The 56,727-nt window shown below is 72.3% G+C and carries 49 protein-coding genes, 2 tRNA genes and 1 pseudogene (1 of these 52 only partly in view); 9 read left to right on the top strand and 43 right to left on the bottom strand.

All coding sequences use genetic code 11. The features are described 5' to 3' along the window. A protein-coding gene (locus tag ACFYXV_RS14390) for an MFS transporter (protein ID WP_389383011.1) crosses the window boundary here: on the top strand, positions 1–871 show its 3' portion. The gene continues 434 nt to the left of window position 1, outside the view; only the last 871 of its 1,305 coding nucleotides appear in the window; the start codon falls outside the window, past its left edge; its stop codon occupies positions 869–871. 27 nt (positions 872–898) lie between these two features. On the opposite strand, the gene ACFYXV_RS14385 is transcribed toward ACFYXV_RS14390, so the two are convergent. From ACFYXV_RS14385 to ACFYXV_RS14360, 6 genes are all read right to left on the bottom strand, one after another. After that, complete coding sequence (locus ACFYXV_RS14385) at positions 899–1,255, bottom strand: cytidine deaminase (RefSeq protein WP_383352060.1); 357 nt, start codon at positions 1,253–1,255, stop codon at positions 899–901. Between the two features lie 218 nt (positions 1,256–1,473). After that, positions 1,474–1,827 (bottom strand): MmcQ/YjbR family DNA-binding protein, encoded by a 354-nt coding sequence (locus ACFYXV_RS14380; RefSeq protein WP_389383010.1) that lies wholly within the window; start codon positions 1,825–1,827, stop codon positions 1,474–1,476. After that, on the bottom strand, positions 1,824–3,128 hold the full coding sequence (locus ACFYXV_RS14375) for a hemolysin family protein (protein ID WP_389383009.1): 1,305 nt from the start codon (positions 3,126–3,128) through the stop codon (positions 1,824–1,826). Before ACFYXV_RS14375 ends, ACFYXV_RS14380 begins: the two co-directional genes overlap by 4 nt. Continuing rightward, entirely contained in the window at positions 3,125–3,622 is a 498-nt protein-coding gene (ybeY, locus tag ACFYXV_RS14370) for an rRNA maturation RNase YbeY (protein WP_385472362.1), read from the bottom strand. Before ybeY ends, ACFYXV_RS14375 begins: the two co-directional genes overlap by 4 nt. Before the next feature lie 13 nt (positions 3,623–3,635). Beyond that, the gene (locus tag ACFYXV_RS14365) at positions 3,636–4,682 is read right to left on the bottom strand and encodes a PhoH family protein (RefSeq protein ID WP_383352069.1); all 1,047 of its coding nucleotides are present in this window, start codon (positions 4,680–4,682) and stop codon (positions 3,636–3,638) included. A 139-nt stretch (positions 4,683–4,821) separates the two neighbouring features. Further along, the gene (locus tag ACFYXV_RS14360) at positions 4,822–5,997 is read right to left on the bottom strand and encodes a carbohydrate kinase family protein (RefSeq protein WP_383352072.1); all 1,176 of its coding nucleotides are present in this window, start codon (positions 5,995–5,997) and stop codon (positions 4,822–4,824) included. A gap of 165 nt (positions 5,998–6,162) precedes the next feature. Here ACFYXV_RS14360 and ACFYXV_RS14355 point away from each other — a divergent pair, with 165 nt between their 5' ends. Further along, positions 6,163–7,449, top strand: coding sequence for an MFS transporter (locus tag ACFYXV_RS14355; RefSeq protein ID WP_389383008.1), 1,287 nt, complete (start codon positions 6,163–6,165; stop codon positions 7,447–7,449). 7 nt (positions 7,450–7,456) lie between these two features. Here ACFYXV_RS14355 and ACFYXV_RS14350 read toward each other — a convergent pair whose 3' ends face one another. From ACFYXV_RS14350 to hrcA, 6 genes are all read right to left on the bottom strand, one after another. Then, the gene (locus ACFYXV_RS14350; RefSeq protein ID WP_385472369.1) at positions 7,457–8,362 is read right to left on the bottom strand and encodes a ribonuclease Z; all 906 of its coding nucleotides are present in this window, start codon (positions 8,360–8,362) and stop codon (positions 7,457–7,459) included. 4 nt (positions 8,363–8,366) lie between these two features. Further along, the gene (locus tag ACFYXV_RS14345; RefSeq protein ID WP_383344491.1) at positions 8,367–8,726 is read right to left on the bottom strand and encodes a histidine triad nucleotide-binding protein; all 360 of its coding nucleotides are present in this window, start codon (positions 8,724–8,726) and stop codon (positions 8,367–8,369) included. A 142-nt stretch (positions 8,727–8,868) separates the two neighbouring features. After that, a complete protein-coding gene (locus ACFYXV_RS14340) occupies positions 8,869–9,615 on the bottom strand; it encodes a 16S rRNA (uracil(1498)-N(3))-methyltransferase (protein ID WP_385472373.1) in 747 nt (248 codons plus the stop codon). Continuing rightward, positions 9,612–10,703 (bottom strand): nitronate monooxygenase, encoded by a 1,092-nt coding sequence (locus ACFYXV_RS14335; protein WP_385472376.1) that lies wholly within the window; start codon positions 10,701–10,703, stop codon positions 9,612–9,614. The genes ACFYXV_RS14340 and ACFYXV_RS14335 overlap by 4 nt, the downstream gene beginning before the upstream one ends. Before the next feature lie 147 nt (positions 10,704–10,850). After that, on the bottom strand, positions 10,851–11,990 hold the full coding sequence (dnaJ, locus tag ACFYXV_RS14330) for a molecular chaperone DnaJ (protein ID WP_134075446.1): 1,140 nt from the start codon (positions 11,988–11,990) through the stop codon (positions 10,851–10,853). After that, positions 11,991–13,007 (bottom strand): heat-inducible transcriptional repressor HrcA, encoded by a 1,017-nt coding sequence (gene hrcA, locus ACFYXV_RS14325; RefSeq protein ID WP_383344742.1) that lies wholly within the window; start codon positions 13,005–13,007, stop codon positions 11,991–11,993. It lies immediately after the preceding gene. Between the two features lie 155 nt (positions 13,008–13,162). On the opposite strand from hrcA, the gene ACFYXV_RS14320 reads away from it, so the two are divergent. Together ACFYXV_RS14320 and ACFYXV_RS14315 are read left to right on the top strand one after the other, a co-directional pair. After that, the gene (locus ACFYXV_RS14320; RefSeq protein ID WP_389383007.1) at positions 13,163–13,888 is read left to right on the top strand and encodes an MBL fold metallo-hydrolase; all 726 of its coding nucleotides are present in this window, start codon (positions 13,163–13,165) and stop codon (positions 13,886–13,888) included. Between the two features lie 28 nt (positions 13,889–13,916). Beyond that, the gene (locus ACFYXV_RS14315; RefSeq protein WP_385472382.1) at positions 13,917–14,714 is read left to right on the top strand and encodes a DUF3097 domain-containing protein; all 798 of its coding nucleotides are present in this window, start codon (positions 13,917–13,919) and stop codon (positions 14,712–14,714) included. A 44-nt stretch (positions 14,715–14,758) separates the two neighbouring features. Here ACFYXV_RS14315 and hemW read toward each other — a convergent pair whose 3' ends face one another. The 3 genes from hemW to lepA form a co-directional block, all read right to left on the bottom strand. After that, a complete protein-coding gene (gene hemW / locus ACFYXV_RS14310) occupies positions 14,759–15,991 on the bottom strand; it encodes a radical SAM family heme chaperone HemW (protein ID WP_385472385.1) in 1,233 nt (410 codons plus the stop codon). 101 nt (positions 15,992–16,092) lie between these two features. Next, positions 16,093–17,982, bottom strand: coding sequence for an AMP-dependent synthetase/ligase (locus ACFYXV_RS14305; protein ID WP_385472388.1), 1,890 nt, complete (start codon positions 17,980–17,982; stop codon positions 16,093–16,095). Positions 17,983–18,183: 201 nt separating this feature from the next. After that, entirely contained in the window at positions 18,184–20,049 is a 1,866-nt protein-coding gene (gene lepA, locus ACFYXV_RS14300) for a translation elongation factor 4 (protein ID WP_030159296.1), read from the bottom strand. Positions 20,050–20,260: 211 nt separating this feature from the next. On the opposite strand from lepA, the gene rpsT reads away from it, so the two are divergent. Then, on the top strand, positions 20,261–20,527 hold the full coding sequence (gene rpsT / locus ACFYXV_RS14295; protein ID WP_382984841.1) for a 30S ribosomal protein S20: 267 nt from the start codon (positions 20,261–20,263) through the stop codon (positions 20,525–20,527). Between the two features lie 270 nt (positions 20,528–20,797). Here rpsT and holA read toward each other — a convergent pair whose 3' ends face one another. Further along, the gene (gene holA / locus ACFYXV_RS14290) at positions 20,798–21,790 is read right to left on the bottom strand and encodes a DNA polymerase III subunit delta (protein ID WP_385472394.1); all 993 of its coding nucleotides are present in this window, start codon (positions 21,788–21,790) and stop codon (positions 20,798–20,800) included. Between the two features lie 76 nt (positions 21,791–21,866). Between holA and ACFYXV_RS14285 the strand changes: the two genes are divergently transcribed. Beyond that, entirely contained in the window at positions 21,867–22,109 is a 243-nt protein-coding gene (locus tag ACFYXV_RS14285; RefSeq protein ID WP_383344519.1) for a hypothetical protein, read from the top strand. Between the two features lie 8 nt (positions 22,110–22,117). Here the strand turns inward: ACFYXV_RS14285 and ACFYXV_RS14280 are convergent, their stop codons facing one another. The 14 genes and pseudogenes from ACFYXV_RS14280 to ACFYXV_RS14215 all read right to left on the bottom strand — a co-directional run bounded on the left by ACFYXV_RS14280 (position 22,118) and on the right by ACFYXV_RS14215 (position 36,224). After that, positions 22,118–22,978 (bottom strand): YceI family protein, encoded by an 861-nt coding sequence (locus tag ACFYXV_RS14280; RefSeq protein WP_383344522.1) that lies wholly within the window; start codon positions 22,976–22,978, stop codon positions 22,118–22,120. 157 nt (positions 22,979–23,135) lie between these two features. Then, positions 23,136–25,508, bottom strand: a pseudogene (locus ACFYXV_RS14275) (ComEC/Rec2 family competence protein); the annotation flags it as partial. Further along, complete coding sequence (locus ACFYXV_RS14270; protein ID WP_385472397.1) at positions 25,505–26,500, bottom strand: helix-hairpin-helix domain-containing protein; 996 nt, start codon at positions 26,498–26,500, stop codon at positions 25,505–25,507. The gene ACFYXV_RS14270 and the pseudogene ACFYXV_RS14275, both read right to left, overlap by 4 nt. A 98-nt stretch (positions 26,501–26,598) precedes the next feature. Further along, on the bottom strand, positions 26,599–27,444 hold the full coding sequence (locus ACFYXV_RS14265) for a DegV family protein (protein ID WP_385472400.1): 846 nt from the start codon (positions 27,442–27,444) through the stop codon (positions 26,599–26,601). A gap of 97 nt (positions 27,445–27,541) precedes the next feature. Further along, positions 27,542–28,288 carry a hypothetical protein gene (locus tag ACFYXV_RS14260; RefSeq protein WP_389383006.1) on the bottom strand — a complete coding sequence of 249 codons (747 nt, stop codon included), beginning with the start codon at positions 28,286–28,288 and terminating at the stop codon, positions 27,542–27,544. Between the two features lie 210 nt (positions 28,289–28,498). Beyond that, positions 28,499–31,369 (bottom strand): leucine--tRNA ligase, encoded by a 2,871-nt coding sequence (gene leuS, locus ACFYXV_RS14255; RefSeq protein WP_389383005.1) that lies wholly within the window; start codon positions 31,367–31,369, stop codon positions 28,499–28,501. Between the two features lie 245 nt (positions 31,370–31,614). Continuing rightward, positions 31,615–31,687, bottom strand: a tRNA-Ala gene (locus ACFYXV_RS14250). Positions 31,688–31,847: 160 nt separating this feature from the next. Next, a complete protein-coding gene (locus ACFYXV_RS14245; protein WP_008738908.1) occupies positions 31,848–32,081 on the bottom strand; it encodes a hypothetical protein in 234 nt (77 codons plus the stop codon). Positions 32,082–32,225: 144 nt separating this feature from the next. Next, a tRNA-Ala gene (locus ACFYXV_RS14240) sits at positions 32,226–32,298 on the bottom strand. Positions 32,299–32,432: 134 nt separating this feature from the next. Further along, the gene (locus ACFYXV_RS14235) at positions 32,433–33,089 is read right to left on the bottom strand and encodes a histidine phosphatase family protein (protein WP_385472449.1); all 657 of its coding nucleotides are present in this window, start codon (positions 33,087–33,089) and stop codon (positions 32,433–32,435) included. Next, entirely contained in the window at positions 33,086–33,532 is a 447-nt protein-coding gene (gene rsfS, locus ACFYXV_RS14230) for a ribosome silencing factor (RefSeq protein WP_030159316.1), read from the bottom strand. Before rsfS ends, ACFYXV_RS14235 begins: the two co-directional genes overlap by 4 nt. A 108-nt stretch (positions 33,533–33,640) precedes the next feature. Then, complete coding sequence (locus ACFYXV_RS14225) at positions 33,641–35,347, bottom strand: LytR C-terminal domain-containing protein (RefSeq protein ID WP_389383004.1); 1,707 nt, start codon at positions 35,345–35,347, stop codon at positions 33,641–33,643. 24 nt (positions 35,348–35,371) lie between these two features. After that, positions 35,372–35,989 (bottom strand): nicotinate-nucleotide adenylyltransferase, encoded by a 618-nt coding sequence (nadD, locus tag ACFYXV_RS14220; protein WP_030862415.1) that lies wholly within the window; start codon positions 35,987–35,989, stop codon positions 35,372–35,374. Between the two features lie 67 nt (positions 35,990–36,056). Next, entirely contained in the window at positions 36,057–36,224 is a 168-nt protein-coding gene (locus ACFYXV_RS14215) for a hypothetical protein (protein WP_037836848.1), read from the bottom strand. Positions 36,225–36,365: 141 nt separating this feature from the next. Here ACFYXV_RS14215 and ACFYXV_RS14210 point away from each other — a divergent pair, with 141 nt between their 5' ends. Next, positions 36,366–37,445: a M48 family metallopeptidase gene (locus ACFYXV_RS14210; protein WP_385472414.1), complete on the top strand. Its 1,080-nt coding sequence runs from the start codon at positions 36,366–36,368 to the stop codon at positions 37,443–37,445. Here ACFYXV_RS14210 and ACFYXV_RS14205 read toward each other — a convergent pair. The 7 genes from ACFYXV_RS14205 to ACFYXV_RS14175 all read right to left on the bottom strand — a co-directional run bounded on the left by ACFYXV_RS14205 (position 37,429) and on the right by ACFYXV_RS14175 (position 43,800). Continuing rightward, the gene (locus ACFYXV_RS14205) at positions 37,429–38,592 is read right to left on the bottom strand and encodes a hypothetical protein (protein ID WP_385472417.1); all 1,164 of its coding nucleotides are present in this window, start codon (positions 38,590–38,592) and stop codon (positions 37,429–37,431) included. The genes ACFYXV_RS14210 and ACFYXV_RS14205 overlap by 17 nt on opposite strands. 68 nt (positions 38,593–38,660) lie before the next feature. Beyond that, positions 38,661–39,209 (bottom strand): hypothetical protein, encoded by a 549-nt coding sequence (locus tag ACFYXV_RS14200; RefSeq protein WP_385472420.1) that lies wholly within the window; start codon positions 39,207–39,209, stop codon positions 38,661–38,663. 77 nt (positions 39,210–39,286) lie between these two features. After that, entirely contained in the window at positions 39,287–40,564 is a 1,278-nt protein-coding gene (locus tag ACFYXV_RS14195) for a glutamate-5-semialdehyde dehydrogenase (RefSeq protein WP_389383003.1), read from the bottom strand. A gap of 80 nt (positions 40,565–40,644) precedes the next feature. Beyond that, positions 40,645–41,064 (bottom strand): hypothetical protein, encoded by a 420-nt coding sequence (locus ACFYXV_RS14190; RefSeq protein WP_383344553.1) that lies wholly within the window; start codon positions 41,062–41,064, stop codon positions 40,645–40,647. 61 nt (positions 41,065–41,125) lie between these two features. After that, positions 41,126–42,253, bottom strand: a complete 1,128-nt coding sequence (gene proB / locus ACFYXV_RS14185; protein WP_383344556.1) for a glutamate 5-kinase — start codon at positions 42,251–42,253, stop codon at positions 41,126–41,128. Between the two features lie 89 nt (positions 42,254–42,342). Then, complete coding sequence (locus ACFYXV_RS14180; RefSeq protein WP_389383002.1) at positions 42,343–42,765, bottom strand: GtrA family protein; 423 nt, start codon at positions 42,763–42,765, stop codon at positions 42,343–42,345. Positions 42,766–42,768: 3 nt separating this feature from the next. Continuing rightward, complete coding sequence (locus ACFYXV_RS14175) at positions 42,769–43,800, bottom strand: glycosyltransferase family 2 protein (RefSeq protein ID WP_389383001.1); 1,032 nt, start codon at positions 43,798–43,800, stop codon at positions 42,769–42,771. Positions 43,801–43,958: 158 nt separating this feature from the next. On the opposite strand from ACFYXV_RS14175, the gene ACFYXV_RS14170 reads away from it, so the two are divergent. Together ACFYXV_RS14170 and ACFYXV_RS14165 are read left to right on the top strand one after the other, a co-directional pair. Further along, positions 43,959–46,841 carry a CDP-glycerol glycerophosphotransferase family protein gene (locus ACFYXV_RS14170; protein ID WP_385472433.1) on the top strand — a complete coding sequence of 961 codons (2,883 nt, stop codon included), beginning with the start codon at positions 43,959–43,961 and terminating at the stop codon, positions 46,839–46,841. Next, on the top strand, positions 46,838–47,986 hold the full coding sequence (locus tag ACFYXV_RS14165; RefSeq protein ID WP_389383000.1) for a glycosyltransferase: 1,149 nt from the start codon (positions 46,838–46,840) through the stop codon (positions 47,984–47,986). The genes ACFYXV_RS14170 and ACFYXV_RS14165 overlap by 4 nt, the downstream gene beginning before the upstream one ends. A 94-nt stretch (positions 47,987–48,080) precedes the next feature. Here ACFYXV_RS14165 and galE read toward each other — a convergent pair whose 3' ends face one another. The 6 genes from galE to ACFYXV_RS14135 form a co-directional block, all read right to left on the bottom strand. Then, a complete protein-coding gene (gene galE / locus ACFYXV_RS14160) occupies positions 48,081–49,082 on the bottom strand; it encodes a UDP-glucose 4-epimerase GalE (protein WP_389382999.1) in 1,002 nt (333 codons plus the stop codon). 79 nt (positions 49,083–49,161) lie between these two features. After that, positions 49,162–50,781: a glycosyltransferase family 2 protein gene (locus ACFYXV_RS14155; protein WP_389382998.1), complete on the bottom strand. Its 1,620-nt coding sequence runs from the start codon at positions 50,779–50,781 to the stop codon at positions 49,162–49,164. 76 nt (positions 50,782–50,857) lie between these two features. Next, the gene (gene obgE / locus ACFYXV_RS14150; protein WP_030862386.1) at positions 50,858–52,303 is read right to left on the bottom strand and encodes a GTPase ObgE; all 1,446 of its coding nucleotides are present in this window, start codon (positions 52,301–52,303) and stop codon (positions 50,858–50,860) included. A 169-nt stretch (positions 52,304–52,472) separates the two neighbouring features. Then, positions 52,473–52,727, bottom strand: coding sequence for a 50S ribosomal protein L27 (gene rpmA, locus ACFYXV_RS14145; protein ID WP_048480572.1), 255 nt, complete (start codon positions 52,725–52,727; stop codon positions 52,473–52,475). Between the two features lie 13 nt (positions 52,728–52,740). Continuing rightward, positions 52,741–53,061, bottom strand: a complete 321-nt coding sequence (gene rplU, locus ACFYXV_RS14140) for a 50S ribosomal protein L21 (protein WP_030715748.1) — start codon at positions 53,059–53,061, stop codon at positions 52,741–52,743. A 284-nt stretch (positions 53,062–53,345) separates the two neighbouring features. Next, positions 53,346–56,727: ribonuclease E/G (locus tag ACFYXV_RS14135; RefSeq protein ID WP_389382997.1), on the bottom strand; the 3,382-nt coding region annotated here is incomplete at its 5' end.

Genomic DNA, 56,727 nt, shown 5'->3' with positions numbered 1-56,727 from the left:
CAACCGCTGGTTCACCGCCCGGCGCGGGCTGGTCACCGGCATCCTGACCGCGGCCGGGGCCTCCGGCCAGCTGATCTTCCTGCCGCTGCTGTCCTGGCTGGTGGTGCACCACGGCTGGCGCCCGGCGGCCGTGACGGTCTCACTGGCGGCGCTGGCGGTCGTCCCGTTCGTCTGGCTGCTGATGCGCGACCACCCGGCCGACGTGGGGCTCGCGCCGTACGGGGGCACCTACGCCGAGAAGCCCGCACCGGCCCTCGGGGCGGCGCGCCGGGCGGTGACGGTGCTGTTCAAGGCGGCCCGTACCGGCCCGTTCTGGCTCTTGGCGGGCACCTTCGCGATCTGCGGCGCCTCGACCAACGGGCTGGTCAAGACCCACTTCGTGCCGGCGGCACACGACCACGGCATGCCGGTGACGGCGGCCGCGGGGCTGCTCGCGGTGATCGGCGTGTTCGACGTGATCGGCACCATCGCCTCCGGCTGGTTCACGGACCGCTTCGAGGCGCGCCGCCTGCTGGCGGTGTACTACGCGCTGCGCGGGATCTCGCTGATGTTCCTGCCGATGCTGCTGGCACCGTCCGTGCACCCGCCGATGGTCTTCTTCATCATCTTCTACGGGCTGGACTGGGTCGCGACCGTCCCGCCGACCATCGCGCTCTGCCGCGAGCACTACGGGGAGGACAGCGCGATCGTCTTCGGCTGGGTCCTGGCCTCGCACCAGGTGGGTGCGGCGCTGGTGGCCTTCCTGGGCGGCCTGGCCCGCGACGCCTTCGGCAGCTACGACCTGGTCTGGTACGCGTCGGGCGCGCTGTGCGCGATGGCGGCGCTGATGGCGATGGTGATCCGCCGCCGCCCTGCCGCCCTCACGGCGTGAGCAGGGCGGCCGCGGGCCGCCGCGGGGTCAGGCGCCCGCCGGGGTCGTGGACTTGAGGGTGCCGTCCGGGCCGGCCAGCAGGACCGGGGTGGCCGGGCCGCCGAGGTCGCTGACCGCCGCGCGGTCGGCGTCGGCCACCGCCTCCGCCGAGCTCACCACGGCCGCGGCCTCCAGGGACTCGGCCCCGCTCGCCACCGCCATCGCGACCGCCGTCTGCAGCGCGCTCAGCTTGAGGGAGTCCAGCTCCACCGTCCCGGCGACGTACGTACGGCCGGTCTCGTCCCGCACCGCCGCGCCCTCGGGCACCCCGTTGCGGGCCCGGGCGCTGCGCGCCAGCGTGATGATCTTGCTGTCCTCGGGGTTGATCCCGGTGCTGTCGGTCATGGGCGAAAGCATATGGAGCGTCTCGGCGGGGCCGCACGACGGCCCCGCCGAGACGCTCTCCCCTCCGCCCCCGTGTCCCCCGGCTCCTGAGGCATGCGGGACCAAACCTAGGCTCTGGATCAGCAGAACCTGCGGTCCAAAGGTCACAGAGCTCAGTGACCTTCGTCCTTTCCGTGTTCCGCCCTCTCGGGTGGTCGAGCCTCACGGACGGTCCACCCTCACGGACGGTCGAGCCGGAGCCGCTCCGCCCTCGGCAGACCCGCGACCACCAGGTCGTACGAGTCCTCGACCAGCTCCCTCACCAGCGCGTCCGGCAGCGTGCCGACCGTCACCGTGTTCCAGTGCCGCTTGTTCATGTGCCAGCCCGGCACGATCGCCTCGTGCTCCTCCCGCAGCCGCACCGCCAGCTCCGGTTCGCACTTGAGGTTGACCTTGAGCGGCTCGGCGTCCAGCGCGCTCAGCGCGAACACCTTCCCCAGCACCTTGAACACCGAGGTCTCGGGCGTGAAGGGGAACTCCTCCACCGCCGCGTTGAACCCCAGGCAGAACGCGCGCAGCTCCGCCGGCGTCATGCGCCCTCCCCGTCCTCGCCCGCCGCCCGGGCCTGCGGCTCCACCAGCACCGTCACGATCTTGTTCCGGCGGCCGGCCGGGGACTCGGCCGTCAGCAGCAGCGGCCGCCCGTCCGGCAGTTCCACGACCGCCGAGGCGCCCGCGATCGGCACCCGGCCCAGCGCCTTGGCGAGCAGGCCGCCGACCGTCTCCACGTCCTCGTCGTCGTAGTCCTCGACCTTGAACAGCTCGCCGAGGTCGGTGATGTCGAGGCGCGCGGTCACCCGGTAGCGGTCCCCGCCCAGCTCCTCGACCGGCGCGAGCTCGCGGTCGTACTCGTCGGTGATCTCGCCGACGATCTCCTCCAGGATGTCCTCGATGGTGACGATGCCCGCCGTGCCGCCGTACTCGTCGATGACGACGGCCACGTGGTTGCGCACCTGCTGCATCTCGCGCAGCAGGTCGCCCGCGTTCTTGGTGTCCGGTACGAACACCGCGGGCCGCATGGCGGTCGTGACCAGGTCGGCCTCGGCCTCCCGGCTGATGTGCGTCTTGCGGACCAGGTCCTTCAGGTACACGATGCCGACGATGTCGTCCTCGTTCTCCCCGGTGACCGGGATGCGCGAGAAACCCGACCGCAGCGCCAGCGTGGTCGCCTGACGGATCGTCTTGTACCGCTCGATGCAGACCAGGTCGGTGCGCGGCACCATCACCTCGCGCACGAGCGTGTCGCCGAGCTCGAAGACCTGGTGCACCATCCGGCGCTCCTCGTCCTCGATCAGCGACTCCTTCTCCGCCAGGTCGACCATCGCGCGCAGCTCCGCCTCGGAGGCGAACGGCCCCTTGCGGAAGCCCTTTCCGGGCGTGAGCGCGTTGCCGATGAGGATCAGCAGCTGCGGGATGGGCCCCATGACGCGGGCCAGCGGGACCAGGACGTACGAGGCCGCCGTCGCCGTGTTGAGGGGGTGCTGGCGGCCGATGGTGCGCGGGGAGACCCCGACGGCCACGAAGGACACCAGCACCATCACGGCGATCGCGACGAGCAGCGCCTTCCAGTTGTCGCCGAACTCGTCGAGGCAGACGTACGTGACGAGCACGCCGGCCGCCATCTCGCAGGTGACCCGCACGAGCAGCGCCACGTTGAGGTACCGGGTGGGGTCGGCGGCGACCTGCGCCAGCTTCGCGCTGCCGCGCCGGCCCTCCCGTACGGCCTGCTCGGCGCGGAAGCCGGAGATCCGGGCGATGCCGGACTCCGCGCACGCGGCGAACCAGGCCACCACCACCAGCAGCACCGCGCCGGTGATCAGCTGCGGGGCGGTCACGAGACGGTCGGGGCCGGGGACGGACCGGTGATGCCGCGCTCACCGCGCCAGCCGTCGACGATGGCCGCCTGGAGGCCGAACATCTCGGCCTTCTCGTCCGGCTCCTCGTGGTCGTACCCGAGCAGGTGCAGCACCCCGTGGACGGTCAGGAGCTGGAGCTCCTCGTCCATGGAGTGCTGCGTCGGGGCTTCCTCGCCCTGCTTCTTGGCGACCTCGGGGCAGAGCACGATGTCGCCGAGGAGACCCTGCGGGGGCTCCTCCTCGTCCTTGGCCGGCGGACGGAGCTCGTCCATCGGGAAGGACATGACGTCGGTGGGACCGGGCAGGTCCATCCACTGGATGTGGAGCTGCTCCATGGCGTCCTCGTCGATGACGATGACGGAGAGCTCGGACAGCGGGTGGATCCGCATCCGGGTGAGCGCGTAACGGGCGATGTCGAGGATCGCCCGCTCGTCGACCTCGGTTCCGGACTCGTTGTTGACGTCGATCGACATGGTGCGCTGGGTTCTACTTCCGCTGGTAGCCGTTCCGGGACTGCTGGGCGTCCTGGCTGTCGTCGTACTTCTCGTACGCATCGACGATACGGCCGACGAGCTTGTGCCGGACGACATCCTCGGACGTGAGCCGCGAGAAGTGGATGTCCGGGACCCCCTCCAGGATCTTCTGGACCTCGCGCAGACCGCTCTTGGCACCACCCGGCAGGTCGATCTGCGTGATGTCACCGGTCACGACGATCTTCGAGTCGAACCCGAGCCGGGTCAGGAACATCTTCATCTGCTCGGCCGTGGTGTTCTGCGCCTCGTCGAGCACGACGAACGCCTCGTTGAGGGTGCGACCCCTCATGTAGGCCAGCGGCGCGACCTCGATGGTGCCCGCCGCCATCAGGCGCGGGATCGAGTCCGGGTCGATCATGTCGTGCAGCGCGTCGTACAGCGGGCGCAGGTACGGGTCGATCTTGTCGAAGAGGGTGCCGGGCAGGAAGCCGAGCCGCTCTCCGGCCTCGACGGCGGGGCGGGTCAGGATGATCCGGCTGACCTGCTTGGACTGCAGGGCCTGGACCGCCTTGGCCATGGCCAGGTAGGTCTTGCCGGTACCGGCGGGGCCGATGCCGAACACGATCGTGTTCTTGTCGATCGCGTCGACGTACCGCTTCTGGTTGAGGGTCTTGGGGCGGATGGTGCGGCCGCGACTGGAGAGGATGTTCTGAGTGAGCACCTCCGCCGGAGTCTCGTCCGGGCCGTTGCCGTTGCCGCTCGCCTTGAGCATGGCGATCGAACGTTCCACTGCGTCCTCCGTCATCGGCTGCCCGGTGCGGAGCACCAGCATCATCTCGTCGAACAGGCGCTGGACCAGGGCGACTTCCGCCGCGTCTCCGACCGCGCTGACCTGATTGCCCCGAACATGGATGTCGGCCTTCGGAAAGGCCTTCTCGATCACGCGCAACAGGGCGTCACCAGAGCCGAGCACCGCGACCATCGGATGCCTGGCCGGAACGGTGAAATGGGCTCGCGCCTGCCCCGGCGCCGGGTTCTGGGCTGTGGGTGTCTGAGTCATGGGCCGGCACTGTGGCCTGCACATACCTCCCGCTGAGGGGCCTCGCCGATCGACGACCTCCGGAGTACCAAGGGTACGACTCCGCCGCGCCATCCCCGAGGGGTTTTCCACCCCGCCCCGCGCCCCTCTCGCACGCGTTCTAGACGGGGTGGCGGAAGCCGATGGTCGGGACCGCCCGGCGCCGCGAGGCCGGCGCGCCGCCCGGCGGGACCAGCGCGTCCAGGAACCCGTAGCGCGGCCGCAGGACCTCGGGGGCCGTGCGCCACCAGTGGGCCACCTCCGGCCAGCCCGGGGCCGACAGGGAGCCGCCGAACTCCTGGACCGACAGGGCCGCCGTCAGCCCCGCGAAGGCCAGCCGGTCCGCCAGCGGCCACCCCGCCAGGGTGCCGGTGACGAACCCCGCCACGTAGACGTCCCCCGCCCCCGTCGGGTCCAGCTCCTCCACCGCGATACCGGGGACCTCCGCCGTCTCCCCGGTCCGCCCGTCCACCGCGTACGACCCCTCCGCACCCATCGTCACCACCGCGACCGGCACCTTCTCCGCCAGCGCCCGGGCCGCGGCTCTCGGACAGTCGGTCCGCGTGTACCGCATCGCCTCCCCCGCGTTCGGCAGGAAGGCCTCGCAGTGCTCCAGGTCGGGCAGGGCCGCCAGGTCCCAGCGGCCGCTCTCGTCCCATCCCACGTCCGCGAAGATCCGCGCCCCGCAGCGCGCCGCCTCCGCGATCCACGGCTCCGCCCGCCCCCGCGCCAGCGAGGCCACGGCGGCCCGGGTGCGCGGCGGGCACTGCGGGAACGGCCCGGGGCCCGCCGGGGGCGGGGCCTCGTGGCCGTGCGAGACCATCGTGCGCTCGCCCTCGTACGCCATCGAGACGGTGACCGGGCTGTGCCAGCCGGGGACGGTCCGCGACATCGACAGGTCGATGCCCTCGCCCTGCTCCAGCGCGTCCCAGCAGTATTCGCCGTAGTGGTCGTCGCCGAACGCGGCGGCCAGCGAGGTGCGCAGGCCGAGCCGGGCCAGGGCGGTGGCCATGTTGGCCACTCCGCCGGGGCTGGAGCCCATGCCGCGCGCCCAGGACTCCGTACCGCGCACCGGGGCCGAGTCGAGGCCGGTGAAGATGATGTCGAGGAAGACCGTGCCGGTCAGGTAGACGTCGAACCCCGGCTCCCGGGGGTCCCGCAGCGGGCCGAGCGGGTCCAGGTCTGCGGCTGCGCTGTCGAGCGCGTCCAGGTCTGCGCTGCGGCTGGTGCGGCTGTCCCGACTGGTCACGGTGTACTCCCGGCTCTGGTGCGAAGGCTCGTTTCCGCAAGCGGGCATGCGGGGGAAAGCTGGCAGCCTTGCCCGCCCCGGGCAGGGCCAAAACACAGTGTGGCGCACATCACTCTCGTGGCGCTCTTCTCCGGGTCGCGGAGCACTTGATAGACAAGGGTGCCCGCGGCCTCGCGGAAACCCCGTCCCACCTGCGCATCACCGGGAAGAGCCGTGTCCGACACCACCCCCGCGCCGCCCGCCGCCTGGCCCCTGGTGGCCCTCTTCACGGCCGGGTACGTCGCCCCCTACCTGCTCCCCACCGTCGTCGGCCGCCTCGACGCCCACCTCCCGCTGAGCCCCGCCCAGGCCGGGCTCGTCGGCACGGCCCTGCTGCTCGGCTCCGCCACCGCCGGATTCACCCTGGCCTCCCGGATCCCCCGGCGCGGACCGCGCCCCCTGGCACGGCTCGGACTGCTGCTCGCCGTCCTGGGATACGGCACGGCAGCCTCGACCACGCTGCTCCCGCTGGTGGTCGCGGGCGTGGTGGTCGGCGGCTTCGGCTCCGGCAGCGCCACCGCCGTGGCGGCCGCCGGGATCGCCGGACACCGTGATCCGCACCGGATCTCCTCGCTCGGGCTGCTGTCGGTCTCGGCGACCGCGGGGGCCCTGTACCTGACCCTGCCGCACCTCGGTGGCGGGCACGGGCTGCCGTTCGCGGCCATCGCCCTGGTCGCGGCGCTGGTCTGGCCGGCCACCGGCCGCCTCGGCGGGCCGGCCCGCCCCGGTCCGGCCGCCGTGCGGAGCCCCGGGCGGCCGCCGTACCCGCGCGCCGGGGCGGTGTTGGCGGGCTGCCTGCTGTTCTGGTCGCTGACCCAGGAGGCCCTGTGGGGCGTCAGCGGCCGGATCGGCGCCGAGCAGGCGGGGTTGTCCGAGGCCACGCTGGGCGTCGTCTTCGCGGTGGCCCTGGGCGCGGGCCTGCTCGGGGTCACGGGCGCCTCCGCGTTCGGCACGCGGCTGGGGCGTGCCGTGCCGATCGGCGCGGGCACGGTGGCCATCGCGGGCTGCGTGGTGCTGACCGCCTCCGCGGACGGGCTCGCCGGTTTCGCCGCTGGCGAGATCCTGTGGAACGCGGTCTACCCGGTCGTGCTCTCGTACGTGATCGGCCTCGCGGCGGCCCTGGACCCGCGCGGCCGCTGGGCGGTGTTCGCGGGCGCCGCCTCCTCGCTGGGCACGGCCTGCGGTCCGGTGGTGGGCAGCCTGCTCGCCGAGGCCTTCGGGCTTCCGGGCATGGGGCTGCTGCTGGGCGGGCTGCTGCTGGCCGTGGCCGGTCCGCTGACCGCGGTCGCGCTGCACGCGGGCAAGGGCCCGGCGGCCGCGGTCGCGGTCGCGGCCGGCGAACCGGAACTCCGCGTCGAAATCCCGGCTCCGGCGGTCACCACCGGAGCCGGGAAGCCCCGCCGGGTCCTGCTGCTCTCCCCGGCGGCCCGCCGTGGCCAGAAGGCCCGGGCGGGCCGCTAGACACGACCTAGCCCCGCTTCGGCAGGGGAACCTTCACGAGGTCCGCGGCGATCGTCAGCTCGCCCTCGAAACCGGCCGCGCGGGCCTGGCGTTCGAACTCCGCCGGGTCGGAGTAGCGCTGCGAGAAGTGCGTCAGCACCAGGTGCCGCACGCCCGCGTCGCGTGCCACCCGGGCCGCCTGGCCGGCGGTGAGGTGGCCGTGGTCGGTGGCGAGCGCCTCGTCCTCGTCGAGGAACGTGGACTCGATCACCAGCATGTCGGCGCCCTCGGCGAGCGCGTCCACGCCGGGGCACAGCCGGGTGTCCATGACGAAGGCGAAGCTCTGCCCCGGCTTGTGCTCGCTGACGTCGTCGAGCGTGATCCCGTCCAGCTGTCCCTCGCGCTGGATCCGGCCCACGTCGGGCCCCTTGATCCCGTGCCGCGCGAGCAGTCCGGGCACCATGCGGCGCCCGTCCGGCTCGGTGAGCCGGTAGCCGAAGGACTCCACCGGGTGCGAGAGCCGGCGGGCCTCCAGGACGTACGAGGGACCCTCGGCCAGCGGCCCGTCCGCCGCGACGGGCTCCTCGCGGAGCGGGACGGTCTCCCGGTAGGCGGTGGCGTACCGGAGCCGGTCGAAGAACTTCTGCCCGGAGGCCGGGTAGTGCGCGGTGACGGGGTGCGGGACCCGGTCCAGGTTGATGCGCTGGATCACTCCGGCGAGGCCGAGGCTGTGGTCGCCGTGGAAGTGGGTGACGCAGATCCGGTTGATGTCGTGGGCGGCCACCCCGGCGCGCAGCATCTGGCGCTGGGTGCCCTCGCCCGGATCGAAGAGGATGCCCTCGCCGTCCCAGCGCAGGAGGTAGCCGTTGTGGTTGCGGTGGCGGGTGGGCACCTGGCTGGCGGTGCCCAGCACCACGAACTCTCGTACGGACACGGTGCTATCCGGGGGGCCACTGGAGGCCGCGGCCGCCGAGGACGTGGGCGTGGGCGTGGAAGACGGTCTGGCCGGCGCCGGCGCCGGTGTTGAACACCACGCGGTAGCCGTGGTCGTCGATCTTCTCCTCGGCCGCGATCTGCCCGGCCTCGCGCAGCAGGTCGGCGGCGACGGCCGGTTCGGCGGCGGCGAGGGAGGCGGCGTCGGGGTAGTGCACCTTGGGGATCACGAGGACGTGCGTGGGCGCCTGCGGGTTGATGTCCCGGAACGCGAACGTCGTCTCGGTCTCCCGGACCACGGTCGCCGGGATGTTCCCCGCGACGATCTTGCAGAACAGGCAGTCCGCCTGCGGTTCCCCGGCCATTGCTTCGCCTTCCGAGACAGTGGCTCCGGCGGACGGCCCGCCGGAGCCGACGATGATCAGCCCCGGCATCGTATCCGGCGCCGCCCGCGCCCTCATGTGCGTTTCGACCCGCCCGGGATCCGGGGCGGCCGGGGGTCGGAGGTCAGGACCAGCGGCCCGTGCGCGCCAGCAGGACGGCCGTCGCCGCGGTGCCGGCGGTGGAGGTGCGCAGGACCGAGGAGCCCAGGCGGAAGGGGTGGGCGCCGGCCTCCGCGAAGACGGCCAGCTCTTCGGGTGAGACCCCGCCCTCCGGTCCGACGACCAGGACGACGGAGCCCCCGGCCGGGAGTTCGGCCGTGGCGAGTGCCTCCGAGGGGGTGTCCCGGTCCTCGTGGAGGACCATCGCCAGGTCGGCCCCGGCGAGCAGTGCCGCGACCTGCTTGGTGGACATGGCCTCTGCCACCTCCGGGAAGCGGACCCGGCGGGACTGCTTGCCGGCCTCCCGGGCCGTGGCCCGCCACTTGGCCAGGGACTTGGCTCCGCGGTCGCCGCGCCACTGGGTGATGCAGCGCGAGGCCTGCCAGGGGACGATCGCGTCCACGCCGGTCTCGGTCATCGTCTCGACGGCGAGCTCGCCGCGGTCCCCCTTCGGGAGGGCCTGGACGACGGTGATCCGGACGGCCGGTTCCGGTTCCTCCTCGATCGAGTTCAGGTCCATGACGACCAGCCGGTCCTTGCCCTCGGCGGCCTTGACGACCCCCTCGGTCCAGTGGCCGCGACCGTCGGTGAGGACCACGTCCTCACCGGGGTTCAGCCGCTTCACGGAGACCGCGTGGCGGCCCTCCGGGCCGTCCAGCACGAACTCCGGCCCCGCGGGGACCTCTTCGACCACGAACACGGGGGCGGTCATGACGTACTCCTGTTGTTCATCGACTTCAACGCACTCTGTGCCTCGGCCAGTTCGGCCGCCAGCACCTCCACCAGCTCCCCCGCGGGCAGCGCCCGCGCCAGCCGGTGTCCCTGGCCCGCCCACAGGGCCATGCCCTGCGGGTCCCCGGCTGCGGCGGCCGCCTTGCGCAGTCCGCTGGTCATGTGGTGGATCTGCGGGTACGCGGCCGGGGCGTACGGCCCGTGCTCCCGCATGAACCGGTTCACCAGGCCCCGGGCCGGCCGCCCCGAGAACGCCCGGGTCAGCTCGGTGTGCGGGAACAGGGGGTCCGTCAGGGCCTGCTTGTGCAGCGGGTGCGCGCCCGACTCGGGGCAGGCCAGGAACGCGGTGCCGAACTGCGCCGCGTCCGCGCCCGCCGCCAGCAGCGCCGCGATCTGCGATCCCCGCATCAGCCCGCCCGCCGCGATGATCGGGAGGGCCACCGCCTCCCGTACCTGCGCCACCAGCGCGAGCAGGCCCACGCCCGCCGTGCCGTCGGCCTGCGGGTCGTCGCGGTGGGTGCCCTGGTGGCCGCCGGCCTCCACGCCCTGGACGCAGAGTGCGTCGGCGCCCGCGGCCTGCACGGCGCGGGCCTCGTCGACCGAGGTGACGGTGACCACGGAGTACGTACCGGCCTTGCGCAGGGCGGCGAGGACCACGGGCGCGGGGCAGCCGAAGGTGAACGAGACCACGGGGACCGGGTCTTCGAGGAGGATCGCCAGCTTGGCGTCGTAGCCGTCGTCGCTGGTGCCGATGATGTCCTCGTCGGCCAGGGACAGCTCGTACCAGCTGGCCTCGCCCGCCAGCTGCCCGCGGTACGCCTCCACGGCCGCCGGGTCCGCGTACGCGGTCTGCGGCATGAAGAGGTTCACGCCGAACGGGCGCCGGGTCAGCGCGCGCAGCTGCTTGATCTCCTGGTACATGCCGTCGGCGGTCTTGTAGCCGCCGGCCAGGAAGCCCAGGCCGCCCGCCTCGCACACGGCGGCGGCCAGCGGCGGACAGGAGGCGCCGCCCGCCATGGGAGCCTGCACGATCGGGTAGGGGGAGAGACCGTACGGTGCGGAGGACATGGACTGCATCGTGCCATGTCCCGCTCACCGGGCCGAATCACCGCATTCGCCTGGCATAGTCCGCTTCCCCGGCGACGTCCGGATCAATGCGGCGAGCCCGGTCCGGGGCATCCCCGGACCGGGCTCGTGCGTCTGCGGACGGGCAGGTCAGCGGCCGTTGAAGGCGTCCTTCAGGCGGCTGAACAGGCCCTGCTGCCCCGGCGCGAACTGGCCCATGGGCCGCTCCTCGCCGCGCAGCTTGGCGAGCTGGCGCAGCAGCTCCTCCTGCTGGGCGTCCAGTTTGCCGGGGGTGGTGACCTCGACGTGGACGATCAGGTCGCCGCGGCCGCCGCCGCGCAGGTGCGTGACGCCGCGCCCGTGCAGCGGGATCGACTGGCCGGACCCGGTGCCGGGGCGGATGTCGATCTCCTCCATGCCGTCCAGGGTCTCCAGCGGGCATTTGGTGCCCAGGGCCGCGGCCGTCATGGGGATGGTGACCGTGCAGTGCAGGTCGTCCCCGCGCCGCTGGAAGGTCGGGTGCGAGAGCTCGTGGATCTCCACGTAGAGGTCGCCGGCGGGGCCGCCGCCGGGGCCGACCTCGCCCTCGCCCGCGAGCTGGATCCGGGTGCCGTTCTCGACACCGGCGGGGATCTTGACCGTCAGGCTGCGGCGGGAGCGGACCCGGCCGTCGCCCGCGCACTCGGGGCACGGGGTCGGGACCACGGTGCCGAAGCCCTGGCACTGGGGGCAGGGGCGCGAGGTCATGACCTGGCCCAGGAAGGACCGGGTGACCTGCGACACCTCACCGCGACCACGGCACATGTCACACGTCTGCGCCGAGGTGCCGGGGGCGGCGCCCTCACCGGAGCAGGTGGTGCAGACGACGGCCGTGTCGACCTGGATGTCCTTGGTCGTGCCGAAGGCGGCCTCGTCCAGCTCCAGGTCGAGGCGGATCATGGCGTCCTGGCCGCGGCGGGTCCGCGAGCGCGGTCCGCGCTGCGAGGCCTGGCCGAAGAAGGCGTCCATGATGTCCGAGAAGTTGCCGAAGCCGCCCGCACCGAAACCGCCCGCGCCCGCGCCGCCGCCCGAGGAGGACAGCGGGTCGCCGCCGAGGTCGTAGACCTGCTTCTTCTGCGGGTCCGAGAGCACCTCGTAGGCCGCGTTGATCTCCTTGAAGCGCTCCTGCGTCTTCGGGTCCGGATTCACGTCCGGGTGGAGTTCACGGGCGAGGCGGCGGAAGGCCTTCTTGATCTCGTCCTGCGATGCGTCGCGGCGCACGCCGAGAACGGCGTAGTAGTCCGTGGCCACTTACGACTCCGCCAGGATCTGTCCGACGTAACGTGCCACTGCGCGTACCGCTCCCATCGTTCCGGGGTAGTCCATGCGGGTCGGTCCGACCACGCCGAGTTTGGCGACTGTCTCGCCGCCCGAACCGTAGCCGACGGAGACGACGGACGTGGAGTTCAGTCCCTCGTAGGCATTCTCATGCCCGATCCGTACGGCCATTCCCGACTCATTGGCCTCGCCCAGCAGCTTGAGGAGCACGACCTGCTCCTCCAGTGCTTCGAGCACCGGCCTGATCGTCAGGGGAAAATCGTGTCCGAAGCGCGTGAGATTGGCGGTCCCGCCGATCATCAGCCGCTCCTCGGCCTCTTCGACCAGCGTCTCCAGCAGAGTGGAGAGCACGGTCGACACCGTGCCGCGGTCCTCCGGTTCGAAGGACTCCGGCAGGTCCTGCACGAGCTGCGGCACGTCGGTGAACCGACGGCCGACGACCCGGCTGTTGAGCCGCGCCCGCAGATCGGCGAGCGAGGTCTCGCCGAACGGCGACTGGCAGTCGACGAGGCGCTGCTCCACCCGCCCGGTGTCGGTGATCAGCACGAGCATGAGCCGGGCCGGAGCCAGCGACAGCAGCTCCACGTGGCGCACCGTCGACCGGGTCAGGCTCGGGTACTGGACGACGGCGACCTGCCGGGTGAGCTGCGCGAGCAGCCGCACGGTGCGGCCGACGACGTCGTCGAGGTCGACGGCGCCGTCGAGGAAGTTCTGGATCGCCCGGCGCTCGGGCGTCGACAGGGGTTTGACCCCCGCCAGCCTGTCGACGAAGAGCCGGTAGCCCTTGTCGGTGGGGATCCGGCCGGCGCTGGTGTGGGGCTGGGCGATGTAGCCCTCCTCTTCCAGCACGGCCATGTCGTTGCGCACGGTGGCGGGCGAGACGCCGAGCCGGTGCCGCTCGGTGAGCGCCTTGGAGCCGACCGGCTCCTCCGTCCCGACGTAGTCCTGGACGATGGCGCGCAGCACCTCGAGTCTGCGTTCGCTGAGCATCGCGCACACCTCCAGCTGGTCGTCGTGGCTCGTCGTGGTCGGTTTCATCTGCTTCGTTGGCACTCCGGGCGTTCGAGTGCCAGAGATCCCCCGGCCAGTGTACGGCCGGGTAGTCAGCCCCTGGCAAGGGCGGCCCGCCAGGGTAGCGTCGCGGCATGGACGTGCGTTGGGAAGAGGCGGGCTGGGAGCGGCTGACCGGGCGGACCGGACGGCGACGGCTCCCGGTGTGGGACTGCACGGTGGGACTGGTGGTGGGGGACGAGTCGGTGCTCCTGATCGATCCGGGCTCGTGCGTGCGCGAAGGTGCGCAGCTGCGGGCGGAGGCGGAGCGGCTGACCGGCCGGCGCGTGACGCATATCGCATTCACGCACGGCCATTTCGATCACGTACTGGGCGCGGGCGCGTTCGCCGGGGCCGAGGTGTACGGGGCGGTCGGGCTGGACGCGGAGCTGTCGACGGGCCGGGAGGAGCTGCGCGGCGACGCGGTCCGGCACGGGCTGGCGGAGGCCGAGGCGGCCGAGGCCGCGGACCTGCTGGTGGTGCCCCGGCATTCGGTGTCGGGCGAATGGACGCTGGAGCTGGGCGGGGTGCAGGCGCTGCTGGCCAACGTCGGGCCCGGGCACTCCCCGTACGACCTGGCGGTGTGCGTGCCGGGCGAGCGCGAGACGGTCTTCTGCGGGGACCTCGTCGAGGAGTCGGGGGAACCGCAGGCGGGCAGCGACGCGGTGCCGGCGCAGTGGCCGGCGGCGCTGGACCGGCTGCTGTCGCTGGGCGGGGACGACGCGCTGTACGTGCCGGGTCACGGAGCGGTGGTCACGGCGGGCTTCGTCCGTGAGCAACGCGACACACTGGCACGGAGGTTCGGCGTGTCGGTCCTGTGAGGGCGCGCGCTCTCCTACGCTCGGCCGGATGCGCGAGTACTCCCCCGACCTGACCCCGCAGTGGAAGCGTCCCAAGCCGGTGCCGGAGGTTCCGGCCGACACCGACCTCGTGGTCGAGGTGGCGGGTACGGACTTCTGCGGGGCGGTGGTGGCCTGCGAGGCGGGCACCGTGACCCTGGAGGACCGCTTCGGCAAGCGGCGGGTGTTCCCGCTGGAGCCGCGGGGGTTCCTGCTGGAGGGCGCCGTGGTGACCCTGACCCGCCCCTCACGGGCCCCCGCGGCCCCTTTGCGCACGGCCTCGGGCTCGGTGGCGGTCCCGGGGGCGCGTGCGCGCGTGGCGCGGGCCGGGCGGATCTACGTGGAGGGCCGGCACGACGCGGAGCTGGTGGAGCGGGTCTGGGGTGACGACCTGCGGATCGAGGGCGTGGTGGTGGAGTACCTGGAGGGCGTCGACGACCTGCCCGCGGTGGTCGCCGACTTCGGCCCGGCCCCCGACGCCCGTCTGGGCGTCCTGGTGGACCACCTGGTCCCGGGTTCGAAGGAATCCCGTATCGCGGCGTCGGTGACCTCGTCGGACGTCCTGGTGGTCGGCCACCCGTACGTGGACGTCTGGCAGGCGGTGAAGCCGTCCGCCCTGGGCATCCCCGCCTGGCCGGTGATCCCGCCGGGCCAGGACTGGAAGACGGGCGTCTGCGCGGCGCTGGGCTGGCCGCAGAACACCGGCGCCGCCTGGCAGCACATCCTGTCCCGCGTGAGGTCCTACAAGGACCTGGAGCCGGTCCTGCTGGGCCGCGTGGAGGAACTGATCGACTTCGTCACGGCATAGGGGCGGGCGCGGCGGAACGCGTACGGGTTCACTCCCCCTGGAGGTCAGTCCACCAGGTCGCGGACCACCGCGTCGGCCAGCAGCCGCCCGCGCAGGGTCAGGACGGCGCGGCCCGCCCCGTAGGGCGCCGGCTCCAGGAGCCCGTCCGCGAGGGCCTTGCGGGAGGCCGCGAGGCCGGCCGGGGCCAGCAGGGACAGCGGTACGCCGTCCACCAGGCGCAGCTCCAGCAGGATCCGCTCCACCCGGCGGTCCTCCTCGGAGAGGAGCTCGCGGCCCGCGCCCGGGGAGCGGCCCTCCGCGAGGGCGGCGGCGTAGGCGCCGGGGTGCTTCACGTTCCACCAGCGGACCCCGCCCACGTGGCTGTGGGCTCCGGGGCCGGCGCCCCACCAGTCGGCGCCGCGCCAGTACAGCTCGTTGTGCAGGCAGCGGCCCGCCTCCGAGGTGGCCCAGTTCGAGACCTCGTACCAGTCGTACCCGGCGCCGGCCATCACCGAGTCCGCGATCAGGTACCGGTCGGCGTGCACGTCGTCGTCCGTCATCGGGACCTCGCCGCGGCGGATCCGCCGGGCCAGCTGGGTGCCCTCCTCCACGATCAGCGCGTACGCGCTGATGTGGTCCGGGCCGGCCCCGAGCGCGGCGGCCAGAGAGGCCCGCCAGTCCTCGTCGGTCTCGCCGGGCGTGCCGTAGATCAGGTCCAGGTTGACGTGCTCGAAGCCGGCCGCGCGCGCCTCCGCGACGCAGGCCTCCGGCCGGCCCGGGGTGTGCGTGCGGTCGAGCACCTTCAGGACGTGCTGCTTCGCGCTCTGCATGCCGAAGGAGACCCGGTTGAAGCCCCCGGCCCGCAGCTCCGCCAGGTACTCCGGGTTCACCGACTCGGGATTGGCCTCCGTGGTGACCTCGGCGTCCTCGGCGAGCCCGAACTCGTCCCGGATCGCCGCCAGCATCCGTACGAGGTCCGCGGCGGGCAGCAGCGTCGGCGTACCGCCGCCCACGAACACCGTCCGCACGGCCCGCGGGTCGTCGCCGAGCACCTTGCGGGCGAGGCGGACCTCGTCGATCAGGGTGTCGGCGTAGTTCTCCCGGGAGGCGAGCACGCCGCCGGTGCCGCGCAGCTCGGTCGCGGTGTACGTGTTGAAGTCGCAGTACCCGCACCGCGTGGCGCAGTACGGGACGTGCAGGTAGAACCCGAGGGGCCGGTCCCCGGCGCCCGCCAGGGCGTGCGACGGCAGCGAGCCGTCTTCGGGCATGGGTTCACCGTCGGGCAGTGCGGAAGGCATGCCCCCATTGTCCCGCACCCGGGCCGGGGGCCCGGCCGCGCGCCGCCGCCCCCGGGTCCCTCGTACGGGCCCCGCGCGGCCCCCGGCCGCCCGCCGCCGCGCTACGCCTCGCGCGAGCCCTCGTACATCTCGTCGATCAGGTGCTTGAACTCACGCTCGACGGCCGGCCGCTTCAGCTTGAGGCTGGGCGTGAGGTCGCCGTGCTCCACGTCGAGGTCGCGGGGCAGGATCCGGAACTTCTTGATGGTCTGCCAGCGCTGGAGGCCCTCGTTCAGGGTCTGGACGTACGTCTCGATCAGCCGGTTCGTCTCGGCAGCGGCCAGGACCTCGCCGTACGTCTTGCCCTCCAGCCCGTTCTCGGCGGCCCAGACCATGATCGACGGCTCGTCGAGCGCGACCAGGGCGGCGCAGAAGTTCCGGTCGGCGCCGTGCACGACGATGCTCGACACGTACGGGCAGATCGCCTTGAACCGGCCCTCGATCTCGGCCGGCGCGACGTACTTGCCGTTCGAGGTCTTGATCAGGTCCTTCTTGCGGTCCGTGATGCGCAGGTAGCCGTCGGGCGAGAGCTCGCCGATGTCGCCCGTGTGCAGCCAGCCGTCCTCCTCCAGCACCTCGGCGGTCTTCTCGGGCTGGAGGTGGTAGCCCTGCATGATGCCGGGGCCGCGCAGCAGGATCTCGCCGTCGTCGGCGATGCGGACCTCGGTGCCGGGGAGCGGCTTGCCGACGGTGCCGGTGCGGTAGGCCTCGCCGGGGTTGACGAAGGAGGCCGCGCTGGACTCGGTGAGGCCGTAACCCTCCAGGATGTTGATGCCGGCGCCGGCGAAGAAGTAGCCGATCTCGGGGGCCAGGGCGGAGGCGCCGGAGACGGCGGCGCGCAGCCGGCCGCCGAAGGCTTCGCGCAGCTTGGAGTAGACGAGCGCGTCGGCGATCTTGTGTTTGGTGGCGAGGCCGAAGGGGACCGCGGGGCTGCCGGTGCGCCGGTAGTTGTCCTGGGTGGTCTTGGCGTACTCGCGGGCCACGCCGACCGACCACTGGAAGATCTTGTACTTGGCGCCGCCGCCGGCCCGGGCCTTGGCCGCGACCCCGTTGTAGACCTTCTCGAAGATGCGGGGGACGGCCGCCATGTAGGTGGGCTGGACGACCGGAAGGTTCTCGATGATCTTGTCGATGCGGCCGTCGACGGCCGTGACGTGTCCGACCTCGATCTGGCCGGAGGTCAGGACCTTGCCGAAGACGTGCGCGAGGGGCAGCCACAGGTACTGGACGTCGGTGCTGGAGATCATGCCGGTGGCGACGGTGGCCTTGGCCATGTACGACCAGTTGTCGTGCGGCAGGCGTACGCCCTTGGGGCGGCCGGTGGTGCCCGAGGTGTAGATGAGCGTGGCGAGCTGGTCGGCGGTGATGGCGCCGATGCGCTCCTTGACCGCCTCGGGGTGCTTGGCGAGGTAGGCCGTGCCGCGGGCCTCCAGGTCGGCGAGGGAGAGCACCCAGCCCTCCGGATCTCCGGGGGCGGGCACCGCGTCGGCGGCCTCCACGACCACGACGTGGGCGAGCTCGGGCAGGTCGGCGCGGCGTTCGCGGGCCTTGGCGAGCTGGGAGGCGTCCTCGGCGATCAGCACGCGGCTGGCGGAGTCGGAGAGGATGAACGCCGACTCCTCGGCGTTGGTGCTGGGGTAGATCGTGGTGACCGCGCCGCCGGCGCACATGACGCCGAGGTCCGCGAGGATCCACTCGACGCGGGTGTTGGAGGCGAGCGCGACCCGGTCCTCGGGTCCCAGGCCCAGCTCCAGCAGGCCGGCGGCGATGCCGAAGACCCGCTCGGCCGCCTGGCCCCAGCTCAGCGACTTCCAGTCGTCGGGGCCGCTGCCGCCGGCCGCGGGCACCGGGAACCGGTATGCCTCGGCGTTCGGCGTGGCGGCGACACGCTCAAGGAAGAGGGCCGCCACGGTGGGCGGGCGGTTCTCGATCAAGGTCTGTGTGTCGCTCACGGACGTCCTCCGGACCACGCGGCAGGGCCTGTCATTCAGGGGCTTGTAACTGGCGAGTAACCATCGAGCAGTTATCAGACTAGGTGTCCTCCGGCCGACGCGTAAGGGTCCGCGAGCGGCCGATTCATAACGAAACAGGCCCCCGCGCGTCGGCGTGGGGGCCCGTTCCGTATGGCACTGCTCTGCGGCGCCCGCCGCGGACTACTTCTTCTTGCCCGCGGACTCGTCGCTGGAGAGGACGGCGATGAAGGCCTCCTGGGGCACCTCCACCGAGCCGACCATCTTCATGCGCTTCTTGCCTTCCTTCTGCTTCTCCAGCAGCTTCCGCTTACGGGAGATGTCACCGCCGTAGCACTTGGCGAGGACGTCCTTGCGGATGGCGCGGATGGTCTCGCGGGCGATGACGCGCGAGCCGACGGCCGCCTGGATCGGCACCTCGAAGGCCTGCCGCGGGATGAGCTCGCGCAGCTTGGCGACGAGGCGCACGCCGTACGCGTACGCCGCGTCCTTGTGGGTGACGGCGGAGAAGGCGTCGACCTTGTCGCCGTGCAGCAGGATGTCGACCTTGACGAGGCTGCCGGACTGCTCGCCGGTGGGCTCGTAGTCGAGGGAGGCGTAACCGCGCGTCTTGGACTTCAGCTGGTCGAAGAAGTCGAAGACGATCTCCGCGAGGGGGAGGGTGTAGCGGATCTCGACACGGTCCTCGGAGAGGTAGTCCATGCCGAGCAGGGTGCCGCGGCGGGTCTGGCAGAGCTCCATGATCGCGCCGATGAACTCGGTGGGCGCGAGGACGGTGGCCCGGACGACCGGCTCGAACACGTCCGAGATCTTGCCCTCGGGGAACTCGCTCGGGTTGGTGACCTGGACTTCCTTGCCGTCCTCCAGGACGACCCGGTAGACCACGTTCGGCGCGGTGGCGATCAGGTCGAGGCCGAACTCGCGCTCCAGGCGCTCACGGACCACGTCCAGGTGCAGCAGGCCGAGGAAGCCGACGCGGAAGCCGAAGCCGAGCGCCGCCGAGGTCTCCGGCTCGTAGACGAGCGCGGCGTCGTTGAGCTGGAGCTTGTCCAGGGCCTCGCGCAGGTCGGGGTACTCGGAGCCGTCGAGCGGGTAGAGGCCCGAGAAGACCATCGGCTTCGGGTCCTTGTAGCCGCCGAGGGCCTCGGTCGCGCCGTTGTGCAGGCTGGTGATCGTGTCACCGACCTTGGACTGACGGACGTCCTTCACGCCGGTGATGATGTAACCCACCTCGCCGACGCCGATGCCGTCGGCCGGGGTCATCTCCGGGGAGGAGACACCGATCTCCAGCAGCTCGTGCGTGGCACCGGTGGACATCATCCGGATGCGCTCGCGCTTGTTGAGCTGGCCGTCGACCACACGGACGTACGTGACGACGCCGCGGTACGAGTCGTAGACCGAGTCGAAGATCATCGCGCGGGCGGGGGCGTCCTTGACGCCGACCGGGGCCGGGACGGTGGCGACGACCTTGTCAAGCAGGGCGTCCACGCCGAGGCCGGTCTTCGCGGAGACCCGCAGCACGTCCTCGGGCTGGCAGCCGACCAGGTTCGCGAGCTCCTCGGCGAACTTCTCCGGCTGGGCCGCCGGCAGGTCGATCTTGTTCAGGACGGGGACGATCGCGAGGTCGTTCTCCATCGCCAGGTACAGGTTGGCGAGGGTCTGGGCCTCGATGCCCTGTGCGGCGTCCACGAGGAGGACGGTGCCCTCGCAGGCGGCGAGGGAGCGCGAGACCTCGTACGTGAAGTCGACGTGCCCGGGGGTGTCGATCATGTTGAGGATGTGCGTCTTGCCCTGGCCCTCGCCCACGGTGGGCGCCCAGGGCAGTCGGACCGCCTGGGACTTGATCGTGATGCCGCGCTCACGCTCGATGTCCATGCGGTCGAGGTACTGGGCGCGCATCTGCCGCTGGTCGACGACGCCGGTGAGCTGGAGCATCCGGTCGGCGAGCGTCGACTTGCCGTGGTCGATGTGCGCGATGATGCAGAAATTGCGGATCAGCGCCGGGTCGGTACGGCTCGGCTCGGGCACGTGGCTGGGGATCGCGGGCACGCAGTGTCCTGATTCTCGGGTCGCAGTCGGAAGCGTTTCCGGCTCTCGTCGGATCTGTACGCAGGCTCCCATGGTCCCATGGACGGGGCGATGCGCTCGGTTTGGGCCGGTCGGAGCGCGCCTGGTAGCCTGGGCAGCTGTGTCTCGTATGCCCTCTCAGCTGTCGGGACACAATCCGAAGATCAAACTCTGAACCTGAAAAGGCTCTTTCGTGGCGAACATCAAGTCCCAGATCAAGCGGAACAAGACGAACGAGAAGGCGCGCCTGCGCAACAAGGCCGTCAAGTCTTCGCTCAAGACCGCGATCCGCAAGGCCCGCGAGGCCGTGGCCGCGGGTGACGTCGAGAAGGCCACCGTGGCTTCTCGCGCCGCCGCGCGTGCGCTCGACAAGGCTGTCTCGAAGGGTGTCATCCACAAGAACGCCGCCGCCAACAAGAAGTCGGCGCTGGCCACCAAGGTTGCCTCCCTCCAGGGCTGAGCTCTGATGTGATCGCCGGAACGGATCCAGCGGGCCCTCTCTCCCGCTCCTGACCGGCACCCCGCGCCGCACACGAAGCGTTCGCCACGCGGGTGCGGCGCAACAAGAAGTAACGAAGGCCCCGAGAGCCTCCCTTCCCCAGGGCGGCTCCCGGGGCCTTCGCCTTGCCCGGGACGGTCCGGCGGTCGCCGGCCGACGGTCGGACCGGCCGGCGACCGGCGAGACGCGGTCGGGTCACCGGCGCCGGGCCGGTTACCGGCACCGGGCCGGTTACCGGCGCTGGGGGCGGGCGGCCCGTGCCACGGCCACGACCGCCTTTTCCAGGGCGTACCCCGGATCGTCTCCGCCGCCCTTGACGCCGGCGTCGGCCGCGGCGACGGCGCGCAGGGCGTCGGCGACGCCGTCCGCCGACCAGCCGCGCATCTGCTGGCGGACCCGGTCGATCTTCCAGGGGGGCATGCCGAGGTCCCGGGCGAGATCGCCGGGGCGGGCGCCGCGCGGGGCGGAGGCCAGCTTGCCGATGGCCCGCACCGCCTGCGCCAGCGCGCTGGTGATCAGCACCGGCGCCACCCCCGTGGACAGGGACCAGCGCAGGGCTTCGAGGGCCTCCGCCGCCCGCCCCTCGACCGCCCGGTCGGCGACCGTGAAGCTGGAGGCCTCGGCCCGGCCCGTGTAGTACCGCCCGACCACGGATTCGTCGATCGTGCCCTCGACGTCAGCGCACAGCTGCGCGGCCGCACTCGCCAGCTCCCGCAGATCGCTGCCGATCGCGTCGACCAGCGTCTGGCAGGCCTCCGGAGTCGCCGACCGGCCCAGCGTGCGGAACTCGCCCCGCACGAACGCCAGCCGGTCCGCCGCCTTCGTCATCTTCGGGCAGGCGATCTCCCGGGCCCCGGCCTTGCGCGCCGCGTCCAGCAACCCCTTGCCCTTGACCCCGCCGGCGTGGAGGAGCACGAGGATGATCTCCTCGAACGGCGCCGCGAGGTACGCCTTGACCTCCTTGACCGTGTCGGCGGACAGGTCCTGCGCATTGCGTACGACCAGCACCTTGCGCTCGGAGAAGAGCGAGGGGCTGGTCAGCTCGGCGAGCGTGCCGGGCTGGAGCTGCTCCGGGGCGAGGTCGCGCACGTCCGTATCGGCGTCAACGGCCCGGGCGGCCGCCACCACCTCCCGTACGGCGCGGTCGAGCAGCAGGTCCTCCTGCCCCACCGCGAGGGTGAGCGGGGCGAGCGGATCGTCGGTGGAGTTCTTCCTGGTGGCCATCGCGTCCAGCATCCCACGCCGCACTGACAGCCCCCCGCACCGCTGCCTCCCCCACCGCATCCCGGAGAATGACCGGGTGAACGTGCGACATGTACTGGTCCTGCCCGACCGCGACGCCGCCGAGGAGGTGGCCCAGGAGGCCGCGGACCGCTTCGGCCTCCCCGAGGAGCCGCAGCTGTTCCGCGACGCCCTCGCCGGGGAGGACGACGCCGAGGACGCCCAGTGGCTGGTGGTCGTCGAGGACCCGCAGGAACGGCTCGACACCACGGCGCTGGACGCCCTCGCCGCCGAGTACGAGGGCTGGCTGGAAGCCCCGTAGCCCCCTGGCTAGGCCTTGTGCACGATCTGGACGTCCAGCACCACTTCCACGCTCGAACCGATCGCCGCTATGCCCTGGGCCAGCACGGACTGCCAGTTCACGCCGAAGTCCTCGCGGTGCAGTTCGGCGGTGGCCCGGCAGGCCGCGCGCGGTTCGCCCTCCAACCCCGTCCCGAGGCCCAGGTATTCGGTGTCCAGCGTCACCGAGCGGCTGGCCCCGTGCAGGGTCAGGGCCCCCGCGACGGCCCATCGGCTGCCGCTGCGGTGGATGAACCGCTCGCTGTAGAACTCGACCGTCGGATGCCGGGCCGCGTCCAGGAAGTCGGCGGACCGCAGGTGGTCGTCCCGCATCCGCAGGCCGGTGTCGATGCTCGCCGCGTCGATGATCACGTGCATGGAGGAGTCCTCCATGCGGTCGGCTATCCGCACCCCGCCGGCGAAGGTGTTGAACCGGCCGCGGATCTTGGCGAAGCCGATGTGCTGGGCGGTGAAGGCGATCGACGAATGCGCCGGGTCGAGCTCCCAGTGGCCGGGCGCCGGCAACAGCGGCGGCTCCACGGCGTCGAGGACGATCTCCCCCGTGCCGGGCTGGCCCGGGTCCCCGACCAGGGTCGCCCCGTGGAACGGCGCGTAGCCCTCGGCGGTGACGGAGAGCCGGTACTCGCCCTCCGGAACGGCCGCGGTGAACCCGCCGTACGGGTCGGTCTCGCCGCTGACGACGCGCCGGCCGATCGGGTCGGTCACCTCGAACTTCGCCTGCCTGACCGGTTGGTGGACGGTGTCGAGGACGCGACAGCTGAGCAGCCGCGCCGTATGGGGCAGCGTCAGCGTGGCGGACGTGTGCGAACCGGCGCTTCCGGCCGTCTCCATCCCTCTTCGGCGACCGAACATGGTTGAGGCACCCCCGTGCTCTGTGGACTTGTACCGCTCTGGCGAAGACGCATTCGATCATGCTGTCGGGTTGCGGGCAAACGGAAAGGCAGTGTCCGGTATGCCCGTGTCGGCGCCGCCGCCGAATCGAGGGGAACGCCCGCATCCCCGGACCGCTCCCGGCCACCGCGATCGAACCGTCGGTATCGGTGCGCAGCACGGTCGCACCCATGGCCCGCAGCCGCGCGAGCGTACCCGGCGCGGGGTGCCCGTACCGGTTGTCCTCGCCGACCGGGACGAGCGCGAGCCGGGGCCGGACACGGGCCTGGAGGCCGGGGTCCTGATGGGCGGAGCCGTGGTGCGCGACCTTGAGGACATCCACCGGTCCCAGTTCCGGATGGGCCCTCAAAAGGGCTTCCTGCGAAGGCGGTTCGAGATCCCCGAGCAACAGCAGGGTCAGGCCCGCGCCGCGGACCAGCAGGGCGACGCTGGCATCGTTGGGCCCCTCCGGCCGCGGCCCGTCGGGCGGGGGCCACAGCACCTGCCACTGCAGGGGCCCGGTCCGGCGCCGCTCGCCCGCCGAGGCCGCCGCGACGGGTACGCGCGCCGCCGCGGCGGTCCGCCGGACGAAGGCGGCCTGAGCGGACGGCTCTTCCAGCGTGGTGGTCTGAATCACACCCACGGCCCGGCCCCGCAGCACCCCGGACAGGCCGCCGACGTGGTCCGCGTGAAAGTGCGTCAGCAGGAGCAGGGGCACCCGGCTCACGCCCAGAGCGCGCAGGCACGCGTCCACCGGTCCCGGCTCCGGACCGGCGTCCACCACCACGGCCGTGCCCGGGCCGACGGAGAGCACGGCGGCGTCACCCTGGCCCACCGCGCACTGCACGTAACTCCAGTCGGGCGGCGGCCAGCGGGTGAGCGTACGGGTCAACTGCGGCGGCCGCAGCACGGCCAGGAGCAGCAGCACGGCCAGGGCGGAGCACACCCACGGCCGGCGGCGGATCCGCGCGCCGATCCCCACCACGGCCAGGGTGGCGACGGCCAGCAGCACTCCCCCGGCGAGCCCGCCCGGCCAGGCCAGCTCCGCACCCGGCAGCCGGGCCCCGGCCCGGGCCACGCCGGCGATCCACCCGGCCGGCACCCCCGCGCACCGGGCGAGCAGCTCGGCGACGGGCATGCACAGCGGCGCCGCCGCGAGCGCCGCGAAGCCAAGCACGGTCGCCGGGCCCGCCGCGAGCTCGGCCAGCAGATTGCACGGCACGGCGACCAGGCTCACCCGGGCGGAGAGCACGGCGACCACCGGCGCGCAGACCGCCTGGGCGGCCGCGGCCGCGCCCAGTGCCTCGGCGAGCCGGGGCCGCATCCCGCGCCGCCGCAGGGCCGCGCTCCAGCGCGGGCCGAGCGTGAGCAGGGACCCGGTGGCCAGGACCGAGAGCAGGAACCCGGGGCTGCGGGAGAGCCACGGATCGTGGAGCACCAGCAGCAGGGCCGCGGCCGCCAGGGCGGGGATCAGTGACCTGCGCCTCCCGGTGGCGATGGCCAGCAGGGTGACCGCCCCGCAGGCCGCAGCCCTCAGCACGCTCGGCTCCGGCCGGCACACCACGACGAACACCACGGTCAGCGCCGCCCCGCACAGGGCGGTCGCCCGCAGGGACAGCCCCAGGCGGGGCGCCAGACCGCCCCTCTCGGCGCGCTGCGCGGCGGCGGGCGCGCCGATGAGCAGGAACAGCACCACGGTCAGGTTGGACCCGGAAACGGCCAGCAGGTGCAGCAGGTCGGTGGCCCGGAACGCCTCGTCCAGATCGGGCGGCACCCGGGAGGTGTCCCCGACGACCAGCCCCGGCAGCAGGGCCCGCGCGTCCGGGGCGAGCCCCTCGGTGGCCTCGCGCAGCCCGGCCCGCAGCCGCCCGGCGATCCGCTGGACGGTGTCGGGCCCGCCGGTCACCCGCGGCGGGGTGTCCCCCGCGGGGCGCAGCAGTGCCACGGCCCGCTCCCCGGCCCGGCCCGGGGCCAGCCGGGCGACGACCGCGATCCGGGTGGAGGGCTGCAGCCGGGCCCACTGTGGATGCCCGGCCAGCACCCGCACGGGGGTATCGACCCGGGTCCGCGTTCCGTCGGGGGCGGTCACCCGGGTCAGCACCGCGTCCAGGACCACCACGGGCGGGCCGCTCCCGCCGCGCGCGGACCGTGGGTCGGAGCCGACGGTGAGCTCGGCGAGGACCCGGGCGTGCTCCCCCGCGAGCCCCACGACCGGCCCGGCCCGCGCCTCTGCCCGCTGGAGGCCGGCCACCCCGGCCCCGGCGGCCGCGCAGAGCAGGACGGCGGCCGCGGCCGGGCCGATCCGCCACAGCGACTCCGGACGCCGGCAGGCGGCCAGGAGCAGCAGCCCCGCGCCGAGGATCCCCAGCCCTGCCCCGGCGGCGGTCCAGTGGGGCGGTGCGTCGAGGGCGAGGGCGGCGGCCGCCCAGGCGGCCACCGCCGGCACCACCAGGCGCAGATCCACCGGAGCCGGGCCCTCGGGTCCCTTCACGGCCGCACCAGCTTGCGCAGGTCGGCGAAGCGCCGCTCCCCGATGCCGTCGACCTGCCGGAGCTCCTCCACCGAGCGGAAGCCGCCCCGGGCGGTCCGGAACTCCACGATGTGCTGCGCCAGCACCGGGCCGACTCCGGGCAGGCCGTCCAGCTGCTCCACGGTCGCCGTGCCGAGACTCAGCGGCCCGGCCGCACCACCGGCACCCCCGCCCGGGCCCGCGCCGGCCCCGGGCCCGCCCTGAGCGGGCTGCGCCGGGGCGCCCACCACCACCTGCTCGCCGTCGACCAGCACCCGGGCCCGGTTGAGCCCGCTGACATCCGTACCGGGCCGCACTCCCCCCGCTGCGGCCAGCGCGTCCTCGACCCGCGCCCCGGCGGGCAGCCGCCGCACCCCCGGGTCACGCACCTTGCCGCTGACGTCCACCACGATCCGCGCACCGCCGCCTCCCGCGGCGGCGGCCGGCCCGGGGCTCGCCGCCGGAGCGGGTGCCGTGGCCGGGGCGACCACCGTGGGCGCGGTCACCGGCTGCGGCCGGGCCGTCCAGTACTGCTGCGCCCCGAAGGCCACGGCGGCGGCCAGCACCACCCCCACGGCGGCCACCGTGCGCGGCTCCACCGCGCACCGGGCCTGCAGCCACAGCGGCAGCCGCTCCGACAGCGCGAGCCGCAGCGCAGCTCCCCCGGACAGCGGGGCCTGCCGGGGCGGCGGCACCCCCAACGGCGTCTCGCCGGGCGGCGGGTCGGCCACGGACCGGATGGCGGGCCCCGGACTCGGACCCGCCTCCGGCGGCGGGGACTGCGGCGGTGGCTGCGGGCCCCCGCCCAGCAGGGCTTCGGCCCGGAGCCGCACCGCAGCGGGCTCGGGGTGACGGGCGCGCGGACGCGCCCGGCGGTGGCGCAGCCGCCCGTCGGAAAGCCGGGACCGGCCGGGACCGCTGGTGGCTCCGGAGGAGGGGGGCGATGAGGGCGAGGTACGTGTGCGAAGAGTCATGGCACGACGGTAGGGGCGAATCCCGACCCCGGTTCGGAGTTATCAATTCCGGTGGAAATCCCGGCCGCTGTGGATAACTCCGCCACTCGTTCCGGTGATCAGCGGGGGGAGACGACCGCCGCCAGCAGCCCCGGTCCGGTGTGCGCGCCGATCACCGCCCCGACCTCGCTGACGTGCAGTTCGACCAGCCCGGGGATGCGCTCGCGCAGCCTCTGCGCCAGCTTCTCGGCCCGCTCGGGCGCCGCGAGGTGGTGCACGGCCACGTCGACGCTGCCCGCCCCGGCCCGCTCCACGGCCAGCTCCTCCAGGCGGGCGATGGCCTTGGACGCCGTACGCACCTTCTCCAGCATTTCGATCCGCCCGCCTTCCAGGGTGAGCAGCGGCTTGACGGCGAGGGCCGAGCCGAGGAGGGCCTGGGCGGCCCCGATGCGCCCGCCGCGGCGCAGGTAGTCGAGGGTGTCGACGTAGAAGTACGCGGACATGTCGGCGGCCCGCTTCTCGGCGGCGGCCACGGCCTCGTCGACGGAACCGCCGGTTTCGGCGACCTCGGCGGCGGCGAGGGCGCAGAAGCCCAGGGCCATCGCGACCATGCCGGTGTCGACGACGCGGACGGGTACCGGGGCGGTCTTGGCGGCGACGACGGCTGCGTCGTAGGTGCCGGAGAACTCGGCGGACAGGTGCAGGCTCACGATGCCGGTCGCACCGGCCTCCGCGGCCGCCCGGTAGGCCCGTACGAACTCCTCCGGGCTGGGCCGGGAGGTCGTGACCGGGCGGCGCTTCTGCAGGGCCAGGGCGAGGCTGCGGGCCGAGATCTCGGTGCCCTCTTCGAGGGCCTCGTCGCCGAGGACCACGGTCAGCGGGACGGAGGTGATTCCGTGCCGCGACATGGCCGGTTGGGGCAGGTAGGCCGTGGAATCGGTGACGATCGCGACATGGCGGGACATGAGCCGGAGGTTACCGCCAGTGGGGGTGTGACGGCAGCCCGGCCCTGGCCAGGGGACCGGGAAGGGTGCCGTGTCGCCGCCGCTCAGCGCCCGCGGTTCAGGTCGTCGTCTCCGGCCGCGGCGCCTTCTGCCACGGGTACCCGGTCTTCGGGGGTGTCGGATTCAGGGCCGCCGGGGACTCGGGGGACCGACGCGTGGACCCGGCAGCGGGCCCGGTGGACCCCGCGCGCCCCGCCGACGGCTGCTGGGCGTCCCAGGCCGCGGCCGCCGCCGCCAGGTCGTCCACCGATTCGCGGGACCAGTCCCGCAGCGCCCCCGATTCGACCTCGATCTGCGCCGACAGCGACGACAGGTCGTCCTCGGCGAAGCGCCGTGCCCGATCGCGGGCGGCCCACCGCAGCGAGTCCGCCGCCTCCGTGATCTGGGCGGTCCGTTCCTTGAGCTCGGGCAGCATCGCGCCGGTCCGCGCCCGGTCCGGCTCCTGCTCCAGCCGCTTCAGCTCGTCGTCCAGCTCGTAGCCGTGCGCGCTGAGCCGCTCGAACAGCCCGATCGACTCCTGCAGGGAGGCATCCGCCTGGACGCCCTGGTAAAGCGCCTGCTGCGTGGCCCTCATCGACGTCCGCAGGTCCAGCCGCAGCTGCGCCAGCGCCCCCGCCACGCCGACCTGACCGAAGCTCTTGGCCTTCAGCGCCGTGTCCTCCACGGTCCGGCGGGCCTGGGTGATCGTACGGTCCACCCCGCGCTTCGCCGCCCCGACCGCCTTCACGGCGGCCCAGGCACCCAGCCCCAGGAAGGCGAACAGCACCAACAGGGCAAAGATGATGATCAACACGCCCGCCTCCATGAGAGGCTCCCTTCCCCTGCCGTCTCCGTCCTCTCCACGGTAAACGCCACGGGCAGGCCGGGGGTTCCAATCGAACCCCCAACCTGCCCGTACGGGACAACCCCTAGACCATGGTCACCGGGGTCATACGTCACACGAAGACCGTCACATGACGATGCCCACCAGCTTCGACCACCGTCACATGACGATGCCCACCAGCTTCGACGACCGTCACACGACGATGTTCACCAGCTTCGGAGCGCGCACGATCACCTTGCGGATCTCGGCCCCGCCCAGCGCCGCCACGACCGCCCCGTCGGCCAGCGCCAGCTGCTCCAGGTCGCCCTCGGAGATCGTCGGCGGAACCTCCAGACGCGCCTTGACCTTGCCCTTGATCTGGACGACGCAGGTCACGCTCTCGTCCACGACGTACGCCGGGTCCGCGACCGGGAAGTCCTGGTGGACCACCGAGTCGGCGTGGCCCAGGCGGCGCCACAGCTCCTCCGCGATGTGCGGGGCCAGCGGGGCGACCAGCAGCACCAGCCGCTCCGCGACCGAGCGCTCCAGCGGCCGCCCGGCCTTGGTCAGGAAGTTGTTCAGCTCGGTGATCTTGGCGATGGCGGTGTTGAAGCGCAGCCCCGCCATGTCCGCGCCGGCCCCGTCGATCGCCTTGTGCAGCGCGCGCAGGGTGTCCTCGCCCGGCTCGGAGTCGACGACCGTCACGGCGCCGGTCTCCTCGTCCACGATGTTGCGCCACAGGCGCTGCAGCAGCCGGTACTGGCCCACCACGGCCCGGGTGTCCCACGGACGGGAGACGTCCAGCGGGCCCATCGCCATCTCGTACAGGCGCAGGGTGTCCGCGCCGTACTCCTCGCAGATCTCGTCCGGGGTGACGGCGTTCTTCAGGGACTTGCCCATCTTGCCGTGCTCGCGCTTGACCGGCTCGCCCTGGAAGAACCAGCCGCCGTCGCGCTCCTCGACCTCGGCCGCCGGGACGTACACGCCGCGCGCGTCGGTGTAGGCGTACGCCTGGATCATGCCCTGGTTGAACAGCTTGTGGAACGGCTCGGCCGACGACACGTGGCCCAGGTCGAACAGCACCTTGGACCAGAAGCGCGCGTACAGCAGGTGCAGCACCGCGTGCTCGGCGCCGCCCACGTACAGGTCGACGCCGCCGTGCGGAGCGCCCTCGCGCGGACCCATCCAGTACTGCTCGATCTCCGGGTCGACCAGCGCCGAGGCGTTGTTCGGGTCCAGGTAGCGCAGCTCGTACCAGCAGGAACCGGCCCAGTTGGGCATGGTGTTGGTCTCGCGGCGGTACGAGCGCAGCCCGCGCCCGTCGCCCAGGTCCAGCTCGACGTTGACCCACTCTTCGTTCCGCGACAGCGGGGTCTCCGGCTTCGAGGCGGCGTCGTCCGGCTCGAAGGTGCGCGGCGAGTAGTCCTCGACCTCGGGCAGTTCCAGCGGCAGCATCGAGGCGGGCAGCGGGTGCGCGACGCCGTCCTCGTCGTAGACGATCGGGAAGGGCTCGCCCCAGTAGCGCTGGCGGCTGAACAGCCAGTCGCGCAGCCGGAAGTTGACGGTTCCCTCGCCGATGCCCCGCTCTGCCAGCCAGGCCGTGATGGCGGCCTTCGCCTCGACGACGCCCAGGCCGTCCAGGGAGACGCCCTCGCCGGTCGAGTTCACGATGGTGCCGTCGTACGAGGAGAACGCGTCCTCCCACTCCGCCGGGTCGGCGTCGCGGTCGTCCGAGGGCTCCACGACGCAGCGCATCGGCAGCTCGAAGGCGCGCGCGAACTCGAAGTCGCGGCCGTCGTGCGCCGGGACGGCCATGATCGCGCCGGTGCCGTAGCCCATCAGCACGTAGTCCGCGATGAAGACGGGGACCTGGTCGCCGCTGACCGGGTTGACCGCGTACGCGCCGGTGAAGACACCGGTCTTGTCCTTGGCCTCGGCCTGCCGCTCCACGTCCGACTTGGCGGCGGCCTGCTTGCGGTACGCGTCCACGGCCTCGCCGGGGGTCGCCGCGCCGCCGGTCCACAGCTGGTGCGTGCCCTCGGGCCACTCGGCCGGGACGATCTTCTCGACCAGCGCGTGCTCGGGCGCCAGCACCATGTAGGTGGCGCCGAACAGGGTGTCGGGGCGCGTGGTGAACACCGTGATGGCGTCGTCGCCGACCGCGAAGTCGACGCGGGCGCCCTCGCTGCGGCCGATCCAGTTGCGCTGCTGCAGCTTGATGGCCTCGGGCCAGTCCAGCGCGTCCAGGTCGTCGATCAGGCGGTCCGCGTAGGCGGTGATCCGCATGTTCCACTGGCTCAGCTTGGACTTGAAGACCGGGAAGTTGCCGCGCTCGGAGCGGCCGTCCGCGGTGACCTCCTCGTTGGCCAGTACGGTGCCCAGCCCGGGGCACCAGTTGACGGGCGCGTCCGAGGCGTACGCCAGCCGGTGCTCGTTCAGCACGTCGGCCCGCTCGCCCGCGGTCAGCGCGGCCCAGGAGCGGCCCCCGGGGACCTCACGGGAGCCGTCCTCGAAGGCGGCGACCAGCTCGGCGATCGGGCGCGCCTTGGCCGCGTCCGCGTCGTACCAGGAGTTGTAGATCTGCAGGAAGATCCACTGGGTCCACTTGTAGTAGTCCGGGTCGATCGTCGCGAACGAGCGGCGCTTGTCGTGGCCCAGGCCCAGCCGGCGCAGCTGGACCTTCATGTTCTCGATGTTCGCCTCGGTGGACACGCGCGGGTGCGTGCCGGTCTGCACGGCGTACTGCTCGGCCGGCAGGCCGAAGGCGTCGAAGCCCAGGGTGTGCAGGACGTTGTGGCCGCTCATCCGCTGGTGGCGGGCGTAGACGTCGGTGGCGATGTACCCCAGCGGGTGGCCGACGTGCAGGCCGGCGCCGGACGGGTACGGGAACATGTCCATGATGAACTTCTTGGGGCGCGCGACGACCGACGCGTCACCGGCCAGGTCACCGGACGGGTTCGGGGCCTCGTACGTGCCCTGCGCGTCCCATACGTCCTGCCAGCGTGCCTCGATGTCGGCGGCCATGGCAGCCGTGTAACGGTGCGCCTCGGCCGCCTCGGGGGCCGGGGTGTTCGTCTCGCTCATGATTTCTGAAGCTCCATCGATCGTCTCTGCCGTCTCTGCCTGCCCAAACGAAAAAACCCCTCGCACAGGAGGGGGCGCCGCGCCGATGCCGACCGTCTCGGGTCGGTACTGATCAGCGCGGCTCGGTAAGCAGAAGGCGTACGGCACGCATGGCGCCAGGGTACCGCAGCGGGTCCGGCGGCCGCTCGACCGTTCCGCACAACGAGAAGCGGGCCACCCGATCCGGGTGGCCCGCTTCTCTTCTGTGGAGCTAAGGAGAATTGAACTCCTGACCTCCTGCATGCCATGCAGGCGCTCTACCAACTGAGCTATAGCCCCTTGCTTCTCTCTGCCGCCGGGCCCCTGCTCGGTTTCCCTTGCCGGTTCCCCCTGGCGACATCGAGAACATTACACGGTCATGGCCCAGGTCCAAAAATCGGTTTCCAGGCACTCGGGTTTGCCCGTTTCGTACCTGTTGTCCGTCGCGGCGCCGCCGGGCTCACGCCCTCGCGAACTGGTAGAACCGCTTGAGCGTGCAGTGCTCGTCGAGCAGCCGCCCATAGATCGGCTCCCCCTCCAGCTCGCGGTACGTCTCGATCGGGTCGCCCTTTATGATCAGCGCCCGAGCGCATTCCTCGCACCAGTACTGGTAGTCGGGGTTGACCGGGTCCATGTCCCGCACGATCGGCGTGCCGTTGTTGCACCAGTCGCACCGCCGCCGGTGTGCACCCATCCGTCAGCGACTCCCTCCCGCGTCGGGCCGTCGACTCCCCCTCCGGCGGTCCCGATTCTGCCACGCGGGTACGGGGCAGGTCAGCAGGCACCGGAGGAACAAACGGAAGGATCCCGCCCCCTGTTGGGGACGGGATCCAAATTGTGGAGCTAAGGAGAATTGAACTCCTGACCTCCTGCATGCCATGCAGGCGCTCTACCAACTGAGCTATAGCCCCGCTCTCCGCCGCGTTCCCCCCGTTTCCGGCGTTCTTCGCTGCGAACAAGAAGAACTCTAGCCTGTGACCAGCCGGAAAGTGAAATCCGCAGGGGAGCCCGGACGGAGCCGGGCGGGAGCCGCCCTGAGGCGGCCTCAGTCGTCGTCGCCGAGCACCGGTTCCGGCAGCGTGCCGGCGTTGTGCTCCATCAGACGCCAGCCGCGCGCGCCCTCGCCGAGGACGGACCAGCAGCAGTTGGAGAGCCCGCCCAGGCCCTCCCAGTCGTACGCGTCCAGGCCCAGCAGCCGGCCGATCGTCGTACGGATGGTGCCGCCGTGGCTGACCACGACGAGCGTGCCGCCCTCCGGCAGCCGGTCGGCGTGCTCCAGGACGACCGGCGCCGCGCGGTCGGCGACCTCGGTCTCCAGCTCGCCGCCGCCGCGGCGCACGGGCTCGCCGCGCTTCCACGCCGCGTACTGCTCGCCGTACTTCGCGATGATCTCTTCGTGCGTGAGGCCCTGCCACTCACCGGCGTACGTCTCGCGCAGCCCGGCGTCGTGCGTCACGGGCAGGCCCGTGACGGCCGCCAGCTCGGCCGCCGTGGCCGAGGCCCGCCGCAGGTCCGAGGCGACGATGGCGGCCGGCTTCAGGGAGGCGAGCAGCCGGGCGGCGCGGCGCGCCTGCGCCACACCCGTCTCGGTCAGCTCGATGTCCGTGGAGCCCTGGAAACGGCGCTCCAGGTTCCACGAGGTCTGGCCGTGGCGCCAGAGAACGATCTTCCGGCCCGTCTTGCGGGTGGGGGTCGCGCTCAGAACAGATCACCGTCCAGGTCCTCGTCGCCCGCCGCCTCGCGCAGCTTGGCGTGCTCCTCCGCCTTGCCCTTGGTGAGCTTGGCGTCCTCGGGCAGCTCGATCTCGGGGCAGTCCTTCCACAGGCGCTCCAGCGCGTAGAAGACCCGTTCCTCGCTGTGCTGCACGTGGACGACGATGTCGATGTAGTCGAGCAGGATCCAGCGGGCGTCGCGGTCGCCCTCGCGGCGCACCGGCTTGGCGCCGAGCTCCTTGAGCAGACGCTCCTCGATCTCGTCGACGATCGACTTGACCTGGCGGTCGTTGGGCGCCGAGGCGAGCAGGAAGGCGTCGGTGATCGACAGCACGTCGCTGACGTCGTACGCGATGATGTCGTGCGCGAGCCGGTCGGCCGCGGCCTGGGCGGCGGCGGTGATGAGCTCGATGGAGCGGTCCGTGGCGGTCACTGGCCATGCTTTCGGGTTGGCGGGCAGATCCATACAAGGGTCTCATGCACCGCCGACCCCGCCCGCGCGCAGCGGCGCGCGGGCCGGGACCACCCGCCCGTGCCCTGGTCAGGACGGTTTGTAGTCCTTGCCGAGGGTCACCACGATGTCGGCGTTCACCGCGTTCTCGCCCTTCTTCACGACGGTCTCCGCCAAGCCCAGCGTCTTGGCCACCTCGATGGCCTTGGGGCGCTGCGCGTCGTCCTGGTACGTGATCTGCGTGGCGGGCTGGGTCTTGTCGGCCTTGCCGCCGTCCACGAAGGTGTAGCCGCCGTTCAGCAGCGCCGCCTTCGCCGCGACCTGCGTCTTCTCGTCGCCGGTGGCGTCCTTGAGCCCGACGCGGGGCGCGGTGCCGGCCTGGGCCGCCGTGAAGCTGCCGCCGAGCACCTCCTTGACGACGGTCTTGTTGGCGTCGTCGGTGAGCGTGCCGTCCGGCTTCACCGCGAGGACGTCCGTGCGGTACGCGCCCTCCTTGGCGTGCTCGCCGAGCTTGGCCAGCAGCGCGCCGAGGGCCTGGGCGTTCAGGGAGGGGTCGAGGATCTGGCCCATGCTCTCGACCGTGACGGTCGCCGACTTCGCGTCGCCGGGCACCTTGCGCAGCACCGCGTAGAGCACCTTGCCGAGCCGGTCCAGCTGCTTGGCCTCGGGCTCGCCCTGGCCGCGGTACGTGGCGTACGCGACGGCCATCGCGCCGCTGAGGTGCTGCTTCGGGCCCTGCCCCACGGCCGGGATCTTGGCGGCGTCGTCGGCCGGGACCGCGACGTCGGTGTCGGCCTCGATGCCGCCGACCAGCTCGACCAGGTTCTCCAGGAAGGGGGTGTCCAGGCGCCAGGTACCGCCGATGTGGGTGCCGAGCACCGAGTCGAGGGAGTCCTTCACGCCCACGCCGCCCTCCTCGACCGCCTTGCCGAGGGCCGTGCCGGTGCCGTCGTCCTTCGCGACGCCCAGCGTGTTCGGCAGCAGGACGGTGGCGCCCTTCTTGGTGGTGACGTTGTCGACGAGCAGCGCCGTGGAGGTGCCGCCCTTCTTGGTGTTGTGCAAGTGGACGACGATCATGTCGCGCTTCTGCGGTCCGGAGGCGGCGGCGTCCTTCTTCTGCCCGGGGCCGTCCAGGAACGGCAGCTTGCCCGCGTACCAGAGGTAGCCGACCCCGCCGACGACGAAGAGGGCGAGGACGACGATGAGGGCGACCACCCGGTTGCGGCCGCGGCGGCGGGCCTCCTCGCGGCGCTCGGTCCGGCTCTCGGTGAACTTGAGCCAGTCGATGACGTCCTCGGAGTCCTCGTCCGGCTGGTCGATGAACGCGAACTGCTCGGTCTGGTAGCCGGCGGCGGGCTGCCCGCCCTCGGGCCGGCGCGGTTCGGGGACCCGGTCGGCGCGTCCCGGCTCGGGCCCGGCCGCGGGGGCCGGGGCGGCCGCGGGGGCCGGCGGCTCGGGGGCTGCCTGCTGCGGGATCCACTGCTGGGTCTGCCGCGTGTCGTACCCGTAGCCGGGGGCCTGCGGGTACTCCTGCTGCCCGGGGTACTCCTGCTGCCCGTAATCGGGGGCGGCCGGCTGCGGGGGCTGCTGCTGGGGCTGCTGCTGCGGGTAGTAGGCCTGCTGGCCGTAGCCCTGCGGGTCGTAGCCGTACTGCTGCTGCTCGTACCCCTGGTCGTACTGCTGCCCGGGGGCGGGCTGCGCGGGCACCTGGCCGTACACCGGCCGCCCGTACGGGTCGTAGCCGATGAGCTGCTGCTCCTGGGCGTACGGGTCGTACGGATCCTGTCGGTCGTTCACCGCGGGGCCCCTCTCTCCGGAAGCTCAGGCTCCCCGGTACAGCTCACGCTTGTCGATGTAGCGCACCACACCGTCGGGCACCAAGTACCAGACAGGGTCCCCCTGGGCGACCCGGGTGCGGCAGTCCGTGGAGGAAATGGCCAGCGCGGGCACCTGCACCAGGGAGACGCCGTCCTCGGGGAGCCCGTCGTCGGTGAGCACGTGGCCCGGCCGGGTGACCCCGATGAAGTGGGCGAGCGAGAAGAGCTCGTCGGCGTTGCGCCAGGTCAGGATCTGGGCGAGGGCGTCGGCACCGGTGATGAAGAACAGATCGGCGTCCTCGTTGAGGGCGCTCAGATCACGCAGGGTGTCGATGGTGTACGTCGGCCCGCCGCGGTCGATGTCGATGCGGCTCACCGAGAACTGCGGGTTCGAGGCCGTCGCGATGACCGTCATCAGATAGCGGTCCTCGGCGGGGGACACGGCGCGCTGCGACTTCTGCCACGGCTGGCCGGTCGGTACGAACACCACCTCGTCGAGGTGGAACAGGGCGGCCACTTCGCTGGCGGCCACCAGGTGTCCGTGGTGGATCGGGTCGAATGTCCCGCCCATCACGCCGAGCCGGCGCTTGACCGGGCCGGTAGGCATCTCCTGCTCTCCCATGAGCGCAGAGCCTACTGGCCCGGCGGAGCGGTGCGGACCCGCATTCGAGCGTGTGCGCGACGACGGCTCAGCGGTCGCGGTTCAGGCGCGTGGTCACCCAGAGCATCAGGAGCAGGATGAACAGCGCGCCGCCGCCGGTCAGGTACGGGTTCAGGCTGTCGTGGTTGCCGCCGTGCTGCTCGGCGCCCTCCGACGCGAGAACGACCAGGTTGTGGGCGGTGGAGGAGAGGCTCATCAGGCAGATACCTATCGAGTCGGGGAGCGGGCGGAGACTTCGCTCACATCGTATGCGGGGGCCTGGGGCACGCTCACGCCGACTCAGGCGTTGGAGAGGATAGACGCAGGAGCACGCAGGCCGATCAAGGGGGAGGGCGTCATGAAGGAGACCGGGTTCGAGAAGGTGCCGGCGAGGGACCGCAGGAGGTTCCCCGGGATTTCCTCGCGCGCGTACGAGCACCCGGCGGACCGCTCGGCGCTGGTGGCCCTGCGCAAGCTGAGCGGGTTCGACACCGTGTTCAAGGCCCTGAGCGGCCTGCTTCCGGAGCGCAGCCTGCGGCTGCTCTTCCTGTCGGACTCCGTCCGGGTGGGCGAGACCCAGTTCCCGCACCTGTACGAGATGCTCCGCGACGCCTGTTACATCCTGGACCTGGAGAAGGTCCCGCAGATGTACGTGCAGCAGGACCCGAGGCCGAACGCGATGTGCATCGGGCTGGACGAGCCGATCATCGTGGTGACCACGAGCCTGGTCGAGCTGCTGGACGAGGAGGAGATGCGGGCGGTCGTGGGCCACGAGGTGGGCCACGCGCTGTCGGGGCACGCGGTGTACCGCACGATCCTGCTGTTCCTGACGAGCCTGGCGCTGAAGGTGGCGTGGATCCCGCTGGGCAATGTGGCGATCATGACGCTCGTCACCGCGCTGCGGGAGTGGTTCCGCAAGTCGGAGCTGTCGGCGGACCGGGCCGGGCTGCTGGTCGGGCAGGACGTGAACGCGTCGATGCGGGGGCTGATGAAGCTCGCGGGCGGCAACCACCTCCACGAGATGAACGTGGACTCCTTCCTGGCCCAGGCCGAGGAGTACGAGTCCAGCGGCGATCTGCGCGACTCCGTCCTGAAGATCCTCAACGTGCTGCCGCGCACGCACCCCTTCGCCACCGTGCGGGCGGCCGAGCTGAAGAAGTGGTCCCAGAACCGGGACTACCAGCGGATCATGGACGGCCACTACCCGAGGCGCGACGAGGACAAGGACACCTCGGTGTCGGACTCCTTCCGCGAGTCGGCCTCGCACTACGCGGACGCGGTGCGCAGCAGCAAGGACCCGCTGTTCAAGCTGGTCGGCGACATCGCGGGCGGGGCGGCCGATGTCGGCGGCAAGCTGCGCGACAAGTTCACCGGCGCGGCCGGCGGGGGCGGCGCCGCGAACGGCGGGGCCAAGGGCGGGCCTACGGAGCAGGGCTGACCGGAGCCGGGTCGGCGGGGGCCGCCCCGGCGGGCGTGGGCGGCGCCAGTACACCGCACAGCCCGGCGGCCCGCCGGGGGGTGCCGCTGGCGTACGGATCGCTCGCGGCCGGGCCGACCGTGGTCGGTCCGGCCCCGGCCAGGACGGGGCGGAAGCCTCCGGCCGGCTCGTTGGAGCAGTCCTGCGGTCCGGCCATCACATAGGCGGTGACCAGCTCCGCCCGGCGGGCCACGAGGTCGTCCCGGTCGAAGCGCAGCTTCAGCTCCCGCCGGACGGTGAAGAGCGAGGCGCCGCCGGCGGCCGCCGGTGATCCGGTGGCGGGGCGCACGGCGTACACGAAGGTGTGGTCGGTGATCACTTCGAGGACGTCCGGGGAGACCTCGTCGATGGCGAGGGTTCCGCTGACCCGGACCCGGGTGTCGGCCACGACGGCCGTGCCCGGGTCGAAGCGGACCAGCCAGCCGGTGGCGGCGTGCCGCCCGTCGCCGGAGGGGGAGGTCATGCTGCGGTCGAACTGGTCCAGCTGGTCGGGGTCGAGCAGGACCCGCACGGGCCGGGTGGCGGCCCCGGCCAGCACGTCGGGGTCCAGCGAGGACTGCACCAGGTAGTCCTTGGCGATGGACAGCGCGGTGACGACCTGGCCTTCGGTGAAGTGGTGGGTGCGGCGCGCGCCGGGCAGGGTGATCCCGGCCGCCCCGACGCGGTAGTCGGCCGCCGGGCTGTTCGCGTACAGGTCGGCGGGGCGTCCGCCGGGCACCGCCGTGGCGGGCGCGAGCGGCACGACCGTGCTGGCCAGCGCCTCGGTGCGGCCGACGGCCGGGGGCAGGCTCGGATTGCTCAGGCCCATGTAGACGGCCACGGCGAAGGCCACGGCGATGAGCAGGACGAGCAGCATGCCCTGGCGGGCGCCGCGGCCGGGCGTGCCGGTGCGGGGCCCGGCGGAGCCCGCGCCGGACCAGATGGACCGGCTGCGTACGGCCCGCGCGTGTTCGCCCATGCGCTCCTGGGCGGAGAACTCCTGGAGCCGGGCAGCCCGGACGAAGTCCTCGTCGAACACCACCGACCGGTACTCGTCCGACCGGAACTCCTCGTCACCCCCGCCGATGCCCTCGGGGGTGCCGTCGGGTGGATCTCCTGGCACGGCCATTGCTTCTCCCCGCTGTCCCCGCTTCAGAGAAGCCCCCGACTCCGCTGAACGCGAGTGGGGTCGTACCTTCAGGGTTGGCGGACGACGGGGTACGTAAACGCTCCGGCGCCGGTGACTTCGGTGAGCGGGGTGGTGGCGGGCGCGGGCGCGTGGTCCGCGTCGCTCGACGCACTGCGGTAGACGGCGCTGAAGGCGAGGGCGACCATGCCGAGGCCCATCACGAAGGCGAGCACCCAGGCGACCGGGCGCAGCCAGGGCGAGCGGCCCCGGTAGGGCCGCAGGGCGCCGCCGTAGGCCCCGTACGGGCCTTCCGCGTATCCGGGGCGGTGGTCCCAGCCGGGTTCGTCGATGCCGTACCCGTCGGGACGGCCGTAGCCGTAGCCCTCGTAGTCGTCGTCGGAAGTCCAGCCGCCGGCGACGGCGCGGGCGGCTTCCGCCTCCGCGCGCGCCCGGTCCGAGGCGCGCTGGCGCTCCGCGGCGCTCGGTTCATGGATCTCGGCGCTCCGGACGAAGTCCTCGTCGAACACCACGGAGGCGAAGTCCTGATCCGCGCCTCCGCGGTCGTCGTTGTCGGGCTCCCCGTCGTCCGGGAACTTGCCCCCCACGTCGTCCGGCACGGCACCAGCCTAGACCGGGGGCGGCGCTTTGGGCAGGGCGTGCGCCGAATTCCGGCCACCCGGTGTACGGGGTCCGGCTACCGGACGTGACCGTCGCCCGTGACGATGTACTTGGTGGAGGTGAGCTCCGGAAGGCCCATCGGGCCCCTGGCGTGCAGCTTCTGGGTGGAGATCCCGATCTCGGCGCCGAAGCCGAACTGGCCACCGTCGGTGAACCGGGTGGACGCATTCACGGCGACCGTGGTCGAGTCGACCAGCTGGGTGAAGCGGCGGGCGGCGGCCTGCGAGGTGGTGACGATCGCCTCGGTGTGGCCCGAGGTCCAGCGGCGGATGTGGGCGACGGCGTCGTCGAGGGAGTCCACGACCCCGGCGGCGATGTCGTACGAGAGGTACTCGGCGGCCCAGTCCTCGTCGGTGGCGGGGAGCGCGGTGGCCTTGGAGTGCTCGGCGGCCGCGAGGACCCGGTCGTCGCCGTGGACGGTCACGCCGGCCTCGGCGAGGGCGTCGAGGGCGCGCGGCAGGAACGCGTCGGCGATGTCGCGGTGGACCAGGAGGGTCTCGGCGGAGTTGCAGACGGAGGGCCGCTGCGCCTTGGAGTTGACGAGGATGTCCACGGCCATGTCGAGGTCGGCCTGGGCGTCCACGTAGACGTGGCAGTTGCCGGTACCGGTCTCGATGACCGGGACGATGGACTCCTCGACGACGGTCTTGATGAGGGAGGCGCCGCCGCGCGGGATGAGGACGTCGACGAGGCCGCGGGCGCGCATCAGCTCGCGGACGGAGTCGCGGGACTCCCCGGGGACGAGCTGGATCGCGTCCGCGGGCAGGCCGGCGCTCTCGACGGCGTCGCGCAGGATGGCGACGAGGGCGGTGTTGGAGGAGTACGCGGAGGAGCTGCCGCGCAGCAGGACCGCGTTGCCGGACTTGAGGCAGAGGGCGGCGGCGTCGACGGTGACGTTGGGGCGGGCCTCGTAGATGATGCCGACGACGCCGAGCGGGACGCGGATCTGGCGCAGGTCGATCCCGTTGGGGAGGGTCGAGCCGCGGACGACCTCGCCGACGGGGTCGGGGAGGGCGGCGACGTCCCGGACGTCGGAGGCGATGGCAGCGACGCGCTCCGGGGTGAGGGTGAGGCGGTCGATGACGGTCTCGCTGGTGCCGGCCTCGCGCGCCTTGGCGATGTCCACGGCGTTGGCCTCGACGATCTCGGCCGTACGGGCCACCAGCGCGTCCGCGATGGCCAGGAGGGCGGTGTCCTTGGCGGACCGCGGGAGGGGGGCGATGGCCGCGGCGGCGGTACGGGCGGCTTGCGCGGTGGCGATCACGGGCGAGACGGGGGCGTCGAGCGAGGTCATGCCGCCCAGGGTAGTCCCCGGGCCCGCCGGGACCGCGGGGGTTCCACCCCGCGAGACGGCCGTCTCGCGGGTGCGCGCCTTCAGTACGGGTGCACGCCCACCGGGTGCGCCGGGGGCGGGCCGTAGCCCTCCGCCACCCGGAGGTGGTACGTCGCGCGGTCGATGACCTCCAGGCCGACGATCTCCCACGGCGGCAGCTGCGCCGAGGAGCGGTGCTCGCCCCACAGGCGCAGGGCGACGGCCGCCGCGTCGTGGAGGTCGCGGGCCTCCTCCCAGTACCGGATCTCCGCGTGGTCGTCGGCGTACCGGCTGGTCAGCAGGAAGGGGTGGTCGTGCGCCAGCTGCTCCAGGCCGCGCCGGACCTCCGACAGCGGCGCCGGCTTGCCGGAGACGCTCAGGGTGACGTGCCAGAGACGGGAGGCTTCGACCTGCTCGTCGTCCCCGCCGCCGCTGATGCTGGTCAGCGCTCGTCTCACCAGCCCGCCTCCTGTCTGCGCCATGCCTGTCCGCCCCTCACAGTTGACCAGTCCCCGGCCCGCCGCGCGGCGGTTTTACCGAACCTCAGCCCTCCAGCAGGACCAGATCGTCGCGGTGTACGACCTCGCGCTCGTACTCCGGGCCGAGTTCCTTCGCCAGCTCCCGCGTGGAGCGGCCCAGCAGCTGCGGGAGTTCCTTGGCGTCGAAGTTGACCAGCCCGCGGGCCACGGCGCGGCCGTCGGGCCCGCGCAGCTCCACCGGGTCACCGGCGACGAAATCGCCCTCGACGGCCGCGATCCCGGCGGGCAGCAGGGAGCTGCCGCGCTCGGTGACCGCGCGTACGGCGCCCTCGTCCAGGACCAGGTGCCCCTGCGGGGCCGAGGCGTGCTGGAGCCAGAGCAGCCGGTCCGCCGAGCGGCGGCCCGTGGCGTGGAAGTGCGTACCGGTGAGCCGGCCCGCGAGGGCGTCGGCAGCCTGGCTGGCCGAGGTGAGGACGACCGGGATGCCGGCCGCGGCCGCGATCCGCGCCGCCTCGACCTTGGTGACCATGCCGCCGGTGCCGACGCCCGCCTTGCCGGCGCTGCCGATCGAGACGTGCGCGATGTCCTCGGGGCCGCGCACCTCGTCGATGCGGGTGGTGCCGGGCAGCGAGGGATCGCCGTCGTAGAGCCCGTCCACATCGGACAGGAGAACGAGGAGGTCGGCGCGGACCAGGTGGGCGACGAGGGCGGCGAGCCGGTCGTTGTCGCCGAAGCGGATCTCGTCCGTGGCGACGGTGTCGTTCTCGTTGACCACGGGCAGGGCGCCCATCGCCAGGAGCTGGTCCAGGGTCCGGTACGCGTTGCGGTAGTGGGCACGGCGGCTGGTGTCGTCGCTGGTCAGCAGCACCTGCCCGACGCGGACCCCGTACCGCGCGAAGGAAGCGGTGTACCGGGCGACCAGCAGACCCTGTCCGACGCTGGCGGCGGCCTGCTGCCGGGCCAGGTCGGTCGGGCGGCGGCGCAGACCGAGCGGGGAGAGCCCGGCGGCGATGGCTCCGCTGGAGACCAGGACGATCTCCTTCTCGCCGCCGCTGCGCGCCTTGGCCAGTACGTCGACCAGGGCGTCCACCCGGTCCGCGTCGAGTCCGCCCGCTGCGGTGGTCAGGGAGGAGGAGCCGACCTTGACCACGATCCTGCGGGCGTCCACGACACCTTGCCTAGCCGCTGACACGTCTGTCCCCTTGCCCCTTGCCGGTACGTCTGCCACCTCAATCTACGGGGTGGTGCGCCGGGCCCGCGCAGGGGTTTCAGACGGTGGACTCAAGCCCCGGAGCCACTGCGGGCCGGCTCCGGGTCATCGGCCGCGGCGGCCGCGCCCGGGACGAGGATCTTGCGCGAGAGCAGGTAGGTGAAGGGGATGGCCACGACGGCGGCGACGAGCGGGGCGATCCGGGTGTCCAGTCCGGCCCAGGTGACCAGGGCGTAGAGCCCGGCGGACTGGATCACGTAGTTCGTGATGTTCGTCAGCGGGAAGAGGAGGAACTTCTTCCAGGTGGGCCTGGTCCGGTAGGTGAAGTAGGTGTTCATGAAGAACGAGCCGACCATCGCCAGCAGGAAGGCCAGGGTGTAGGCGAGGAAGTACGGCATCCACGGGTGCAGCAGCAGGTAGATGGCGAAGAAGGTGCCGGTGTTGACGGCCCCGACGAGGCCGAAGCGGAAGATCTGGCCGAGCTGGCTGCGCATGGTTCAGCGCACCTCGCGCTCGGCCGAGACCGTCTGGCGCGAGGCGGACAGGCCGCCGCGCTCGCGGGCGTCGGCCTGGACCCCGGCGGTGTCGGGGCGGGCCTGCGGGTCCGCGCCGTGCGCCTCCTTCACCAGGAAGTGCGGGCGGCGCTTGGTCTCGTAGTAGATGCGGCCGATGTACTCGCCGATCAGACCCAGCATGATCATCTGGACGCCGCCGATGCCGGTGATGATCGCGACGAGGGTGACGTAACCGGGTGCGGTGACCCCGTTGGTCATGGCCATGATCGCGATGTACACGGCGTACAGGGCGGTCAGCGCCACCAGCGACACGCCCGCCCAGATCCCGATCCGCAGCGGCCGGTTGTTGAAGGAGATCAGCCCGTCCATGGCGTAGTTCAGCAGCGCGCCGAACTTCCACTTCGTCTCGCCGGCCTCGCGCTGGGCGTTGCGGTAGTCGAAGTGGACGGTGTCGAAGCCGATCCAGGAGAAGAGGCCCTTGGAGAAGCGGTTGTACTCGGGCAGGGACAGCAGCGCGTCCACGGCCGGCCGGGACAGCAGGCGGAAGTCGCCGACGCCGTCGGTGAGCTCCACGTCGACCCAGCGGTTGACCCCGCGGTAGTAGAGGCGGCTGAGCGCGGAGCGGACCTTCTTGTCGCCCTCGCGGGTCCGGCGGGCGATGATCTGGTCGTGGCCCTGCCGGTAGTAGTCGAGCATGGTCGCGATGAGCTCCGGCGGGTGCTGGAGGTCGGCGTCCATGATCACGACCGCGTCGCCGGTGGCCTCGCGCAGGCCGGCGAGCATGCCGGCCTCCTTGCCGAAGTTGCGGCTGAAGGAGACGTACCGGGTCCGGTCCCCGTGCTCGGCGGCGATCTTGCGAAGCTTGGCGAGGGTGCCGTCGCGGCTTCCGTCGTCGACGTAGCAGACCTCGTACTCGACGGGCAGGGAGTCCAGGACCCTGCGGATCTCCAGGTCGAAGCTGTCGATCACGGCTTCTTCGTTGTAGCAAGGGACTACTACGGACAGCTTCGTCATGAACACTTCCTGCTGGGTCCGAACGGGTGATTGTCGGCGACCGGACCCGCCACACACCTCTTCCTTAGAAGTATGCACGCCGAGGGTCGGCCTGCCGGATCCGAGCGCGGCACACGGTAGCTTTGACGGGTTAAGCGGAATGGAACAAAGGGATCGAGGTGCACGTGCCTGACGTCTCCGTGGTCGTCATCGTCTACAACGACGCAGAGCGTCTGCCGACAGCCGTCCAGTCGGTTTTGGACCAAACCCTGCACGGGGTCGAAGTCGTGATCGTCGACGACTGCAGCAAGGACCGGTCGTACGCGATCGCCCAGGAGCTCGAAGCCGCGCACCCGGGCAGAGTGCGCGCCTTCCGGCTGCCTGAGAACAGCGGCGGGTGTGGCGCGCCGCGCAACCACGGCATCCGGCAGGCCACCGGCACGTACGTCATGTTCCTGGACAGCGACGACGTGCTGGAACGAAACGCCTGCCGCAACATGCTGGCCGCTGCCGAGCGGACCGGGTCCGACCTGGTCTCCGGCATGTGCGTGCGCGTGCACCTCGACAACCGGTGGGGCAAGACCACCGAGTGGTACCCGTGGATCTACTCGCGCACCCGCACGCTGGAGTCGATCACCGAGGACCCGGACCTGCTGGTCTACGACACCCTCTCCACGAACAAGTGCTACCGGCGCGCGTTCCTGCTGGAGCAGGGCCTGGAGTTCCCGGTCGGCATCCACTACGAGGACCTGCTCTTCTCCGCGCAGGCCTACGTGGCCGCCCGCCGCATCACGCTCATCCCGAACCACGTCTATTACTGGAACGTGGTCGAGAAGGCCGCCGCGAAGTCCATCAGCAACCGGCGCCACGAGATCGCGAACTTCGTCCACCGGATGGAGATCCACCGCCGCGTCGACGAGCTGCTGGCCGCCAAGGGCCACACGGACATCAAGTCCGCGAAGGACGCCAAGTTCCTCAAGCACGACCTGGTGCTGCACCTGCGCGACCTGCCCCTGCTGGGCGACGCGTACCGCCAGGAGTTCGCCCGCCTCGCCAACGGCTACCTGGCCGGCATCGACCCGGCCGCGTACGAGAACGTCACGTACCTCCAGGCGATCTGCGCCTACCTGCTGGGCAGGGAGGACTGGGACAACCTGATCCCGGCCGCCGACGCCATGACCAACAAGGGCCGGCTCACCTCCCCGCTCGCCGAGCGCGACGGCCGCGTCTACTGGTGCGCCTCGCACATCGACGACGAGAACGAGGGCGCGGAGGCCCGGCGGATACTGGACGTCACCGACCAGGGCTTCCACACCACGCCGCTCTCCTCCCTCGCGCTGGGCAACCGCCTGACCTCGTACGAGGACGACGGGCGCGGCACGGTCACGCTCTCGGGCTCCGTGGTCAACCCGCTCGGCCGGATCAGCCCGGAAGCGGAGCTGACGGCCACGCTGGAGTTCCGCGCCCGCCGCCAGATCGGCGTGCGGTCGTTCAGCTTCCCGGCGGCAACCGTGCGGCACGCCGGTGACACGATCGAGTGGACCGCCACGGCCGACATCGGCAGCACCGTCCGTCCCCTCGGCATCATCGACGCCGTCTGGGACGTCCGCCTGAAGCTGACCGCCGGCGGCACCCGCCTCACCACCCGCGTCTCCGTCGGCGGGGTCGACATGGAGTCGGCCGCCCGCCTGCGCGTGCGCCCGCGGCTGACCCGGCTGGTCTCCGACCGCTTCGAGCCGGAGGTCACCAAGAAGGGGAACCTCTCCTACGTCCTGACCGCCCAGGGCGCCGCCGCCGTCCGCACGCAGACGCTGATCAGCAGCGCGATGCACGGCAAGGCCGCCGGCGTGGTCAAGCGGGGCCTGCGCAAGGCCCTGCGGGCCCGCCGCAACCTCGGCTCGGGCGAGCAGAAGGTGAAGGTCTACCACGAGGTCTTCTCGAAGCTGCCGGTCAAGAAGGGCACGGTCGTCTTCGAGAGCCACATGGGCAAGCAGTACAGCGACAGCCCGAAGGCGATCTACGAGGAGATGGTCCGCCAGGGCGTCCCGTTCGAGGCGATCTGGTCGTACGCGGGCGGCAAGCCCACCGGCTTCCCCAAGGACGCCACCCTGGTGCGCCGCTGGAGCTGGCCGTACCTGCGCGCACTGGCGCAGGCGGAGTTCTGGGTCGACAACCAGGGCTTCCCCCTGGCCCTGGCCAAGCGCGAGGGAACCACGTACATCCAGACCTGGCACGGCTCCGCGCTCAAGCGCATGGGCTTCCACGAGCCCCGCACCAAGGCGCAGGGCAAGGCCGGCCAGGACCGCTTCCAGGCGGCCGTCAACCGCTTCGACCACTTCCTGATCCGCTCCGAGCACGACGCCCGCACCCTCGCCAAGGGCTTCCGGCTGCGCGACGAGGTGCTGCTGCGCACCGGCTATCCCCGCAACGACGCACTGGTCGAGGCGCAACGCGCCGAGGCTCAGAGCGGGGAGCGGGTGCGCGGTCCGCTCGCGGCCGAGCTGGGCATCGACCCGGAGAAGAAGGTGCTGCTGTACGCACCGACCTTCCGGGCGACCGCGGACGGCGCGGTCGAGGGCTTCGAGTTCCCCTTCGACGTGGAGGAGTTCGCCGAACGCCTCGGCGACCGCTTCACGCTGCTGGTGCGCACCCACTACCTCAACAGCGTCTCGCTGCCGCCATCGGTCGCGGGCCGGGTCATCGACGTGTCCCGGCACCACGACATCACCCCGCTGCTGGCACTCGCCGACGGGCTGATCACCGACTACTCGTCCGTGATGTTCGACTACTCGGTCCTGGACCGGCCGATGGTGTTCTTCGCGTACGACTACGAGAAGTACGCGACCGACATCCGCGGCACGTACTTCGACCTGAAGGAGAAGGCGCCCGGCCCGGTGGTGGCCACGGCCGGCGAACTCCTCCAGGCCCTCGCCGCCTTCGACGAGGCGGACGCCAAGTACGCCGAGGCCCGGCAGCGTTTCCTCACCGAGTTCGGCGAGTACGACCGCGGGAACGCGGCCCGCCAGATCGTCGAGAAGTTCTTCACCGGGAGCGGCAAGTGAGCCGGGACATCTTCATCGTCTCCAACAGCGTCGACGAGCTCGGCGGCGTGACGACCTGGTCGCACCAGATGGCCAGGCTGTTCACCGACCGCGGGCACCGGGTGCACATCGTCGGCATCGCCCCGGTCGCCGAGGAGATCCGGCAGAAGCTGCCGCAGGACCTGCCGTACGCGACGACCACCCTGTACGACGCCCACCCGCCGAAGGCGCGCCGCCTGCGCGGGATCAAGGGCAGGCTGAACGCCCCCGAGCGGCGCCGCCAGGCTGCGCGGCGGGCACAGATGCGGGCCAAGGCGGAGGAGCTGAACGAGCTGTTCCGCGCGGCCGGCCCCGGGGCCGTCGTGATCGTCACGCAGGTCTGGGCGATGGAGTGGGTGGCGCTCTCCGACACCAAGGGGCTCAGCGTCATCGGCATGAGCCACGAGTCGTTCGAGGCCAGCCAGAAGTCCACCCGCGGCGAGCGGGTCCGCCGCCACTACCCCGAGGTCGACCGGCTGCTGGTGCTGACCCCGGAGGACGCGGACCTGTGGATCCGGGCCGGCATGGAGAACGTGGGCAGCATGCCGAACCCGCTGCCGTTCATGCCGGACTCCCCCGCGCCGCGCACCGGGAAGGTCGTCGCCAGCGTCGGCCGCCTCGCCTTCGAGAAGGGCATGGACCTGCTGCTCGACGCGTGGGCGGACGCCGTCCCGCACCACCCCGACTGGGTCCTGCGGATCTACGGGGCGGGCGTCGAGGAGCCGGCACTGCGGGCACACGCCGCGGCCCTCGGGCTGACCGACTCCGTGGAGTGGATGGGCAGTACCGACGACGTGCTGGGCGCGCTGCGCGGGGCCTCGGTGTTCGCGCAGGCCTCGCGGGCGGAGGGTTTCCCGATCACGCTGCTGGAGGCGATGGCCGCGGGCGTGCCGGTGGCCGCCTTCGACTGCGCGCCGGGCGTACGGGAGATCGTCGAGCACGGCGAGGACGGGCTGCTGGCCCGGCTGGGCAACACGATGGAGCTGGCCGGGCACCTCGGCGCGCTCATGGGGGACCGCGAACTGCGCGACCGGATGGGCGACAACGCCTTCCGCAACGTGCAGCGGTACTCCAGCGCCGAGATCACCGACCGCTGGGAAGAGCTGTTCACGTTTTTGGAGCGCTGAGCCCTGGAGCGCTGAGCCTCCGTACGACACGAAGCCGCCCGCCCCGGAACGCGTCCGGGGCGGGCGGCTTCACGTCGTGCTGCGCGGCGTGGGCTCAGCGCGCGACGTGCGGCAGTTCACCCTTGCGGTTGGCCTCCCAGCCCTCCCAGGCCGAGGTGATCATCTCGCGGACGTCGTGCTTGGCCTTCCAGCCCAGCTCCGCGGCGATCTTGTCGGCCGAGGCCACGACCTTCGCCGGGTCACCGGGGCGGCGCGGAACGACGACGGGCTCGTACGTGTGCCCGGTGCCCTCGTTCAGCAGCTGCGCCATCTCCCGTACGGAGACGCCCTCGCCGCGGCCGATGTTGACGGTGAGGTCCTTGTAGTCGCCGGTCGCACCCCACTCGACGAGCTTGCGGGCCGCCACCACGTGGGCCTCGGCGAGGTCCTCGACGTGGATGTAGTCGCGGATGCAGGTGCCGTCCGGGGTCGCGTAGTCGTCACCGAAGATCCGGGCGCCCTCACCCTTGTCGAAGCGCTCGAAGACCATCGGCACCAGGTTGAAGACACCGGTGTCCGCGAGCTCGGGGGCGGCCGCGCCCGCCACGTTGAAGTAGCGCAGGCAGGCGGTGGAGATGCCGTGCGCCTTGCCCGCGGCCCGCACCAGCCACTCGCCGGCGAGCTTCGTCTCGCCGTACGGGCTCAGCGGCGCGCAGGGGGTCTCCTCGGTGACGAGCTCCACGTCGGGCATGCCGTACACGGAGGCGGAGGACGAGAAGAGGAAGTTGCGCACGCCGGCCGCGGCCACCGCGCCCAGCAGGACCTGAAGGCCCTCCACGTTCTCGTGGTAGTAGTACAGCGGCTTCTCGACGGACTCGCCGACCTGCTTCTTGCCCGCCAGGTGCACCACGCCGGTGATCTTGTAGCGCCGCAGGGTCTCGTCCAGGTTCAGCCGGTCCAGGACCGTGCCGATCACCAGCGGGACGCCCTCCGGGACGCGGTCCTCGTTGCCCGTGGAGAGGTCGTCGTAGACGACGACGCTCTCACCCGCGGCCACCATCGCGCGGACGACGTGGGAGCCGATGTAGCCGGCGCCACCAGTGATCAGAAAAGTCATGCGTACCTCCCTGGGGTCCCCGGAGCGGTTCCGGGGTCCTGTCCGAAATCTCGGGCGACCTTGCGATCGCCGCCCGTCTTCACTCCGATCCGCGGCCTGCCCGGGCCCGGTGGAGACGGTTGCGTACGAGGCTCAGCGCGCCCGCGGCACCCGGCGCGAGCCGCAGGGCCAGCGATCCCCCGCCCGTACGGAACGGCTGCGCCAGCAGAACACCGTACCTGCTGCTCGGCAGGGCGCGGCGGTGCAGGAGCCCTTCGAGGGGGCGCGGGGAGGTGACCAGGGAGCTCCCGTCGGCGAACTCCACGCCCACCTGAACGCCCCACGCCTGCATGCCCCGGCGGCCCTGGCGGCGCCCCGCGGCGGCCACCCCGGTGAGCCGGAACGGCAGTTCTGCGGTCCACCCGTCGCCGTCGGCGGCTGCGCGCAGCTCCACCGGCCGGTCCCGGACCGGCTGCCCGCCCGAGCGGGGCACGAAGCTCAGCCGGGCGGTGCGCGGTCCGGCTTCGGCGAGGCGCCCGTACAGCTCGCGCACCCGGATCCGCAGCCGGCCGGCGCCGACGGGTTCGGCGTCGATGCTGACCGGCAGCTCGGCCACCGGAAGCCCGGCCAGCCCGTCGAGGACCACCGGGAGCTCCTCGCTCCACACGGGCTGCCCGCCGGGGCCGGTGGCGTACGGGGGCAGCAGCCGGGGCGGCTCGGCGGCGAAGCGGGTGAGCCGCTCGACGTCGGCGGGCGGGGTCGCGGTGGCACGCAGCAGCCGGACGATCCAGCGGGCGTGCTCCCCGGCGGCCTCCACGGCGGCCTCGTCGAAGCCGGCGAGGTAATCGCGGGTCAGCGTCCACCAGGCGGCCTGGTACCCGGGGTCCTTGCCGAGCTCGCGCAGGTACATGCGCAGGTCGTACTCCAGGAACTTCACCTGACAGGCGAGGCCCAGCTCCGGGGAGGACCCGGTGATGATGCGGCGGGCCTCGCGGTGGGCCTCGATCCGGGAGCGCCAGTTGCCGACGTCCTTGCGGTCGAGGGAGATCGACACCTGGGCGGCGCCGCGGCGCACGTGCCAGACGTAGACGAGGTCGCCGATGACGGCGATGCGCGGGGCGGCTGCCAGGACGCGCGCGGTGAAGACGAAGTCCTCGTAGGTGAACCGGCCGTCGGGGAAGCGGATCGCGTGCTTGTCCAGGAAGGCCCGCTCGTACAGCTTGTTCACGCAGAGGGTGTCCCGGACCAGCTCGGGCCGGTCGGCGGGCCGCTCGATCACGTCGCCCGCCGTGTACAGCCCGGGCATCCAGGGCACGTCGTGGTGGAGCGGCAGCTCACGGCGTACGCACGCGCCGACGGTCACCGGCGCGCGGTGTTCCTCGGCGGCGCGCACGAGGGCGTCGGCCGCCCCCGGGGGCAGCACGTCGTCGCTGTCGAGGAAGAGGACGTACGGGGAGGTCGCGGCCGCGATCCCGTCGTTGCGCGGGGTGCCGCAGCCGCCGCTGTTCTCCGTGCGGTGCACGACCTTCAGGCGGGGGTGGACGGCGGCCAGCTCGTCCAGCACCCGTGCGGTGCCGTCGGCCGAGGCGTCGTTCACGGCGATCACCTCGGCGACGACCGGGCCCTGGGCGAGGGCCGAGGAAACGGCCTCGCCCACGAGCACGGCGTCGTTGTACGCGATCACCACGACGGAAACGCTGGGAGTGTTGGTGCTGCTCACCCAGTGGATCCTAGGCGACCGGCGTAAACATCACTTCAACTCCGCCGCCGGGGCGCCCCGGCGGCGGAGCGGCAGATCAGAAGGGACGGAACTCGTCGTACTCCTGCTGCGCCGAGTCCCCGCGCTTCGCTTCCTTCTCCTTGCGGCGGGTGGTGGCCGGACGCGGGGCCTCCAGGCGGTGGTCCTCACCGCGGCGGCCCAGCATCTCGGCGCCGGCCATCATGGTCGGCTCCCAGTCGAAGACGACCGCGTTCTCGTCGGAGCCGATGGCCACGCCGTCGCCGGCGCGGGCGCCGGCCTTCTTCAGCGCGTCCTCGACACCGAGGCGGTTGAGGCGGTCGGCCAGGTAGCCCACGGCCTCGTCGTTGTTGAAGTCGGTCTGGCGGACCCAGCGCTCCGGCTTCTCGCCGCGCACCGTGTAGACGTCCTCGACCTCGTCGTACGTGACGGTGAAGCCTGCGTCGTCCACGGCCTTCGGGCGGATGACGATGCGGGTCGCCTCCTGCTTCGGCTTGCGGGCGCGCGCCTTGGCGATGCCCTCGGCGAGGAAGTACGAGAGCTCCTTGAGGCCCGTACGGGCGACCGCGGAGACCTCGAAGACCTTGTAGCCGCGGGCCTCCAGGTCCGGGCGGACCATGTCGGCGAGCTCCTGGCCGTCGGGGATGTCGACCTTGTTGAGGACGACGAGGCGCGGGCGCTTCTCCAGGCCGCCGCCGTAGAGCTTGAGCTCCTCCTCGATCACGTCGAGGTCGGCGATCGGGTCGCGGTCGGACTCCAGGGTGGCGGTGTCCAGGACGTGCACGAGGACCGAGCAGCGCTCGACGTGGCGCAGGAACTCCAGGCCGAGGCCCTTGCCCTGGCTGGCGCCCGGGATCAGGCCCGGGACGTCGGCGATCGTGTAGACGGTCGAGCCGGCGGTGACGACGCCCAGGTTCGGGACGAGGGTGGTGAAGGGGTAGTCCGCGATCTTCGGCTTGGCGGAGGAGAGCACCGAGATCAGCGAGGACTTGCCGGCGGACGGGAAGCCGACGAGGGCCACGTCCGCGACGGTCTTGAGCTCCAGGACGATGTCGCCGGTGGCGCCGGGGACGCCGAGGAGGGCGAAGCCGGGGGCCTTGCGGCGGGCGGAGGACAGCGCGGCGTTGCCGAGGCCGCCGCGGCCGCCCTCGGCGGCCACGTACGTGGTGCCCTGGCCGACGAGGTCGGCGAGGACGTTGCCCTCCTTGTCGAGGACGACGGTGCCGTCCGGCACGGGCAGGACCAGGTCCTGGCCGTCCTTGCCGGAGCGGTTGCCGCCCTCGCCGGGCTTGCCGTTGGTGGCCTTGCGGTGGGGGCTGTGGTGGTAGTCCAGCAGGGTGGTGATCGCCTGCTCCACCACCAGGATGACGTCGCCGCCACGGCCGCCGTTGCCGCCGTCGGGGCCGCCGAGCGGCTTGAACTTCTCCCGGTGAACGGAGGCGCAGCCGTGGCCCCCGTTACCCGCGGCGACATGCAGCTCGACGCGGTCCACGAAGGTGGTCATGGTTGTTCCTCCAGATACATACGGGAATGTCCCGGGCAGGCCTAGCTGCCCATTAAAACGTGGTCTGTATGACAACGCACCGAGGGCGGACCTCTCTTCCCGGCTCGCGCCGGGAAGAGCTGAGATCCGCCCTCGGGAAGTTACGTACCGCTGATCAGCAGAAGCTGGATCAGGCGGCCGGAACGATGTTGACGACCTTGCGGCCACGGTGCGTGCCGAACTCGACGGCACCCGCCTGCAGCGCGAACAGCGTGTCGTCGCCGCCACGGCCCACACCCGAACCGGGGTGGAAGTGGGTGCCGCGCTGGCGGACGAGGATCTCACCAGCGGAAACGACCTGACCGCCGAAGCGCTTCACGCCGAGCCGCTGAGCATTGGAATCGCGCCCGTTCCGGGTGGACGATGCGCCCTTCTTGTGTGCCATGTCTCAGTCCCTCTTACTTCGCAGCCGCGGGGATACCGGTGACCTTGATCGCCGTGTACTGCTGGCGGTGACCCTGGCGACGGCGGTAGCCGGTCTTGTTCTTGTAGCGCAGGATGTCGATCTTGGCGCCCTTGTGGTGGTCCACAATCTCGGCCGTGACCTTGATACCGGCCAGGACCCACGGGTCGCTGGTCACGGCGTCGCCGTCGACAACGAGCAGGGTCGAGAGCTCGACCGTGTCGCCAACCTTGGCAGTGGAAATCTTGTCAACCTCAACGATGTCGCCGACAGCAACCTTGTGCTGGCGACCACCGCTGCGCACGATGGCGTACACGCGGATCTCTCTCTCACTCGGGACGGATGCTCCTGAAGCCAGCCGCTCAGGCAGACCCGCCGCGAGGGCAGGACCACACCGATCCGGATTGGACGAGCGGCCTCTCTCGCACGACGCTTGCGCGTACGGAACGTGAGGAAGGTGCTCAGGAGCGCGGCGCGTGCTACGACACGCCGACGGTCTAGGTTACGGGGCCGGTCCCGTAGGAGCAAACCGGGCCCTTCACGGCCGCGGGCCCCGCCTGTTCGGCGGGGCCCACGGCCGCTGTGTCACTCAGCGGTGGATCAGGCCTCGGTCGGAGCCGAGACGGAGGGCTGCGACGGCTGCTCGGCCGCCGCGGTCTTCTTCGTCGCCCGCTTCGCCGTGGTCTTCTTGGCGGTCGCCTTCTTGGCCACGGTCTTCTTGGCGGCCGTCGCCTTCTTGGCGGCGGTGGCCTTCTTCGCCGGAGCCTTCTTGGCGGCCGTCTTGCGGACCGCCTTCTTGGCCGGCTTCTCGGCCTCCTCCGCCGCCTCCGGGGCCTCCGCGGTCTCGGCCGGGGCCGGGGCGGCCTCGGGCTCGGCAGCGGCGGTCTCGACGACCAGGACGGCGGCCTCCGCCGCGCCGGCCGGGGAGCCGGCGGGTGCGGTGGCCTTACGGGTGGCACGGCGACGGGTACGGGCCGGTGCGGCCTCCACCGCCGGCGCCTCCTCCTCGGCCGGGACCTCGGCGACCGGGGCCTCCACGGCCTCGGGCTCCGGGGCGGCCGGCGCGGCCTGCTCCGGCTCGGGCTCCGGCTCGACGGCGGCCTCGGCCACCGGGGCCGGGGCCGTGGCCTTGCGGGTGGCCCGGCGACGGGTACGGCCCTTGGGCGCGGCCTCGACCGTCTCGGCGGCCTCCACGGCCTCCGCGACGACCTCGGCGGCCGGCTCCAGCACCGTGTCGGCGGCCTCGGTCACCGGCTCGGCCTCGACCACCGGCTCGGCGACGGCCTCGACGGCTGCCTCGGCCACGGGCTCGGCCGCGCGGGCCGGAGCCTGGGCGGCCGTACCGCGCGGGGCGCCCGCCGGGGCGGTCGCCTTGCGGGTGGCACGGCGGCGGTTGCGGCGGCCGCTCAGGCCGGCCGCGGCCTCCGCCTCGGCCGGGCTGCCGTAGAGCTCCTCGTCCGCGACGAACGCCGGCTCGGGCAGCGCCACCGGCGCCGCGAGCTCGGCGGCCACCTCGGCCTCGGTCTCGGTGTCGGCTTCGAGGACCTCGACGCTCTCGACGCCCTCGATCTCGTGGTCGTGCTCGTGGCCGCGGCCGCCGCGCCGCTTGGCGCGCTTGCCGTTGCCACCGCCGCCGACCGCGGTCGGCGTCTCCATGTGCACGATCACACCGCGCCCGTTGCAGTGGACACAGGTCTCGGAGAAGGACTCCAGCAGGCCCTGGCCCACCCGCTTGCGGGTCATCTGGACCAGGCCCAGCGAGGTCACCTCGGCGACCTGGTGCTTCGTGCGGTCGCGGCCCAGGCACTCCAGCATCCGCCGCAGGACCAGGTCGCGGTTGGACTCCAGGACCATGTCGATGAAGTCGATGACGACGATGCCGCCCAGGTCGCGCAGCCGCAGCTGGCGCACGATCTCCTCGGCCGCCTCCAGGTTGTTCCTGGTGACGGTCTCTTCGAGGTTGCCGCCCTGACCGGTGAACTTGCCGGTGTTGACGTCGATGACGATCATCGCCTCGGTCTTGTCGATCACGAGGGAACCGCCCGAGGGCAGCCACACCTTGCGGTCGAGCGCCTTGGCGAGCTGCTCGTCGATCCGGTACGTCGCGAAGACGTCGACCTCGGAGGTCCAGCGCGACAGCCGGTCGGCCAGGTCCGGGGCCACGTGGTTCACGTAGCCGTGGATGGTCTCCCAGGCGGTGTCACCGCTGACGATGACCTTCGAGAAGTCCTCGTTGAAGATGTCGCGCACGACGCGGACGGTCATGTCCGGCTCGCCGTACAGCAGGCTCGGCGAAGAGGTCGAGATCTGCTTCGACTTCTTCTGGATGTCCTCCCACTGGGCCTGCAGACGCTCGACGTCGCGACGCAGCTCGTCCTCGCTCGCGCCCTCGGCGGCGGTGCGCACGATGACGCCCGCGTCCTCGGGGACGATCTTCTTGAGGATGGTCTTCAGGCGCGCGCGCTCGGTGTCGGGCAGCTTGCGGCTGATGCCGGTCATCGAGCCCTCGGGCACGTAGACCAGGTAGCGGCCGGGCAGCGAGACCTGGCTGGTCAGGCGGGCGCCCTTGTGGCCGATCGGGTCCTTGGTGACCTGCACCAGGACCGACTGGCCGGACTTGAGGGCGGACTCGATGCGGCGCGGCCCGTTGGCCATGCCGAGCGCCTCGAAGTTGACCTCGCCCGCGTACAGGACGGCGTTGCGGCCCTTGCCGATGTCGATGAAGGCGGCCTCCATCGACGGCAGCACGTTCTGGACCTTGCCCAGGTAGACGTTGCCGACGTACGAGGTGGCCTCTTCCTTGTTGACGTAGTGCTCGACGAGCACGTTGTCCTCAAGGACGCCGATCTGGGTGCGCTCGCCGGACTGGCGGACCACCATGACGCGCTCGACGGCCTCGCGGCGGGCCAGGAACTCGGCCTCGGTGATGATCGGGACGCGGCGGCGGCCCTGCTCGCGGCCCTCGCGGCGGCGCTGCTTCTTCGCCTCCAGACGGGTCGAGCCCTTGATGGACTGCACCTCGTCGGACGGCTCGGCCTTCTCGCGGGCCGGGCGCGGCTCGCGGACCTTGACGACGGTCCGTACGCCGTCCTCCTCGCCCGCTTCGGCGTCCGTACCGGTGTCACCGCTGCGGCGGCGACGGCGACGGCGGCGACGGCTGGAGCTGGAGCCGAGGGCCCCGTTCTCCTCGTCGTCCTCGTCGGCGGAGCCCTCTTCCTCGTCCGCCTCCTGGTCGGCGGCCTCGGCCTCCTCCTCGGCGGACTCGTCGAGGTCGGCGGCCTCACCGCGGCGGCGGCGACGGCCACCGCGACGGCGGCGGCGGGACGGGCGCTCGCCGCTCTCGTCGCCCTCTTCGAACTCGGCGTTCTCCTCGTCGAGCTCGGCGGCCTCGGCCTCGTCCTCGACGCGCTCCACGTCGGCCAGCGAGACCGGCCCCGACTCGGCCGGTGCGGCCTCGGCCGCACCGCGGCCGCGGCGACGGCGGCGGCCGGCCGGCTGGGCGGCGGGCGCCTGGACGACCTCGGCCTCGGCTTCGAGCTCTTCCTCTTCCTCGACCTCCTCGGCCTCGACGGCCGCGGCGGCGGCCGCGGCGGCCATGGCGGCGGTCTCCGGGGTCTGGAACATCGGCTCGGCGAAGACCGGCGCCTGGAACACGGCGACGGCCGGACGCACGGCGCGGCGGCCCCGCGCCGGAGCGGCGGGCTCCTCCGCGGCGGGCTGCACGGGTGCGGCGGCCGGAGCGGCGGACGCGGTGGAGCGGGTGGCACGGCGGCGGCCGCCGCGCTTCGGGGAGTCCACGGCGTCGGCGACGGTGACGGTGGCCTTCGGCGCGGGCACCTCGGCAGCGGACTCGGCGACCTCGGCGGCGGGCGCCTCGGGGGCCGTGACGGCGCGGGTGGCACGGCGGCGGGCACGCGGCGCCGGAGCGGCGGGCTCCTCGACGACCGGCACGGCCGGAGCGGCGGCGACCGGAGCGGCTTCC

The organism is Streptomyces sp. NPDC002181, assembly GCF_042890485.1.
Classification (GTDB): domain Bacteria; phylum Actinomycetota; class Actinomycetes; order Streptomycetales; family Streptomycetaceae; genus Streptomyces.
The sequence above is the reverse complement of the archived record's forward strand: the minus strand, read 5'-3'. Positions and strand labels throughout refer to the sequence as shown.

Excerpts from the sequence above, each read along its gene's own strand:
- nadD (WP_030862415.1), bottom strand. The coding sequence starts at position 35,989 with ATGGGAGAGCAGGAGATGCCTACCGGCCCGGTCAAGCGCCGGCTCGGC.
- ACFYXV_RS14365 (WP_383352069.1), bottom strand. The coding sequence starts at position 4,682 with ATGACTCAGACACCCACAGCCCAGAACCCGGCGCCGGGGCAGGCGCGA.
- ACFYXV_RS14380 (WP_389383010.1), bottom strand. The coding sequence starts at position 1,827 with ATGACGCCGGCGGAGCTGCGCGCGTTCTGCCTGGGGTTCAACGCGGCG.
- ACFYXV_RS14335 (WP_385472376.1), bottom strand. The coding sequence starts at position 10,703 with ATGTCCTCCGCACCGTACGGTCTCTCCCCCTACCCGATCGTGCAGGCT.
- obgE (WP_030862386.1), bottom strand. The coding sequence starts at position 52,303 with ATGACCACCTTCGTGGACCGCGTCGAGCTGCATGTCGCCGCGGGTAAC.
- ACFYXV_RS14270 (WP_385472397.1), bottom strand. The coding sequence starts at position 26,500 with ATGACTCTTCGCACACGTACCTCGCCCTCATCGCCCCCCTCCTCCGGA.
- ACFYXV_RS14260 (WP_389383006.1), bottom strand. The coding sequence starts at position 28,288 with ATGGAGGCGGGCGTGTTGATCATCATCTTTGCCCTGTTGGTGCTGTTC.
- holA (WP_385472394.1), bottom strand. The coding sequence starts at position 21,790 with ATGGCCACCAGGAAGAACTCCACCGACGATCCGCTCGCCCCGCTCACC.
- ACFYXV_RS14315 (WP_385472382.1), top strand. The coding sequence starts at position 13,917 with ATGCGCGAGTACTCCCCCGACCTGACCCCGCAGTGGAAGCGTCCCAAG.
- ACFYXV_RS14175 (WP_389383001.1), bottom strand. The coding sequence starts at position 43,800 with ATGACGAAGCTGTCCGTAGTAGTCCCTTGCTACAACGAAGAAGCCGTG.
- ACFYXV_RS14320 (WP_389383007.1), top strand. The coding sequence starts at position 13,163 with ATGGACGTGCGTTGGGAAGAGGCGGGCTGGGAGCGGCTGACCGGGCGG.
- hrcA (WP_383344742.1), bottom strand. The coding sequence starts at position 13,007 with ATGCTCAGCGAACGCAGACTCGAGGTGCTGCGCGCCATCGTCCAGGAC.
- ACFYXV_RS14360 (WP_383352072.1), bottom strand. The coding sequence starts at position 5,997 with ATGCCCGCTTGCGGAAACGAGCCTTCGCACCAGAGCCGGGAGTACACC.
- ACFYXV_RS14205 (WP_385472417.1), bottom strand. The coding sequence starts at position 38,592 with ATGGCCGTGCCAGGAGATCCACCCGACGGCACCCCCGAGGGCATCGGC.
- ACFYXV_RS14190 (WP_383344553.1), bottom strand. The coding sequence starts at position 41,064 with ATGGCGCAGACAGGAGGCGGGCTGGTGAGACGAGCGCTGACCAGCATC.
- ACFYXV_RS14215 (WP_037836848.1), bottom strand. The coding sequence starts at position 36,224 with ATGAGCCTCTCCTCCACCGCCCACAACCTGGTCGTTCTCGCGTCGGAG.
- ACFYXV_RS14210 (WP_385472414.1), top strand. The coding sequence starts at position 36,366 with ATGAAGGAGACCGGGTTCGAGAAGGTGCCGGCGAGGGACCGCAGGAGG.
- leuS (WP_389383005.1), bottom strand. The coding sequence starts at position 31,369 with ATGAGCGAGACGAACACCCCGGCCCCCGAGGCGGCCGAGGCGCACCGT.
- ACFYXV_RS14195 (WP_389383003.1), bottom strand. The coding sequence starts at position 40,564 with ATGACCTCGCTCGACGCCCCCGTCTCGCCCGTGATCGCCACCGCGCAA.
- ACFYXV_RS14385 (WP_383352060.1), bottom strand. The coding sequence starts at position 1,255 with ATGACCGACAGCACCGGGATCAACCCCGAGGACAGCAAGATCATCACG.
- rpmA (WP_048480572.1), bottom strand. The coding sequence starts at position 52,727 with ATGGCACACAAGAAGGGCGCATCGTCCACCCGGAACGGGCGCGATTCC.
- hemW (WP_385472385.1), bottom strand. The coding sequence starts at position 15,991 with ATGCCTTCCGCACTGCCCGACGGTGAACCCATGCCCGAAGACGGCTCG.
- ACFYXV_RS14265 (WP_385472400.1), bottom strand. The coding sequence starts at position 27,444 with ATGTCCCGCCATGTCGCGATCGTCACCGATTCCACGGCCTACCTGCCC.
- ACFYXV_RS14180 (WP_389383002.1), bottom strand. The coding sequence starts at position 42,765 with ATGCGCAGCCAGCTCGGCCAGATCTTCCGCTTCGGCCTCGTCGGGGCC.
- ACFYXV_RS14280 (WP_383344522.1), bottom strand. The coding sequence starts at position 22,978 with ATGGAGACGGCCGGAAGCGCCGGTTCGCACACGTCCGCCACGCTGACG.
- ACFYXV_RS14245 (WP_008738908.1), bottom strand. The coding sequence starts at position 32,081 with ATGGGTGCACACCGGCGGCGGTGCGACTGGTGCAACAACGGCACGCCG.
- ybeY (WP_385472362.1), bottom strand. The coding sequence starts at position 3,622 with ATGTCGATCGACGTCAACAACGAGTCCGGAACCGAGGTCGACGAGCGG.
- ACFYXV_RS14340 (WP_385472373.1), bottom strand. The coding sequence starts at position 9,615 with ATGACCGCCCCCGTGTTCGTGGTCGAAGAGGTCCCCGCGGGGCCGGAG.
- galE (WP_389382999.1), bottom strand. The coding sequence starts at position 49,082 with ATGACTTTTCTGATCACTGGTGGCGCCGGCTACATCGGCTCCCACGTC.
- ACFYXV_RS14345 (WP_383344491.1), bottom strand. The coding sequence starts at position 8,726 with ATGGCCGGGGAACCGCAGGCGGACTGCCTGTTCTGCAAGATCGTCGCG.